Source organism: Streptomyces sp. NPDC054842 (genome assembly GCF_053611025.1).
The window spans coordinates 1-55563 of sequence record NZ_JBSGZN010000049.1; the positions used below are offsets into that span (position 1 = coordinate 1).

The following is a 55563-nucleotide window of genomic DNA, read 5'->3' on the forward strand; positions in this document are numbered from 1 at the left end:
AAGCGGGCCGCGGGTTCCGGACAGACGCGTCTGTCCGGAACCCGCGGCCCGCTTTTTCGTCCGCTCCCCCGCCGGGCGGCGGGCTACAGCCGCTGGCCGCGCAGCAGGAACCACGCCGCCACGGCCGTGGCGAGCAGCACCGCGGCACCCACGCCCGAGGCGAGCGCCAGTCCCTCGACGAAGGCACCCCGGGCCGAGGACAGCATCGCCTCGGCGGTGTCGGCCGGCAGTCCGGCCGCCGCCTCGACGGCGCCGCCGAGGGATTCACGCGCCGCGGCCGGAGTGCCCGCGGGGCCGGCGAAGTCCCGGTAGACGCCGGTGACGATCGAGCCGAGCACCGCGATGCCGAGGGCCGCGCCGAGTTCGTACGCCGTCTCGGAGACCGCGGACGCCGCGCCCGCCTGCTCCTTGGGCACGCTGGAGAGGATCACGTCGGCGGTGACGGTGAACGAGAAGCCCGCGCCGATGCCGACGACCAGGAGCGCGGCGCCGATCAGCGGATAGCCGGTGGACTCGTCGAGCAGGGTGAGCACCGCGAGCGCCAGGCCCACGGCGGCCAGACCGCCGGAGACGACCGCGCGCACCGAGAAGCGCCGGGCGACCGTGCCCGCGATCAGGCCCGCCGCGACCGCGCCGACCGCGGCCGGGATCTCGGCGAGCCCCGCCTCGAACGGCGCCCTGCCCTGCACGAGTTGCAGGTACTGCGAGAGGAAGAAGACCAGCCCGGACAGGCCGAGGATGGTCAGCAGGTCGGCGAGCACGGCCCCGGAGAAGCCGCGGTGGCGGAACAGCCGCATGTCCAGCAGGGGTGCGGGCAGCGTGAGCTGACGGCGCACGAACCCGAGGAGGGCGGCGGCGCCGAGCAGGCCCACGCCGGCGGACGTCCAGGTCAGCCCGTGCGTGGCGGCCTCCTTGACCGCGTACACGATGCCGATCATGCCGACCAGGGAGAGGACGACGCTGATCAGGTCCCAGGGGCCGGGGTTCGGGTTGCGCGACTCGGGCAGCAGCTTGATGCCGACGAGCACGAGCACCGCCATCACGGGCAGGTTGATGAGGAAGACCGAGCCCCACCAGAAGTGTTCGAGCAGGAAACCGCCGACCACCGGGCCGACCGCCGTGCCGGCGGAGGCGGTGGCGCCCCAGATGCCGACGGCGAGGCTGCGTTCGCGCGGGTCGTGGAAGAGGTTGCGGATCAGGGCGAGCGTGGCGGGCATCAGGGTCGCGCCCGCGACACCGAGCAGCGCCCGCGCCAGGATCATCATCTCCGGTGTCGTGGCGTAGGCGTTGAGCACCGAGATCGCGCCGAACGCCGTGGCGCCGACGAGCAGCAGCCGCTTCCTGCCGATGCGGTCGCCGAGGCTGCCCATGGAGACGAGCAGGCCGGCGATGACGAAGGAGTAGACGTCGCCGATCCAGAGCAGCTGGGTGCCGGAGGGCTGCAGGTCCTCGCTGATGTAGGGCGTGGCGAGGCCGAGGACGGTCGCGTCGACGGCCACCAGCAGCACGGCGAGGACGAGGACGGAGAGGGCGAGCCAGCGCCCGGGGCGCCGGTCCACCTCCTCCGCCGCCGCAACGGTCCGCTGCTTGGTGCCGGTCATGGTTCCACTCTCCGTAGTGCGCCGCCGAGCAGCAGCTCGACGATCATGAATTGGAAGTCGTTGGCGGCCACCCGGCCGTCCATCACGGCCCAGGCGCCGGAGCCGATCAACCCGTAGAGGGCCTCGGTGAGCCAGGCGGGGGTGAGGTCGATGCGGAACTCGCCGCTGTCCTGGCCGCGCCGGAACAGCGCGGCGATCCGGGCGTCGAGCCGGGCCCAGCCCTCGTGCTGGGTGTCGCCCTCGAACAGCTGGTTCTCGGTGACCAGGAAGGCCAGCAGGCCGGCCGCCGGCTCGATCTCCCGCACCAGCCGGCGTACGGCCTCGCTCGCGGGGCCCTCGTCCAGCCGGGCCGCGTCGAGCGCCCCCTCGCACTCCCGGATGCCCAGGTCCTCCAGCGCGCGGACCAGGGCGTCGCGCCCGGCGAACTGGCGGTGCAGCGTGGCCCGGCTGATCCCGGCGGCCTTGGCGACCTCGTCCATGGTGGCGGTGGCTTTGCGGGTCAGCAGGGCTGCGGCGCTGCGCAGTACGTGGTCACGATCGACGGCCATGAGACAAGAGTAGCCCAGGTGAGACAGTTTTGTCTCACGCGAGGCACGTGAAGCTCACCGTCGCGGGGTGCGGCGATGCGTTCCGGTGCTCAGTGCCAGGGCAGCTGCCCGCGGCGCTCCCAGTAGGCGTTCGGGTCCTCGGCGAGTGCGTCGAGCCGGGCCGACCGGTCCTCGTCGAGCGTGACGACGGCCGCGTGCAGGTTGGAGGCGAGCTGGCCGGTGGTCGCCGCGCCCGACAGGACGACGTCGGCCCACGGCCGGTGCAGCACGGCGGCGAGGGCGACGGCGTCGGCGGTCAGCCCCGCCTCCCGCGCGATGTCCTGGACCGCGTCCGGCGCGTGCGGGGCGGCCAGGCGCCCGTTCGCCATGCCCTCCTTGACGATCACGGCGAGCCCCGCGGCGTGCGCCTCGGCGAGCGCGGGCCCGGCCGAGGTCTCCAGCACGTTGTACGTGGCCTGGACGGTGCGGAAGAGGGGCTCGCCGTCCACCGTGACGGCGAGCGCGGCGCGGATGGCGTCGGCCTGGGCGGGCCCGCTGGTCGAGAACCCGATGGACAGTCCCCCGGCCGCGGCCTCGGCGAGCCGGGCGTGCAGCTCCTTGTCGGTGAGGGCCGGGCTGTCCGGGGTCACCGAGTGGATCTGGTAGAGGTCGAGACGGTCGCCGAGCAGCGCGGCGGTCTCGGCGCGCTGCCTCTCGTAGGTGGCGAGACCGTGGTCCTTGACCTCGTGCGCCTCGGCGTCGGTGCGCCAGTCGGCCGTGTAGGTGTAGCCCCATTTGCTGCCGACGACGACATCGTCGGCCTCGGGCCGGGCGCGCAGCCAGTCGGCGAGGAACTCCTCGGAACGGCCGTAGGAGCGGGCCGCGTCGAAGTAGCGCACGCCCTGGGCGTAGGCGGCGTCCAGGAGTTCGTGGGTGCGCTCGCGCAGGGCGTCGACGCTGCGCTCCGCCGGCAGGTCGTGCTCCCGGCCGAGGGTGATGTAGCCGGGGCGGCCGACGGCTGCGAGGCCCAGGCCGAGGTGGGCGGTGGGCGTGGTCGCCGAGGCGAGTCGGGCGAAGGGCATCGCGGGCTCCGTGGGGGTCGGCTCCTTGACGGCTTGCGACCAACGTAACCCGCGACGCCCTCACGGAACGCGGGGTGCTACTTCTTCGCGGTGGCCCACGCGTGCTGCGCCGCCAGGTCCGCCTTGACCTCGGCGAGCTGCACGGCGACCGCGCTCGGCGCCGTGCCGCCGCGGCCGTTGCGGGAGGCCAGCGCCCCGGGCACGTTCAGGACGCCGCGCACCTCCGGCGTCAGGTGCGGGGAGATCTTCGCGAACTGCTCGTCGGTCAGCCCGTCGAGCTCGACGCCGTCGGCCTCGGCGACCTTGACGCACTCACCGGCGACCTCGTGCGCGACCCGGAACGGCACGCCCTGCCGCACCAGCCACTCGGCGATGTCGGTGGCCAGCGAGAAGCCGGCCGGGGCCAGCTCCTCCATGCGCTCGCGGTTGACGGTCAGCGTGGCCATCATGCCGGTGAACGCGGGCAGCAGGACCTCCAGCTGGTCGCAGGAGTCGAAGACCGGCTCCTTGTCCTCCTGGAGGTCGCGGTTGTACGCCAGCGGCAGGGCCTTGAGCGTGGCCATCAGGCCCGTCAGGTTGCCGATGAGGCGGCCGGACTTGCCGCGCGCCAGCTCCGCGATGTCCGGGTTCTTCTTCTGCGGCATGATCGACGAGCCGGTGGAGAAGGCGTCGTGGAGGGTGACGAAGGAGAACTCCTTCGTGTTCCAGATGATGATCTCCTCCGCGATGCGGGAGAGGTTGACGCCGATCATCGCGGTGATGAACGCGAACTCGGCGACGAAGTCGCGGGAGGCGGTGCCGTCGATGCTGTTGCCGGAGCTGCCGTGGTCGAAGCCGAGGTCCGCGGCGACCGCCTCCGGGTCCAGACCGAGGGAGGAACCCGCGAGCGCGCCCGAACCGTACGGCGACACGGCGGTCCGCTCGTCCCACTGGCGCAGCCGCTCCGCGTCCCGGGACAGCGACTGCGCGTGGGCGAGCACGTGGTGGGCGAACAGGACCGGCTGGGCGTGCTGGAGGTGGGTGCGGCCGGGCATCGCCACGTCCGGGTGGGCCTCCGCGAGGCCGACCAGGGCGTCCTGGAGGTCGGCGATCAGGCCGCCGATGATCCGCGCGTGGTCGCGCAGGTACATCCGGAAGAGGGTCGCCACCTGGTCGTTCCGGGACCGGCCGGCACGCAGCTTGCCGCCGAGGTCCGGGCCGAGACGCTCCAGGAGGCCGCGTTCGAGAGCCGTGTGGACGTCCTCGTCGGCGATGGTTCCGACGAACTCGCCGGAGGCCACGTCCTGTTCGAGCCGGTCGAGTCCGTCCAGCATGCGGCTGAGCTCGTCGGCCGTGAGCAGGCCCGCCTTGTGCAGCACGCGCGCGTGGGCACGCGAACCGGCGATGTCGTAGGGCGCCAGCCGCCAGTCGAAGTGGACGGACGCGGACAGCTTCGCCAGGGCCTCGGCGGGACCGTCGGCGAAACGACCGCCCCAGAGCCGTACGTCACCGCTGTTGCTGCTCACTTGCTGTGCTCCTCAAGGCTGTGGGTGTGCCGTCGCCTCCCCGCGCGTGCGGGCGGGGAGGCGGACTTCACGCTGTCGGTCGGACGGGGTCCCGCGTGGCGGCGAGTTCGGACGACAGGTGTCCCCCGGTGCGCCGGCCGGCGGCGACGGTGGTGGCCGGACCGCCCGGCGGGTGACCGCGGCGCGCTCCGTCACGGTGTCCCCTTCGTCCCGCGAACCCTGCCATGCATGAGTATGCAGAACTCTGCATGATTCGTCAATCGAGCGCCGCGCGGGATCGTCGCCCCGTACCGGACGAGTCGAGCACCGCGCGAGGGACTGCCGTCCCGTGGCGAACGACCGGGCGGCGGGAAATGTAACCCGCAATTCCTTAGACAGGCGAAGAATCGTGCCCGATAATCGTTAGACATGGGAAAGACTTACGCACGCATCGACGGCAGACTGCGCACGTTCATCGAGGCGCAGCCGATCTTCTTCACCGCCACCGCGCCCCTCTCCGGGGACGGCACCGTCAACCTCTCGCCCAAGGGACTCACCGGCTCCTTCGCGGTGATCGACGAACTGACCGTCGCCTACCTGGACTTCGCCGGGAGCAACGCCGAGACCATCGCGCATCTGCGGGAGAACGGGCGCATCACCCTCATGTGGTGCGCCTTCCAGGGCCCGCCGAACATCGTGCGCGTGCACGGCCGGGGAGAACCCGTCTTCCGCGACGACCCGCGCTTCCGGGAACTGCTGGCGCACTTCCCGCACATCGACGCGACGCAGCACGGCCTCCGCGCGGTCATCGTGGTCACCGCCGACCTGATCCGCGACACCTGCGGGTACGCCGTCCCGTTCATGTCGTACGACGAGGACCGTGACCTGCACGCCAAGCGCTTCGCCCGCGAGGACGACGCCTCACTGGACGCCTACTTCCACAAGAAGGACCACGTGGCGACGAGCCTGGACGGCCTACCGGGGCTGCCGTTGCCCCTGCCCCCCAGTACCGTCTGAGCCATGCGCCTCGCTGCCGCCGCACTCGCGTCCGCGTCCCTGTTCGCCCTGGCCCCGAGCGGCCCGCCCGCGCTCCCGGAGCGGATGGCGGACACCGGCGGCGGCAGCCAGCTCATCACCGCCCGGGCCTCCCGCGCGTCCGCCACGACCGGCACCGTCACCTGGTGGGAGCGGCGCCGCGGGCACTGGGTCGAGGCCGGTTCCGCGCCGGCCCGCTTCGGCGCCGCCGGGCTGACCGAGGGCTCCTCGCGGCGCCAGGGCACGAACACCACCCCCACCGGCCTGTACGACCTGCCGTACGCGTTCGGGATCAAGGCCGCGCCCGGCGGGACGGCCACTCCCTACCGCCGGGTGCACCGCGACTCCTGGTGGTGCCAGGACAACGACTCCCGCGCCTACAACCGCTGGACCGAGCCCCGCCCGTCCGACTGCCGGGCCGCGGAGTCCGAGCACCTGATCTCCTACCGGGACCAGTACGCGTACGCCTTCGTCATCGGGTTCAACTACGAGCGGCCGGTGCGGGGCCGGGGCGCCGGCATCTTCCTCCATGTCGACGGGCGCGGGCCGACCGCGGGCTGCGTGTCCGTGCCGGCGCCGGCGATGCGGCGGATCCTGCGGTGGGCGGACCCGGGGCGGGCGCCGCACATCGCGATCGGGACGGCGCGGGGGGCGACCGCGATCACGCGCTACTAGCCACGCCGCCGGGATCGCCCCCGGCGGTACTCCGCGCGTGCCGGGCGCCGGTCCTCGTACCGGCAGGGCTCACCGGCGCGGCAGTTCTCCGCGGACCTCTGAACGGACCGCCGTCACGGGCCGTATCTCTGGGCCAGGGGGCCATTCCCCTCGCCCCGTCCCCACGGAGGAACACGGAGGAACCGTGTCCACGATCGCCGGTGGCCGCGCCGCGCGGCGCCAGACCATGCGCCGTATCCGCCCTCGACGCTCGCCCGCCGTCCCGTTGCTGATCGCCGTCTGGGCCGGTGCGGCCGGGGTGATCTGGCTGTGGTGGAGCAACACCCCGTCCATCGCGGACGGCAGCGGCAAGGTGCTCAACGCCGGCCGGATCACCGGGCTGCTCGCCGGGTACCTGATGGCGCTCGTGGTGCTGCAGATGGCCCGGGTGCCCGCGCTGGAGCGCCGCGTCGGCTCGGACCGGGTCGCCCGGTGGCACGCGATGAGCGGCCGCTACACGCTCTGCCTGGTCGTCGCCCACCTGGTCCTGATCATGTACGGGTACGCGCTGCAGGCCGGCCGCACCTTCACCGGGGTCGTCCAGCAGACCGTCGACTCCGTCGAGCAGCTTCCGGACATGGGCAAGGCGGCGATCGGCACGGGCCTGCTGCTGTTCATCGGGGTCATCTCGATCGGTCCGGTCCGGCGCAGGATCCCGTACGACCTCTGGTACCACGTGCACCTGCTCACGTACGCCGCCGTGTTCCTGACGTTCTGGCACCAGCTGTCCACCGGCAACGAGTTCGCCGTCGAGCCGACCGCGCGGACCGTCTGGTACGGGCTGTACGGGTCGGTGACCGCGCTCGTCCTCTGGTACCGCGTCTTCGTGCCGGTCCGGCTGAACCTGCGGCACCGGATGCGCGTCGAGGCGGTCATCGAGGAGACGCCCGGCATCGTGTCGGTGCTGATCCGGGGCCGCAGGCTGCACCGCATGGGCGCCGAGGCGGGGCAGTTCTTCCGCTGGCGCTTCCTCGCGCCCGGCATGCGGCTCAGCTCCCACCCCTACTCCCTGTCGGCGGCGCCGCGCCCGGACATGCTGCGGATCACCGTGAAGGCGATCGGCGACCACAGCGCCGCACTGCGCGACCTGGAGCCCGGCACCCGCGTCTGGGCCGAGGGGCCGTACGGGGCGCTGACGGCGGCCCGGCGCAGCCGCGGCAAGGTGCTGCTGGTCGCGGGTGGCGTGGGCATCACCCCAATGCGGGCGCTGTTCGAGACGCTGCCCGGCGCGTCCGGCGACCTGACGCTCCTGTACCGGGCCAACAGCACGCAGGACCTGGCCCTCTGGGACGAACTCGCGGCGATCGCCGAGGAGCGCGGGGCGCGGCTCATGTACGCGGTGAACAGTCCCGACGGGGAGCGCCCTGACATCTCCGCGGAGACCCTGAAGCGCAAGCTGCCGGACATCGAGCGCCACGACGTCTTCCTGTGCGGCCCGCCCGGCTTCGCGCAGCAGGTGTACGAAGCACTGCGCGGCGCGGGGGTTCCCGCCCGCCGCATCCATCACGAGTCGTTCGAGATGTGAGCGACGGGAGTCAGGAGCGATGAAGAAGAGCCACCCCATTCGGCGCGTCGTGCTCGCCACCGCCGCCACCGTGTCCGGGATCGTCCTGCTGCTGTCGCTCAAGCCCGCGTCCGATCCGGCCGCCGCGTCGGCGGGCGGGGCGCCCCAGCAGTCGGTGGCGGGGCGGGAGTCGCCCCAGGGCGGCGGCGAGCAGCAGTCGTCGCAGGCCCGCACCGTCACCGGCGACGCCGCCACCACCCAGTACGGGCCCGTCCAGGTACGCCTCACCCTCGCCGACGGAAAGATCACCAAGGCCGAGGCCGTCCAGGCACCCAGCGGCGGACGCAGCACCCAGATCACCGGCGACGCCGTACCCCGCCTCAACCGGGAAACCGTCACCACCGGCACCGCCGACATCGACACCGTCACCGGCGCCACCTACACCAGCACCGGATACAAGCAGTCACTCCAGTCCGCCCTGGACAAGGCGGGGTCCACCGGGGGCGGGGCGCCCGCGTCGAAGGCGCCCGCCGCCCAGGCCCGCACCGTCACCGGCGACGCCGCCACCACCCAGTACGGGCCCGTCCAGGTACGCCTCACCCTCGCCGACGGAAAGATCACCAAGGCCGAGGCCGTCCAGGCACCCAGCGGCGGACGCAGCACCCAGATCACCGGCGACGCCGTACCCCGCCTCAACCGGGAAACCGTCACCACCGGCACCGCCGACATCGACACCGTCACCGGCGCCACCTACACCAGCACCGGATACAAGCAGTCACTCCAGTCCGCCCTGGACAAGGCCGGTGGCTGACACGGTGGCCGAGCCGGCGCGGACCCCCGGCGTGGTGCGGCACGCGGAGGAGGTCATGGGGACCGTCTTCTCCTTCGACGTCCGCGGTGGGGAGCCCGCCGCCGTGGAGGCCGCGCTGCGCGAGGCCGTGGCCGGGCTGCACCGGGTGGACGAGCTGTTCAGCACGTACCGCGAGGACAGCCAGGTCTTGCAGCTGGCCCGCGGGGAGCTGACGCCGGCGCGGTGCGATCCGGTGGTCACCGAGGTGCTGGAGCTGGGCGCCGAGGCCGAGCGCACGAGCCACGGCTGGTTCAGCCTCCGGTACGAGGGCCGGCTCGACCCCACCGGGATCGTCAAGGGCTGGGCCGCCGAGCGGGCCGCCCGGTGTCTCGCGGAGGCCGGGGCGAGCGGGGTGAGCGTCAACGGCGGCGGGGACGTGCAGCTGCTCGGCGCGCCCGGGCCGGACCGGTCCTGGCGGGTCGGGGTGTCGGACCCGCTGCGGCCGGGCGGGCTGGCGGCCGTCATCTCCGCCGCCGCCGCGGACGAACTGGCCGTCGCCACCTCCGGCACCGCCGAGCGCGGCGACCACATCGTCGATCCCCGCACCGGACGGTCCGCGGTCACCGACCTGGTCGCCGTCACGGTCGTGGCGCCCCGCCTGACCTGGGCCGACTGCTGGGCGACGGCGGCGTTCGCGATGGGGTCGCGGGAGGGCCTGAGCTGGCTGGAGTCCTTGCCGGACGTGGAGGCGCTGCTCGTCACGGCGGGCGACGAGGTGCGGTGCACCAGCGGGCTGGCCGGGCGCCTGGGGTGACCCCGGCCCCGTGACTCCGGCCCCGCCGCCTGCCGTTCCGGTCCGGCGGTCGGCCCCCGTACCCCTGCGCCCGCCCGGGCACGATCTCCTCGCACCCCTTCCCGGTCGCGCCGCGAGGCCCCGGTGCGCGCGTCGGGTCAGTGACCGTTCTGGGCCAGGCGCAGCAGGTGGTCCGCGAGCGCCTGGCCGCCGCTCGGCTCCCGGCTGATGAGCATCAGGGTGTCGTCACCCGCGATGGTGCCGAGGATGTCGTGCAGTTCGGCCTGGTCGATGGCCGAGGCAAGGAACTGCGCGGCACCGGGCGGCGTCCGCAGGACCACGAGGTTCGCGGACGCCTCCGCGGAGATCAGCAGCTCGGCGGAGAGCCGCCGCATCCGCTCCTCCTTGGCCGACTCGCCCAGCGGCGCCCGCGGCGTGCGGAATCCGCCCTCGCTCGGCACCGCGTAGATCAGGTCGCCGTCGTTGTTGCGGATCTTGACCGCGTTCAGCTCGTCCAGGTCCCGGGAGAGCGTCGCCTGGGTGACGGTGAGCCCGTCGTCCGCGAGAAGCTTCGCCAACTGGCTCTGGGAGCGCACCGGTTGCCGGTTGAGGATGTCCACGATCCGGCGGTGGCGTGCGGTGCGGGTCTGCGGCACGGCAGGCCCCGCGTGCTCGTGCTCGTGCTCCTGCGCCTGACTCATCGTCGTCTCATTCTCCGGATCGTCCGTCCCCGTCGAGGGCGTCGAGGACACCGGGCAGGGCCCGGAGGAACGCGTCCACGTCGTCCTCGCCGAGGTTCAGCGGCGGCATCAGCCGTACGACATCGGGGGCGGGCGCGTTCACCAGGAGGCCGGCGTCCTGAGCCGCCTGCTGCGCCCGGGGGGCGAGCGGCTCGGTGAGCACGATACCCAGCAGCAGCCCTGCGCCCCTGACGTGGTCGATCAGCGGGTGCCCGAGGGACTCGATTCCGTCGCGGAGCCTCTCGCCCGCCCGCTTGACGTTGTCCAGCAGCCCCTCGGACTCGATCGTGTCGAGCACGGCGAGGCCCGCGGCGCAGACGACGGGGTTGCCGCCGAAGGTCGTGCCGTGCTGGCCCGGCTTCAGCAGCTCGGCCGCGCGGCCGAAGGCGACGGTCGCGCCGAGCGGCAGGCCGCCGCCGAGGCCCTTGGCGAGGGTCACGACGTCCGGCAGGACGCCCTCGTGGGCCTGGTAGGCGAACCAGGACCCGGTGCGGCCGATCCCGGTCTGCACCTCGTCCAGGACGAGCAGGCTGCCGGTGGCGGCGGTGATGGCGCGGGCGGCCTTCAGGTAGCCGGGGGGCGGCACGACGACGCCGTTCTCGCCCTGGATCGGCTCGATGATCACGAGCGCGGTGTCCTCGGTGACCGCCTCGGCCAGGGCCTGCGCGTCCCCGTACGGCACGTGCGTGACGTCGCCGGGCAGCGGCAGGAACGGTTCCCGCTTGCCGGGCTGGCCGGTGAGGGCGAGCGCGCCCATGGTGCGGCCGTGGAAGCCGCCGTCCGTCGCGACCATGTGGGGACGCCCGGTCAGCCGGCCGATCTTGAAGGCGCCCTCGTTGGCCTCGGCGCCCGAGTTGCAGAAGTAGACGCGGCCCTCCCGCCCGAAGAGCTGGAGCAGCCGTTCGGCGAGGGCGACGGGCGGCTCGGCGACGAAGAGGTTGGAGACGTGGCCGAGGGCGGCGATCTGGGTGCTCACGGCCTCGACGACCGCGGGGTGGGCGTGCCCGAGCGCGTTGACCGCGATCCCGCCGACGAAGTCGAGGTACTGGTTGCCGTCGGCGTCCCACAGCTTGGTGCCGGCGCCGCGGACGAGGGGCAGGCGCGGGGTGCCGTAGTTGTCCATGAGCGCGCCCTGCCAGCGCTGGGTCAGGTCCTCGTTGGCGGTCATGCGGCGTCCCCCTCTTCCTCGTCCGGCACGACCATCGTGCCGATCCCCTCATCGGTGAAGATCTCCAGCAGGATCGAGTGCTGGACCCGGCCGTCGATGACGCGGGCGGTGTTGACGCCGTTGCGCACGGCGTGCAGGCAGCCCTCCATCTTCGGCACCATGCCGCTGGCCAGCTCCGGGAGGAGTTTCTCCAGCTGGCTCGCGGTGAGCCGGCTGATCACCTCGTCCGAGTTCGGCCAGTCCTCGTAGAGGCCCTCGACGTCGGTCAGGACCATCAGGGTCTCGGCACCAAGAGCCGCAGCGAGTGCCGCAGCCGCCGTATCAGCATTGACGTTGTAGACATGTCCGTCGTCCTGGGAGCGGGCGATCGAGGAGACGACCGGGATCCGGCCGTCGGCGAGCAGTGCCTCGATCGCGCCCGTGTCGATCTCGGTGATCTCGCCGACCCGGCCGATGTCGACGGACTCGCCGTCGATGCGCGGCCGGTGCCTGGTGGCGGTGATGGTGTGCGCGTCCTCGCCGGTCATCCCGACGGCGAACGGCCCGTGCTGGTTGAGCAGTCCGACCAGTTCGCGCTGCACCTGCCCGGCCAGCACCATGCGGACGACGTCCATGGCGTCCTCGGTGGTGACGCGCAGGCCCGCCTTGAACTCGCTGACGATGCCGTGCCGGTCGAGGGCGGCGCTGATCTGCGGTCCGCCGCCGTGCACGACGACGGGCTTGAGGCCGGCGTGCCGCAGGAACACCACGTCCTGGGCGAAGGCGGCCTTCAGCTCGTCGTCGATCATCGCGTTGCCGCCGAACTTGATGACGACGGTGCGGCCGTGGTGCCGGGTCAGCCAGGGCAGCGCCTCGATGAGGATCTGCGCCTTGGGCAGGGCGGTGTGCTTCCGCGTGGTGCTCATGAGGAGTACGCGCTGTTCTCGTGGACGTAGTCGGCGGTGAGGTCGTTGGTCCAGATGGTGGCGGTCTCGTCGCCCGCGGCGAGGTCGGCGACGACGTGCACCTCGCGATAGCGCATGTCGACCAGTTCGCGGTCCTCGCCCACGCCGCCGTTCTTGCAGACCCACACGCCGTTGATGGCGACGTTCAGGCGGTCCGGTTCGAAGGCGGCCCGGGTGGTGCCGATGGCGGACAGGACGCGGCCCCAGTTGGGGTCCTCGCCGTGGATGGCGCACTTGAGGAGGTTGTTGCGCGCGATGGAGCGGCCCACCTCGACGGCGTCCTCCTCGCTCGCCGCGCCGACGACCTCCACCTTGATGTCCTTGCTGGCGCCCTCGGCGTCCCGGATCAGCTGCTGGCCGAGGTCGTCGCAGACCGCTCGTACGGCCTCCGCGAACTCCTCGTAGCCCGGGGTCAGTTCAGAGGCACCGGAGGCCAGCAGCAGGACGGTGTCGTTGGTGGACATGCAGCCGTCGGAGTCGACCCGGTCGAAGGTGACCCGGGTGGCGTCGCGGAGCGCCCGGTCCAGGGTCGCGGTGTCCACGTCGGCGTCCGTCGTCAGGACGACGAGCATGGTGGCGAGGCCGGGGGCGAGCATGCCGGCGCCCTTGGCCATGCCGCCGACGGTCCAGCCGTCGCCCTGGCGGACCGAGGTCTTGTGGACGGTGTCGGTCGTCTTGATGGCGATGGCGGCCTTCTCGCCGCCGTGCTCGGAGAGCTGGGCCGCGGCCAGCTCGACTCCGGGGAGGAGCTTGTCCATCGGCAGCAGCACGCCGATCAGGCCGGTCGAGGCCACGGCGACCTCGCCCGCGTTCAGGTCGAGGGTCTCGGCGGCCTTCTCGGCGGTGGCGTGCGTGTCCTGGAAGCCCTGGGGTCCCGTACAGGCGTTGGCGCCACCGGAGTTGAGGACGACCGCGGAGACGGTTCCGCCCTTGAGGACCTGCTCGGACCACAGGACCGGCGCGGCCTTCACGCGGTTGGAGGTGAAGACGCCCGCGGCGGCGAGGCGGGGCCCGTTGTTGACCACGAGGGCCAGGTCGGGGTTGCCGTTCTCCTTGATCCCGGCGGCGATGCCCGACGCCGTGAACCCTTGTGCTGCCGTGACGCTCACGGTGCGACTCCGATCGTGGAAAGACCCGTGTCCTCGGGAAGCCCGAGGGCGAGGTTCATGCTCTGGACGGCACCGCCCGCGGTGCCCTTGGTCAGGTTGTCGATGGCGCTGATCACGATGATCCGGTGCGCGGCGGCGTCGAACGCGACCTGGATCTGAACGGCGTTGGAACCGTGGACGGACGCCGTGGCGGGCCACTGCCCCTCGGGCAGCAGGTGCACGAACGGCTCGTCCGCGAACGCCTTCTCGTACGCGGCCCGTACGGACTCGGCGGTGACGCCGGGCAGGGCCTTGGCGCTGCACGTGGCGAGGATGCCGCGCGGCATCGGCGCGAGGGTCGGCGTGAAGGAGACCGAGACGGGCGCGCCCGCGGCGGCGCTCAGGTTCTGGATCATCTCGGGGGTGTGCCGGTGGCCGCCGCCGACGCCGTACGGCGACATGGAGCCCATGACCTCGCTGCCCAGCAGGTGCGCCTTGGGTGCCTTGCCCGCGCCGGAGGTGCCCGAGGCGGCGACGATCACGGCCTCGGTCTCGGCGAGCCCGGCCACGTACGCGGGGAAGAGCGCCAGCGAGACGGCCGTCGGGTAGCAGCCGGGCACCGCGATGCGCTTGGACCCCTCCAGCGCGGCGCGGGCACCCGGCAGTTCGGGGAGGCCGTAGGGCCAGGTCCCGGCGTGGGCGGAGCCGTAGAAACGCTCCCAGTCCGCGGCGTCCTGGAGCCGGAAGTCGGCGCCCATGTCCACGACGAGGACGTCCGGGCCGAGCCGCTCGGCGACGGCCGCGGACTGCCCGTGCGGCAGCGCGAGGAACACGACGTCGTGGCCGGCGAGGACCTCGGGGGTGGTCTCCTGGAGGACGCGGTCGGCGAGGGGCAGCAGATGCGGCTGCAGTGCGCCCAGGCGCTGGCCCGCGTTGGAGTTGCCGGTCAGAGCGCCGATCTCGATCCCGGGGTGGACCAGGAGCAGACGCAGCAGTTCCCCGCCCGCGTACCCGCTCGCTCCCGCCACTGCCGCACGTACCGCCATGAAACCCTCCTCCTGGATGGCATGACTATACGTTTCGCTGCACGTTTATGCAATCCGATCGAGTGCACGACGGCCGCGAGACGCACCGGGGCGCGGGAACCGCCCGCCGGTTCCGTCGGCGGCTCCCCTGCGGACGGGGTGCCCCGGCGGAGGCCGTCGGCGATCACGCGCCGAATCTCACGCGCCCTGCGTGATCCCGGCACCCTACGATCACCCGGTACGGCTGCCGAGGGGGCGGAAATGCGGGAACCCGACTTGACCGACGACGGAGCGGCGGCGGAGCGGCGGCTGTCGCGGGGAGAGCCGCTCGGGGAGGCGCTCTCCGTCGCGGACCCCGGCGCCTGGCTCGCGCTGGACGCGGACGTGCGCGCGGCGCCCGGTCGGCTGCTGCCGTACCTGCCGCGATGGCACGGCCCCTCCCGGCTCACCGACCCGGCCGGGCTCGACGAATCCCGGCTGGCCCTCTACCTCTGCCACTACGACGGGCGGGTCCGTCACGAGGCGGTGCGCCGGGCGGCCCGGTACCCGGGGCTGCTGCCCCTGCTCGTGGTCCGCTGCGCCGACTGGGCGGCCCCTGTCCGCGAGTCCGCCCGGCAGCTGCTGCGCGAGACGCTGGACGTGGACACGGCCCTCGCCGTCGCACCGCTCGTCCTCCGCGTCGGCCGCCGCGACAGGGGCGCCTTCGGCGTCGACCTGCTCGGCCGGGTCCTGCGCCGGGCACCCCGGGAACGGCTCGGGACCCTCCTCGCCGCCCGCGACCGGCCGGTCCGCAGGTTCGCGTACCGGCTGGCCGTCGAGGGCGGGCTGCTGGGCCCCGCCGAGCTGGCCCGCGCGGCGGCTCTGGACGAGGACACCGTGGTCCAGGACCTGTGCGCCTCGGCGGCGCTCACCACCGTGGGGGACGAGGACGCGTACGAGGAGGTGCTGCCGCTCCTGCTGGGCGCGCGCAACCCGCGTACCCGCTCGGCCGGGGTCACCGCGCTGCGGCGGGCGGGGCGTCCGGCGCGGGCGGAACCGTTCCTGGGCGACCGGTCGGCGCTCGTGCGGGCGTGCGCCCGCTACGTCGTACGGCAGCACGGAGGCGACCCGGCCGCCTGGTACCGGGAGCGGTGCGCGGCGCCGGAGGGTCTCGGTCCGCGGCCCGGTGCGGTCATCGGCCTCGCCGAGTGCGGGGAGAGCGCTGACGCCGGGCTGCTGTGGCCGCTCCTTGCGCACCCGGCGGACGGGGTGCGGGCGCGGGCGGTGGCGGGACTGCGGGCGCTGGACCGTGCGGACACGGACCGGTTGCGCCCGCTCCTCGGCGACCCGGCCGCCGGTGTCGTCCGCGAGGCGGCCGTCGCCCTGCTGCCGCACGTGGGGGAACTGCCCGCCGACTGGCTGCTCGCACGCACCGGTCCCACGTGGCCCCGGCACGTCCGCCTCGGCGCCCTGCGGCTGCTCGACGCGCTCGGCGGCCTGGTGGCGCTCCGGGCGGCGGTCGGTCTGCTGGAGGATCCGGACGAGAAGGTACGCATCCGGGCCGGGCGGTCCGTACAGGGCTGGCGGCCTCCGGCGCACGTGCGGTTCCGCGATCCGGAGGTGAGCGAACTGCTCGGCAGGAGCCGGCACGTGATGAGCGAGGTCGATCTGCGCGGCAAGTGGGGGGCCTAGGGCGGCGGTTGAGGACGGTGGGCGGTGCACGGGCTCCGGCGCTCCCGTGGGGCAGCGGTGCGGGACGCAGGCATGGCCGCGCCCGCCGACACCACCTCGCCACCGCTCTCGTGGGGCAGCGGTGCGGGACGCCGGCACGGGTTCCCTCCCGCCGACGGTGCCGGGCCCCTTGAGTCCCAACCCCTTGTGCGCGGACCGGCCCTCCTTGAGTCACCGCCCGCCGACGTTCCCGCCGGGGCCGAAGCCTTCTTGAGTCCCGGCCCTTCGTGCGCGGGCCGGCCCCGCTTGGCTCCCGGCCCGCCCGCGGCCGTCAGGCGGGCATCGGGGTGTCCGCGCCTAGCCCTGCGTGCATCCAGACGCGGAGAGGGCCGACGGGCTCGAAACCGTGGCGGAGGGCGGTCGTGAGGTCGGCGCCGTGCTCGTAGCCGACGACCGGCACGCCCGGGAACAGCCGGTGCAGGGCCTCCAGGACGAACGGCCAGGCCGTGTCCGGTCCGCCCTTCTCGGCGAAGACGTTGGAGACGCCGACCACCTGGTCACCGCGGCTGGCGACCGCGCCGGCGGTCACCCGGCCGTCCGGTGAGAACCCGGCGAGCACGTGGGTGGCCGGGTCGTCGAGCAGACCGGGACGGAACAGGTCCGCGTGCCCGTCCCCGTCGTCCCAGGCCAGCGCCCAGGCGCGCAGGGCTGCCGGGTCGCGCACCACGTCCCACGCGGGGCCCGCGACGGGCACGGCCGGTGCCGTCGCCGGGCGGTGGATCCACTGCGCCTCGAACAGCATCCGGAATCCCGCGGCCGTGAGGTCGAGGTCGGCGAAGGAGTCCTTGACCGAGGCGCCGGGCGCCGTGGTGTCGATGCGGGCCGTGAGCGCCTCCTGGTCGGCACCCGGCACGAGTGTCACGGCGTCCGGGTAGTACGGGGGCGTACGGGCGGGCGAGACCCACGCCTGTGCGGTGAACTCGCCCGCCAGGCCGTGCGCCCGGCTCATGGCTGCGCACCACTCGGCGTTGTTGCGGGCGGCGGACTCGGCGGGCAGCGGTTTCGGCATCGTCACGAGTGCGGATCCTGGCCCGACCCGGCCGGGCCCGTCCATCGGTTTTCGGGGACCTTCGGCGTCCGGGACCGGCCCAACGGCCCGCCGGACCGGCCCTCTTCGACGAAGGACCGGTCCCGTCGGGTCAGGCGGCCAGGACGGCCAGGTCGACCTCGCGGAGGCGGTCCGGTTCCGCGATCACGTCGATCTCGGTGATCCCGGCGTCCGTGACCGTGAAGGCGAGGACCAGGCGGAGCCGTCCGAGCGGCGCCATCACGAGGCCGACGCGCCCGCCGACCAGGGCCGGCTCGGTGGCCAGGGCGCGCTCCATGGCGGCCATCGCGCCCTCGGCCACGACGTGCGCGCCGCTGACGACGACCGGCTCCGGGCTCGGGACGACGGCCTTGTCGGCCCGCAGCACCACGTCGGGGTGAAGCAGGGCGACCAGCGCCTCGAAGTCGCCGCCGCGGGTGGCGGCGAGGAACGCCCCGACCACCTCGCGCTGACGGGCGAGGTCGGCGGCGGGGACCGTGCCGGGGCCCCTGACCCGGCGGCGCGCGCGGCTGGCGAGCTGCCGCGTCGCTGCCGGGGAGCGCTCGATCATCGCGGCGATCTCGTCGAAGGGCACGGAGAACAGGTCGTGCAGCACGAAGGCGAGACGCTCGGCGGGCGCCAGCGTGTCGAGCACCACCAGCATCGCGAGCCCGACCGAGTCGGCGAGTTCCGCCTCCCGCACGGGGTCGCCCCCCGACTCCGGCTGCACGGCCGGGTGCGCCACCTGCGCGTCGAGGGGGTCCTCGCGGCGGTGCTCACGCGACCGCAGCATGTTCAGGCAGACCCGGGCCACCACCGTGGTGAGCCACCCGCCGAAGTTCTCGACGCCGGCGACATCGGCGCGGCCGGCCCGCAGCCACGCCTCCTGGAGGGCGTCGTCGGCCTCGCTGAGCGAGCCGAGCATCCGGTACGCCACGGACCGCAGATGGGACCGCCGCTCCTCGAAGTGCTCCGTCAGCGAGTCGAGTCCGTCCACCGTGTCACATTCCTTCGTCGCCGGGTGTCAGGGAGGTAGATCCGCACAGCGCAGCCGAAAGTACCGGGAGAACGGCTCCCGGACCGAACAGTTCAGGAGTTGCCATGACGACCTCCCCGATTCTGGTCACCGGCGGTACGGGCAACCTGGGGCGCCACGTCGTCCCGCTGCTGAGGGCGGCCGGCCGCGAGGTGCGGGTGCTGAACCGCAGCGGCGGCGCGTCCGCGGACGGCGTCGAGTACGCCGCCGTCGACCTGCTCGACGGCGAGGGTCTCGACGCGGCGCTGGCCGGGGTGGAGACGGTGCTGCACCTGGCGGGCGGCGAGAAGGGCGACGACAGGCTGGCGCGGAACCTGGTGCGGGCCGCGCGCGGCGCCGGGGTGAGGCATCTCGTGTACATCTCGGTCATCGGGGCGGACACCGTGCCCCTGGGCTGGTTCAGGACCCAGCGGGCCGCCGAGGCGGCGATCGTCGACTCGGGCGTGCCGTGGACGATGCTGCGCGCGGCCCAGTTCCACGACATCGTCCTCACGATGGCGGAGAAGATGGCGCGCATGCCGGTCGTGCCCGTGCCCGGCGGGCTGCGGTTGCAGCCCGTGGACTCCCGCGAGGTGGCGGCCCGGCTGGTGGAGCTGGCGCTCGGCCGGCCGGCCGGGCTGGTCCCCGACCTGGCCGGGCCGAAGGTGTACCCGCTCGGCGACCTGCTGCGCGGCTATCTCGGGGCGCGCGGCAAGCGCCGTCCGCTGATGCCGGTGCGGATGCCCGGAAAGGCGGGCCGGGCGTACCGAGCCGGCGAGAACCTCGCGCTGCGGGGCAACGACGTGGGCGAGCTGACCTGGGAGTCCTTCCTCGCCGAGCGGATGGCCTGACCCCCACAGCGACGTCAGGGGCCGAGGCCGGGGGCCGACGGCCGGGGACCGGGGGCCGAGGGACGCGGACGCACGCCACTCCCGGCCCGCCGCCGCCCGACGCCGGGCCCCCGTCCGCCGCTACCGCGTCCTGATCCTCAGGAACGTGACGGAGTTCGCCGGGAAGGTGTACGTGAACCTGTCCGCGACCCCCGTGAAGGTGGACTCGACCGGCGCCACGGGCGTCCGCGTCTCGGTGTTCACCGCTTCCGGGGCCGCCGCGAGCGTGGTCACCGCGGCCTTCGCGGCGACCCGCGCCCCGCCCAGGTCGACGGCCGTACGGGCGTCCGCCGACTGCGCGTTGACCACCTTCACGATCAGGTCGCCGTTCTTCGCGTCCCGGGTGACGACCTGGCGGAACGGCTCGGCCGGCCTGTCGTCGGTGAAGGCGCCCCACCGCTCGCCGTCGAGGTAGAGGGTGACCTGGCGGCCCCGTACCCGGATGTCGATGTCGTAGGCGCGGCCCGTCTCGATCGTGCCCGCCTTGGAGACGAGCGTCGACTTTCCGCCGTCCACGGCCTGCTCCACGGCCGAGGTGGTGTTGTTCCAGCCGCCGAGGTTCCACCAGTAGTGATTCCCGGTGTCCTTGACGCCGAAGGCGACGAGGAAGCCCTCCTTGCCCGACCGCTTGGTGGCCTTCACGTGCAGGTCGTAGTCGTGCCATCCCGGGTCGCCCGCCGAGACCATGGTGTCGGTGGCGGCCTCGTCGGTCTGCACGTACTGCCCGTCCTGGACGCTCCAGCTGCCGGCGCCCGTGTGGGTCCACCGGTCCGCCCCGCCGCCGAAGTCCTCGTCGAGCAGGGTGGTGCCGTCCGCGCCGGTGACCCGGACGTCGTCGTAGGCGGCCGTGGTCGCCCAGGTGGACAGGCCGACGGCGCCCCGGATCGGGCCGCTCACGTCCGGTGTGCCGGTCGCGGTGGAGGGGACGACGCGGTCGCCGACGTTGCGCATGAAGAGCTTCTGCACCTCGTAGTCGGCCGAACCCCAGGAGGCGTGGTTGTTGAACCAGATCATGTCGGGCCGCCACTGCACGTAGTCCTCGTTGGCGAGGAGCGGGGCGTACGAGGCCAGTTTCACGACGTCCGCGTTGCGTTCCAGGCCCGTCATGTACGCGGCTTCGGCGAGGGCGTTGCCGAACGTGTTGCCGCCGGAGGCGTACTCGCCGAGGAAGACCTTCGGGCCACCGCGGTCGTAGGTGTCGTAGCGGTCGTTGTTCTGGAGGAACCACCGCGGGCTGTTGTAGTAGTGCTCGTCGACCATGTCGACGTCCGCGTCGCGGTTGAGCTTCCAGGCGGTGTCGAAGACCGGGCCGCTGTCGTCGGGACCGGAGTTGGAGATGACGGTGATGTCCGGGTGGGCGGCCGCGACGGCCGCGCGGAACTTCTCGAAGCGGGCGAGGAACTCGGCGGGCAGGTTCTCCTCGTTGCCGACCTCCAGGTGGGTGAGGTGGAAGGGCCGGGGGTGGCCCATCGCCGCCCGCCGGGCACCCCACGTGCTGGTGACCGGGCCGTTGGCGAACTCGATGAGGTCGAGCGTGTCCTGGATGTGCCGGCGGAGGAGGGCGTCGTCGTCCGTGGCCCGGTTCTGCCCGCAGCCGGTGACCAGTGCGGGCACGACGGGCAGCGGCATCGCCCCGACGTCCTCCGAGAACTGGAAGTACTCGTAGTAGCCGAGCCCGTAACTCTGGTTGTAGCCCCAGAAGTTGGAGTTCGTGGGACGCTGCTCGACCGGGCCGACGGTGTCCTTCCACTGGTAGGACCGCCGGCGTTCGTAGCCGGAGCTCTCGTCGTACCCCTTCATGCTGCCGGTGTTGACGAGGCAGCCGCCCGGGAAGCGTACGAAGCCCGGGTGGAGGGCGGCGATCTTCTCGGCGAGGTCCTTGCGCAGACCGTGGCCCTTGTACGTGTCGCGCGGCATCAGCGAGACCATGTCGAGCGCCGCCGGACGGCCGGCGGCGACGGTGAGGCGGCCCGTCGTGCTCGTGCGGTCCGCGGTGAACTCCGCGCGGTACTCGGCCCATCCGCCGCGCACGGCGACCCTGCGGACCTGGGCGAGCGGGCCGTCGGCGTCGTGCAGCGACACCGCGAGGGTCGCCCCGGCGGCGGCGCGGGCCCGGACCGAGAATCTGTACGCCTTGCCGCGCTCGACCCTGATCCCGGTGTTGTAACCGGAGTTGGTGACGGACGCGCCGCCGTCGAGGGAGAGGTAGCCGCGGTTGCGGGAGTTGAGCCGTCCCTCGTCGTCCAGCACTCGCGCGGTGCCCGTGGTGTCCCAGGAGGTGAGGGGCATATAGGCGGCGTTGTCCGCGGGACCGTACTCGAAGGACCGGTTCTGGACGAGCTCGGCGTACAGCCCGCCGTCGGCGGCGCGGTTGATGTCCTCGAAGAAGACGCCGTACATCGTGTCGTCGATCCCGGCGCCGGCGCCCTGCGGGTCGACGCTGATCGTGTAGTCGGTGACGTCGGCGGCGTTCGCGGGCCCCGGTAAGGCGGCCGAGGCCAGCAGGAGCACGGCGGCCGTGAGGCCGGTCCTCCAGCGCGTGCGAGTGGGTGACATGGATACTCCGCGGCTCGATGGAGTGGAGCGGGGTGGAGCGACGTGAGGTGACGCGAGGTCGAGTTGTTCGACATGTCGGACGCTGATCTGTACGTCGAACGGCAAGATAGGGAGGGGGCGTGAGCGCGTCAATGGGGCACGTCGTGAACGCGCCGCGCCGCCGGGTACGCGGGGGCCGGATGTGACGGAGAGCGGGACGGGATGGGCGAGTTCAGGCCGGTGGCCGATGTGCTGGGGTTTCTGGCCGGAAGCTGGCGGGTGGACCGCCGCGTGGTGGACCTCGCGGCGGGCACCGAGGGGCGCTTCACGGGCACGACGGTCTTCTCACCTCTGGAGGACGGCGGGGACGGCCTCCTGCACCACGAGTCCGGCACGTTCGTGTGGCAGGGCACGCCCCGGCCCGCCGAGCGGACGCTGTGGTTCCTTCCCGGGGACCGGGCGGGCACCGCGGACGTACGGTTCTCCGACGGACGCCCCTTCCACGACCTCGACCTGTCCAAGGGCCGCCACGTCGCCGTCCATCCCTGCGCGGCGGATCACTACCGGGGCGAGTTCACGGTCCACGACGCCGGCCGCTGGCGCACGGTGTGGCGGGTGGGCGGCCCCGCCAAGGACCTCGTCCTGACCACCGACTACGTCCGTACGGCGCGGGACACCGCCTGACGGGACCGGAGCCGGCCCCGGACAGCCCCCCGGGCCCGGCACGCATGGCGCCGGCCGGGCTTCAGACGCGCTGCAGTCCGGACTCCAGGCGCAGGTTCCAGCGCCCGTTGTGCCCGGTCAGGGTGACCGTCGACAAGGGGCGGACGTCGATGTTCCAGTACGTCGCGGGCTGGGCCTTCAGGGCGTAGACGAGGGCGGCCCGCACGACCGAGGGTTCGGCGACGGCGACGATACGGCTGCCGTCGTCGGCGGGCCGGGTGTCGAGCCAGCCGCCCACCCGGGAGATGAAGGACAGCAGGGACTCGCCGCCGTGCGGGGCGGAGCGCGGATCGGCGAGCCAGGAGTCGACGGCCTCGGGTTCGCGCGCCATCGCCTCGCCGAGGGTGAAGCCGCGCCAGCGCCCCATGTCGCAGTCGCGCAGCGCGAGCTGCACCAGCGGCGCGTAGCCGAGCGCGTCGCCGGTGGCCCTGCTGCGCGGGGTGGGCGAGCAGTACCGCAGCTCCGCCGCGGCGAGCGGCACCAGACCGTGCGCGGCGCGCTGCACCTCGTCCCAGCCGGCCTGGTCCAGCGGCCGGTCGTCCTCGAAACGCTCGGCGAGCAGCGAGGAGCTGCGCGCGGCAGCGACGAAGGTGACCCGAAGATGCATGCGGCGATGGTGGAGCGCGAAAGTCCGCAGGTCAATAGGTGTAACTGAGGGTACTGGCGAGAACACGCCACTCCCCTGAGAGCCGTCGGGGCGCTCCGCTGCACTGCTCGGCGCCCCCGGCGCGGGTCCCCCGGCCGGAGGCGATCTACAGCACTTCGTCGCAGACCGCGCGCAGTCGTCGTACGCCCTCGGTGATCTCGCCCGTGCCCGCGACGGCCGCGAAGCTCAACCGGGCGTGTCCGGCGGGGGGTTCGGCGCTGAAGTAGGGACGGCCCGGCGTCACGGCCACGCCCGCGCGAAGGGCGCCCGCGACGAGCGCGGCCTCGTCCGCGCCGTCGGGCAGGCGCAGCCAGAGCTGGTAACCGCCCGACGGGACGTGCGGCAGGGCGAGTTCGGGCAGGTGCAGGCGCAGCGCGGCCGTCATGGTGTCCCGACGGTTCTTCAACTCGGTTGACAGGGACCGCAGATGGCGGGGCCAGGCCGGGGAGCCGACGAGCTCCAGTGCCGCCTCCTGGAGGGGCCGCGGCACGAAGAAGGTGTCGACGACCTGGATCGCGCGCAGTCGCTCCAGGACCGGGCCGCGGGCGGCGAGCGCGCTCACCCGGAAGCTCGGCGAGGTCGCCTTGGTCAGCGAACAGACGTGCACCACGACTCCGTCGGTGTCGTCGGAGGCGAGCGGTCGCGGCAGCGGTCCCGCGTCCTCGTGGACCAGCCGCCGCACGAAGTCGTCCTCGACGACGAACGCCCCCGCCGCGCGGGCGATGCGCAGCACCTCGCCGCGGCGGTCGGGCGCGAGCACCGCGCCGGTCGGGTTCTGGAACAGCGGCTGGCAGACGAAGACCCGGGCGCCGGTCGCCCTGAACGCGTCGGCCAGCAGCGCCGGCTGCACCCCGTCCCGGTCCACGGGCACCGGTACGGGCCGCAGGCCGGCGGCGCGGGCGATGGCGAGCATGCCGGGATACGTGGGCGACTCGACGAGGACCGGGGCGCCGGGCGGGGCGAGTGCGCGCAGGGCGGTGGTGAGGCCCGACTGGCCGCCCGCGGTGATCAGGACCTCCGCCGCGGAGACGGCTCCGCCGATGCCCCGGGCGAACCACTCCCGCAGCTCGGCGAGGCCCTCGACGGGGGGTCGCGCCCATGCGCCGGGCCGCCGTCCCGCCCGCGACAGGGCCGCGCCCATCGCCCGCTCGGGCTGCAACGAGGGGTGCAGGTAGCCGCCGTTGAACTCGATCACTCCGGGCGGCGGCGCGGCCAGCGACACGAGCACGCCGGAGGCGTCCACGGTGCGCGGGACGAGTTCGGTGGCGGCGTCGGCGCTGAGCGACACGGTCTGCCAGGCGGTGTCCCCGGCCTCGGCGGGGGCGGTACGCGGCTGCGCCCGGAAGGCCCCGGCTCCGGGCCGCGTGACCACCAGGCCCTCCGCGGCGAGCTGCGCCAGCGCCCGGGAGACGGTCACGGGACTGACCCGGAACCGCTCGACGAGGGCCCGGCTCGACGGCAGCTTTCCACCGGGTGAGTAGCGGTCGAGTTCGCTCCGCAGCTTGCTCGCCAGGTCACCGACACTGCTACGCTCTTGCATGACAGCACAGGATAGCGCTACTACCCCGACCAGGATAGCGGTCAGCACGCCCGGCGACACCGGGACCGGCCGGCCCGGCGGACCTCGCGGCGCGGGACCGGAGCACCGGGGAAGCACGCACGACCGAGGCGACGCGCGCACCGGCACCCTGCTGGCCGCTCTCGGCGTCACGGCGTTCTCGCTCACCTTCCCCGCCACCGCCTGGGGCCTCGAAGGGTTCGGCCCCTGGTCGCTCGTCGCCGTCCGCAGCGTCCTCGCGGCCCTGATCGCGGGCGGCTGCCTGCTGGCGCTCCGGGTGCCGCTGCCCGGCCGGCGGCACTGGGCGGGGCTCGCCGTCGTCGCCGGGGGTGTCGTGCTCGGGTTCCCGCTGCTGACGACGCTCGCGCTGGAGACGGCCACCACCTCCCACGCAGCCGTCGTGGTGGGACTGCTGCCGCTGACGACCGCCCTGCTCTCCGCGCTGCGCACCGGGGCGCGGCCCTCCCGCACCTTCTGGGCCGCGGCGCTCGCCGGTGCGGCCGCCGTGATCGCGTTCACCGTGCAGCAGAGCGGCGGCACGCTGACCGGCGCGGACGCGTACCTCTTCGGCGCGCTGCTGGTCTGCGCGGCGGGATACACCGAGGGCGGCCGGCTGGCCCGGATGATGCCGGGCTGGCAGGTCATCGGCTGGGCGCTGGTCCTGTGCCTGCCGCTCTCCGCTCCGGGCGCCCTGGTCGCGCTGTCGTACGAGCCCGTGCGGCTCACCGCGCACAGCGTGGCCGGGCTGCTGTGGGTGGCGGCGGGCTCGCAGTTCCTCGGACTGGTCGTCTGGTACCGCGGCATGGCCGCCATCGGCGTGCCCAAGGCCAGCCAGTTGCAGCTGGCGCAGCCGCTGCTCACACTGGTGTGGTCGGTGCTGCTCCTCGGTGAACGGCTGACACCGGCCGCGCCGCTGACGGCCGCGGCCGTCCTGGTCTGCATCGCGGTCACCCAGCGGACGCGGGGCTGACCGCCGCGCACGGGCCGGTGCAACCGGCCCCTCCGGCCGTAGACTTGCGGCACGGACCGCTACTCCGGCACGTGACGAGGAGGCGCTCACATGCGTGCAACCGTGGGCGACCAGCTGGTGACGCACGGCAGGATCGTCGGCCAGCACGACAAGGTCGCAGAAATCACCGAGGTCATGGGGGCGGAGGGCACTCCCCCGTACCGGGTGCGCTTCCAGGACGGGCACGAGGCAGTGATGTCCCCGGGACCCGACTCCGAGATCCGGCACCCGGACTCCATGAACTGACCGGCGGCGCGGCACAGCTCCGGCTCTCCGCCCGCTCCCCCGACCCCGGCGCCGGACCGATCCCGCGCCGGGGCCCGGTGCAAGCGGTGCTCCGTTCCTGCGCGCGCGTCCCGTCGTCGGCGCCCTTCCGGTCCTCCGCCGGGGCCCGAACCCGGGCGTCGGTTCCGTCGGCGCGGGGCCGCCCGATCCCCTGCCGCCGTCCGCGTCGACCCTCACCGCGCCCGGAAGACCCGGGCCCGGCCGTCCGTCGCCACGCCTTGGCGCCCGCGACCCTGGCCCTGTTCGCCCCGTCGCCCCGTCGCCCCGTCGCCCCGTCGCCCCGTCGCCCCGTCGCCCCGTCGCCCCGTCGCCCCGTCGCCCCCGGACTCCCTACCCCGGTGGCCTCGCCGGGCGTCCGTAGTGGTCGGCGACCACCCGGGCCATCGCGCCGGTCCGGTCCACGGCCACCTCCTTCGCCGAGAAGAAGACGTGCCCGCGCACCTGAGGGATGCCGCGGGCGAGGGCGAGGTGCCGGGACAGCTCGGCCGGGTCCTGCCAGGCGGCGGGCTGCGCCGGGTCACCGGCCTTGTAGAGCGCCTCCCCCACGTACAGCCGCACGCCGCTGCCCTTGACGACCTCCGCCCACCAGGGCACGAGCTTCGCGTAGTCGGCGGCGGGGAAGCCGATGTTCCAGTACACCTGCGGGCAGATGTAGTCGATCCAGCGCCTGCGCACCCAGCTCCGGGTGTCCGCGTACAGGTCGTCGTACGTCTGCACCCCGGCGCGGGTGTCCGAGCCGCGCGGGTCGGTCGCCGCGTTGCGCCACACGGCGAACGGGCTGATCCCGAAGCGGGTCCCGGGCCGGACCTGCCGGACGCGGGCGGCCGTCTCCCGCACGAGCAGGTCGATGTTGTGGCGCCGCCAGGCCGCCCGGTCCGGGAAGCCCGCGCCGTGGGCGGCGTACGCCGCGTCGTCGTCGAAGACCTGGCCGGCGACCGGATACGGGTAGAAGTAGTCGTCCCAGTGCACGGCGTCGACCGGGTACCGGCGCACCGCGTCGAGCATCGCGTCCTGCACGAACGCCCGGACCTCGGGCAGCCCCGGGTTGTAGTGCAGCCGGCCGCCGTACGGCACCACCCAGTCGGGGTGCAGCCGGGCCGGATGCGAGGCGACGAGCCGCGACGGGTCGGTGTGGTTGGCGATCCGGTACGGGTTGAACCAGGCGTGCAGTTCGAGCCCGCGCGCGTGCGCCTCGGCTACCGCCGTGCCGAGCGGGTCCCAGCCGGGGTCCCGGCCCTGGACGCCGGTGAGGTACTGCGACCACGGCTCGTGCGGCGAGGGCCACAACGCGTCGGCGGTCGGCCGTACTTGGAAGATCACGGCGTTGAGCCGGCGGCGCACCGCGGTGTCGAGGTGGGTGAGGAGTTCTGCGCGCTGCTCGGCGGCGGTGAGGCCGGCCCGCGAGGGCCAGTCGCGGTTGGCGACCGTCGCCAGCCACATGCCGCGCATCTCGCGCGCGGCCCGCGCCGCCGGGCCGGGACCGGTGGTCCCCCGCGCTCGGGGGACGGCACCGGCGTCCCCGGCCGCCGACAGACCCGACAGTGCCGCCCACGCGGCCACCGCGAACGCCCGGCGTGACACCCGTCCCATCCGTACACCCCCGTACGCTGCGGATCCGCGCGGTCACGGACCGTCCCGCCGCCCAGCATGCCCGACCCGGACGATCGATCACCGGGACTTCCGGAGTAACGTGCTCGATCGGAGCAGGCACCGGACAACGGGGGTCCTGCGGGCCCGATGATCAGCGAAAGGGACGATGTGACCGACATCGAACGCGTCGGAGTGGTGGGCTGCGGCCAGATGGGGGCGGGCATCGCCGAGGTGTGCGCCCGCGCCGGCCTTGACGTCAAGGTCGCCGAGACCACCGGCGAGGCGTTGGAGATTGGCCGTACCCGCCTTTTCAACTCCCTCTCCAAGGCGGCCGAGCGCGGAAAGATCTCCGCGGAGGAGCTGCAGGCGACCCAGGACCGGCTCACCTTCACCACCGACCTCGGCGAGTTCGCCGACCGTGACCTGGTGATCGAGGCCGTCGTCGAGAACGAGCAGGTCAAGACCGAGATCTTCCAGATCCTGGACCAGGTGGTGACCCGGCAGGACGCGATCCTCGCCTCCAACACCTCCTCGATCCCGCTGGTGAAGCTGGCCGTCGCCACCTCGCGTCCCGACCAGGTCATCGGCATCCACTTCTTCAACCCGGCCCCGGTGCAGCAGCTCGTCGAGCTGATCCCTGCGCTGACCACCTCCGAGGGGACCCTCAGCCGGGCCCAGGCACTGGTCGAGAAGATCCTCGGGAAGCACGCGATCCGCGCCCAGGACCGCTCGGGCTTCGTGGTCAACGCCCTGCTGATCCCCTATCTCCTCTCGGCGATCCGGATGTTCGAGTCGGGCATCGCGAGCCGCGAGGACATCGACAACGGCATGGAGCTGGGCTGCGCGCACCCGATGGGCCCGCTGAAGCTGTCCGACCTGATCGGCCTGGACACGGTGGCCTCGGTCGCGTACTCGATGTACGAGGAGTACAAGGAGCCGCTGTACGCCGCTCCCCCGCTGCTCCAGCGCATGGTGGACGCGGGCCGGCTGGGCCGCAAGACGGGCTCCGGGTTCTACTCGTACTCCTGAGCGCTGCACCGGGGAGGCTCCCGGCTCTCGGCCGCGCGTGGTCGCGGACGCCCGGGACGCGGGCGGCGGCCGACCGGCTACGCGCCCTCCACCCACGTCCGATCCGGCCACGTACGTCCGGATTCGGTCACGGCGGCCTGATGGCACCCCCTGACGGCCGCTTTTGGACACGCTCCGTCACCCATGGGCGTTCGCGGGCCCGGCTCTCGTCCGAGAGCCGGGCCCGCTCCATTCACACACCGTGTGCGCGCCGGGCCCGCATATGCCCCTCGCACACGCTCCCCACGCACCCACCAGGCGAGTTGACTTTCCGTGCACGCGTAAGGGATGTGATGACTACGGAAAGGAGCGGTTCTGTGACCGTCGACCCCGAGCATCCCGTGGTCCAAGGGGAACTCGCAGAGTTACGGCGCCGCCTCGACGTTGCGCACGCACGCGTCGAGGGAGGGCTGGCCCTGCTCAGCCACCGCGTCGAGCAGACCGCCAAGGAGCTCGACGACCTGAGCGCCCGGGTCGTCGCGCTGGAACACACCCGCTGGCCCTTGCCCGCGGTGGCGGCCGTCACGGCCGTGGGTGCCCTCGTCGTGGCGATCTGGCAGGCTCTCGCGCACTAGGACCCCGTCCTTCAGGACGCCGCGGGATGTCAGGGCAAGGCGTCCTGCCCGAGCCTCAGGTGGTGCAACAGGAGCAGCGCGGCCGCCATGTTGGCGGCCGGGACCTCGCCGCGGGCGACCATGTCCGGGACGAGTTTCAAGGGAACCCATTCCCGGCGGTCCGACTCGAAGTCGTCCACGGGATGCCCGATGTACGTGCCTTCGTCCGCCCAGTAGATGTGGTGCCTGGCGTCGGTGAGCCCGTTGCAGGGCTCGACGCTCATCAGCGGGCGCAGGGGTCCCGGCCGCCAGCCGGTCTCCTCCTCCAGTTCGCGGGCCGCCGCGACGGCGATGTCCTCGCCGTCCTCGACGACCCCCGCCGCCAGTTCCCATCCCCAGCTGTCGGTGATGAACCGGTGCCGCCACAGCAGCAGCACCTCGTTGGCCTCGTTGACCACCGTGGCCACGGCCACGGGCCGCAGCCGTATCAGGAAGTGGTCGAGATGCCGACCGTCCGGTAGTTCGACATCTGCGAGATTGACGCTGAACCAGCGGTTTGCATACACAGTTTGTTCGTTTCGTTTCGTCCACTGCACGGTTCTGCCACCTTCCGCCGAGTAGATGGCAATATCGCAGCAGAGGCGTCGTGGCAGCAGGCTCACGGCGGTCCGCGCACAGCGCAGCGGCAGGCGCAGTGGCGCACACGGGGACGGGCACACGGGCGCCCCGGCGCGGCGGGACGCTCCACCCGGCTTCGTACTCCCGCGGACGCGGCGACAGGTCCGCCCGGGTCCTCTACAGCGGTACGCGCAGCGCCCCGTCGATGAGTTCGGCGGCCTCGGACGTACCCGCGCAACCGCTGGTCACCAGGTGTTCGCGCACCGCCCGCAGTCTGTCGCGCAGTCTCTGCGACTCCATCCCCCGCGCCTGCTCCGCCATCTGGACGGCGGTCGCCACCGCCTTGTCCGCGTTCCCCTGGCGCAGCTCGATCTGGCTCAGCATGGCGAGCCGGTGCACCCGGCCCCGGTCGTGCGCCGGGGTGTCCACCGCCGCCGCGGCGTGCTCCGCCGCCGCCACCAGGTCCCCGAGGCTGAGCAGCGCCTCCGCCACCTGTACGTTCACCAGGCCCGGCTGGACATAGCCGGTCTCGTCCGGCTCGTAGCCGCGCCGGATGCGCTCGGCCGCCTGCTCGGCACGCCGGATGCAGGACAACGCGCTGCTGCCGTCGCCGAGATGGGCGTACGCCTTGGCTTGCATCGCGTAGAGGTCGGAGGCGAGCGCCGGGGTGATGTGCCGGCCCGCGGCCCGCAGCGCGGCCTCGGCGAAGGCGACGGACTGCCGGTACTCCCGCATGAACAGCGACTGGTTGACGAGCAGCGCTATGACGTAGGCCCCGAGCCCCCGGTCCCCGCTGGCCTTCGCCAGGCGCAGCGCCTGGTGGAAGTAGCGCTGGGCCAGTCCGTGCGCGTCGGAGTCGTAGGCGCAGATGCCCGCGATGGCGACCAGCCCGCCGGTGGCGCGGTGGAGTTGGCGGCCGGTCTCGTCGGTGTAGCTGCCGCGCAGCAGCGGTGCGGTCTCGGAGTTGAGGAAGCCGACGATCCGGGTGCGCGTCGCGATCCCGCCCGCCTTGCGGTACATCTGCTCGTAGTGCGCGCGGGCCGCGCGGAGCATCTCGATGTCGGCCATCTTGACGCGGTGGCGGCCGCCGCGGGAGACGTCGACGTCCTCGGGCGGGTTCTCCCACTCCCACACGGGCATCACGGCGGGCGTGCCGGTGACGGCCGGGGCGCCGAGGATGTGCGGACGCTGCTGCTCGTCGGAGCGCCACAGCGCGGTGGCCCGCTCGACGAAGCCGGAGAGCGAGGTGCCGTGCGGCACGGCGGGCTCACCCGGTACGCCGAGGCCGATGTCGTCGAGGGTGACCGGCCGGTGCAGCCGCCCCGCCAGCACCTCGCAGATCAGGTCCGGCACCTGGCCGCGCGGGCGCTGCCCCTTCAGCCACCGCGCCACAGCGGTGTGTTCGTAGCGCAGGGCCAGGCCGCGTGCCCGCCCCGCCTGGTTCACGTGCGCGGCGAGTCCCGCGTGCGAGATCCCCGCCTCGTCGAGGATCGCGTCGAGCAGGGTGTTGGGCTGCATGGAGGCCCTCCGGTGGCTCGGTGCCGACAGCGTAGTGCGGTCGGCTTCACACGGGGTGTGAAGGGAATGCCCGAATCCGCGGAGTACACGCGCTGTCGCGGAGCGTTCCGGGCCGGTTGACTGAAATGCCTCGCAAGAGGCCGGTCGGGCCGCCGGCTCCCCCTCGTACAGTGCGGCGGCCCGCTTCCGCGCCGTCCGCCCGGCTGCCTGCCCGACACTCCGTGGCGGGGCGGACGGCGTGCCGGCCTCAGACGACGGGGTACGCGCGCCGCCCCACACGTTCGCCGCGGGCCTGGACGGGCCGGCGGGCGTTGCGGAGCACGAGCAGGGCGACGTCGTCGGTGGGGGTGCCGCCGGTGTGGCGCAGCAGACCGGAGAAGACGGTGCCGAGCACGGCCTGGGGTGTGAGGGGACGGGTACGGAGGGACTCGGCGAGGGCGGCGGGCAGCGAGAAGAACCGGCCACGGCTGTCCCGCGCGTCCTCGACTCCGTCCGTGTGCAGGACGAGCGTCTCCCCGGGGAGCAGCCGGCCGTGCCGCCCCGGCGACAGCTCGGCGGGAAGCGGGAACGGGCCGAGCGGCGGCAGGGGTTCACCGCACGACAGCGGTTCGACGCGGTCGGGGCCGCCGTCCGGTCCCGTGTCGCCGCGCAGCAGGTGGGGCCACGGGTGGCCGCAGTTGAGCACGCTCATCTCGCCGTCGCAGCCGATCTCCAGGAGCAGCACGGTGACGAACTCCTCGGCGACCGGGTTGTCCGGTTCCGGGCCGACGGCGGGGTGCTCGGCCCGTGCCCGCTCCCGCAGGTGCCGGGCCAGGGCGCGGTCGAGCCGGGTCAGCACCCGGGGGAGGTCGGGTTCGTCGTACGCGGCCTCGCGGAAGCTGCCGAGGACGGCGGCGACGGTGGAGATGGCGCCGAGGCCGTGCCCGCGGACGTCGCCGATCACGGCCCGCACCCCGTGCTCGGTGGCGACCACCTCGTACAGATCGCCGCCGACGACGGCGCAGCGGTCGGCGGAGAGCTGGGCCACGGCGATGTCGAGGCCGCCGATCCGCGGTGGCAGTGGACGCAGGAGGACGCTCTGCGCGGCCCCGGCGACCCTGCGGATCTGCCGGAGTTCCCGGAGCAGCGTCCGGCGGACGTGGACGATCAGTCCGGTGCCGACCACGAAGAAGACGGCGCTGGTGACGATCCGGGCACCGAGCCCGTGCTGCTGGGCCGGCGGGCAGGCCAGTTTGTACGTGATGGCACCGGCGCCCCAGAGAGTGGGCAGGCCCAGCGACAGGGCACGGCGGACGGGCTGCCGGTCGGCCCGGCGCACCGCGCGGACCAGCCGACTCCGTAACACTCCCCCGTGGCCGCCGGACGGGACGGCCACCCCGGCCGACGGCCGGGAACGCCTGCCGGGCCACACCCTGCGGACAGCCCCAGCCTTGGTACGGATCATGCCGACGGCCCCCCATCAGGCCCTGACTGCGCAGAATGGCCCGCGGCGTCCGCCGACGCCTCCTGGGCCGGTCCGATTCTGTCGACCGCATGCCCCGAACGGACCAGATCGCCCGGAGTTGTCACCCGAACGAGTGAGGGGCACGCCCGGCGAACCGGACGTGCCCCTCATTCCTCGGCTCACGGGTCACCTCGGGCGACCCGGGACGCTCACGCCCCGCGCAGCACCGCCCCGGTACGGTCCGCCGCCAGCGCGACGGCCGCGTCACGGGCCGCGGTGGCCTCGTCGACGGTCAGGGTGCGGTCGGCGGCCCGGAAGCGCAGCGCGTACGCCAGGGACTTCTTGCCCTCGCCGAGCTGCTCGCTCTCGTAGACGTCGAACAGCCGGACGGACTCCAGGAGTTCACCGGCGCCGTCACGCAGCGCCGCCTCCACGTCCGCGTGCGGGACGAACTTGTCGACGACCAGCGCGACGTCCTGGGTGGCGATCGGGAACGCCGAGATGTGCGGGCCCTTCGGCAGGCCGGCGCTCGCCAGCTCCAGCGCGTCCAGGTCCAGCTCCGCCGCGCAGGTGCGCGCGGGCAGGCCCAGCGCCTTGACGACCCGGGGGTGCAGCTCGCCCGCGTGGCCGATGACGCGCTCGGCGCCGTCGATCACCACGGCCAGCTCGGCGCAGCGGCCCGGGTGCCAGGGCCCGTACTGGCCGGTGCGCACGAGCAGTTCGGTGCCCGCCTCCCGGGCCAGGGTGCGCGCGGCCTCGACCGCGTCGGCCCAGTCGGCCGGGCGGCCCTTGCCCCACCAGCCGGCCTGCTCGCGGGCGCCCGCGAGGACGACGGCTGCGTGCCGGGGCTGGACGGGGAGCGCGGCGGTCAGCGACGCGATCTCCTCGTCGGTGGGACGGCGGTCGACGGGCAGCCGGACCGCGACGCGCTGCTCCTCGCGCGGCTGGAAGACCAGGCCGGTCTCGAACAGCGCGAGGTCGTGGCTGCCCCGGCCGTCGTTGCGGCGCAGGGCGGCGAGCAGCCCCGGCAGCAGCGTCGTACGGAGGGCGGGCTCCTCGTCGGAGAGCGGGTTGGCCAGCTTGACGACCCGGCGCTTCGGGTCGTCGGCCTCCAGGCCGAGCTGATCGAAGACGTGCTCGCCGAGGAACGGGTAGTTCAGCGCCTCGACGTAGCCGGCGCCGGCCAGCGCGCGGCCGAACCGGCGGTGCAGCCGCTGCCGGCCGGTCAGGCCCCGGCCCGCGGGGGGCTTGGGCAGGGTGGAGGGCAGGTTCTCGTAGCCCTCCAGCCGGATGACCTCTTCGGCCAGGTCGTTCGGGTCCGTGAGGTCGGGCCGCCAGGAGGGCACGGTGACGATCAGCTCGTCCTGCCCGTAGACGTCGCAGCCGACCTGCTGGAGGCGGCGTACGACGGTCTCGCGGCCGTACTCGACACCCGCGACCCGGTCCGGGTGGTTCGCCGGGAGGGTGATGGTGTGCGGCGCGGAGGGCGCGACGACCTGGGTGACCCCGGCGTCGGCGGTGCCGCCGGCGAGGAGGACGAGCAGGTCGACCGTGCGCTGGGCGGCGGCGGCCGCGGCCTCCGGGTCGACCCCGCGCTCGAAGCGCCGGGACGCCTCGGACGCCAGCTTGTGCCGGCGCGCGGTGCGGGCGATCGAGATCGCGTCGAAGTGCGCGGCCTCGACGACGACCTCGGTGGTGGTGCCCTCGGTGTCGTCGATCTCCGTGTCGGCGCCGCCCATGACGCCCGCGAGGCCGATCGGCCCCCGGTCGTCGGTGATGACGAGGTCGCCGGCGTCGAGCGTGCGCTGCACGCCGTCGAGCGTGGTGAGCTTCTCGCCCTGCTCGGCCCGGCGCACGCCGATCGCGCCCTGGACGCGGGAGCGGTCGTACGCGTGCAGGGGCTGGCCGAGCTCCAGCATCACGTAGTTGGTGATGTCGACGGCGAGCGAGATCGGGCGCATGCCGGCCTTCTGCAGACGGCGCTGCAGCCAGATCGGGGAGCGCGCCTCGGGGTCGAGGCCGGTGACGGTGCGGGCGGTGAAGCGGTCGCAGCCCTGGGGGTCCGAGACGCGCACCGGGTGACCGAAGGCGTTCGGGGCCGGCACGTCGAGCAGCGCCGGGTCGCGCAGCGGCAGGCCGTACGCGATGGCGGCCTCGCGGGCCACCCCGCGCATCGACAGGCAGTAGCCGCGGTCGGGCGTGACGGCGATGTCGAGGACCTCGTCGACGAGTTCGAGCAGCTCGACGGCGTCGGTGCCCGGCTCGTACTCCGGCGGCAGCACGATGATGCCGTGCGAACCGTCGTCGCCCATGCCCAGCTCGTCGCCGGAGCAGATCATGCCGTGCGAGGTGCGGCCGTACGTCTTGCGGGCGGCGATCGCGAAGTCGCCGGGCAGGACGGCGCCGGGCAGCACCACGACGACCTTGTCGCCGACGGAGAAGTTGCGGGCGCCGCAGACGATCTCCTGCGGCTCGCCGGTGCCGTTGGCCCGGCCGACGTCGACGGTGCAGAAGCGGATGGGCTTCTTGAAGCCCTCCAGCTCCTCGATGGTCAGCACCTGGCCGACGACGAGGGGGCCCTTGAGGTCGGCGCCGAGCCGCTCGACCCGCTCGACCTCCAGGCCGGCGGACACGAGCTTGGCCTGCACGTCGCGGCCGGTCTCGGTGGCCGGCAGGTCGACGTACTCCCGCAGCCAGGAAAGCGGGACCCGCATCAGATCTCCATCCCGAACGGCCGGGTGAACCGGACGTCACCCTCGACCATGTCTCGCATGTCTTCGACGTTGTGGCGGAACATCAGCATCCGCTCGATGCCGAACCCGAAGGCGAATCCGCTGTACTTCTCCGGGTCCACGCCGCAGGCGACGAGGACGCGCGGGTTGACCATGCCGCAGCCGCCGAGCTCGATCCAGCCCTCGCTGGAGCAGGTGCGGCAGGGCCGGTCGGGGTTGCCGACGGAGGCGCCCCGGCAGACGTAGCAGAGCATGTCCATCTCGGCGGACGGCTCGGTGAAGGGGAAGTAGTTCGGGCGCAGCCGGGTCTTCATGTCGGCGCCGAAGAGCGACTGGACCATGTGGTCCAGGGTGCCCTTGAGGTCGGCCATGGTCAGGCCCTCGTCCACGGCCAGCAGCTCGATCTGGTGGAAGACCGGCGTGTGCGTGGCGTCCAGCTCGTCGGTGCGGTACACCCGGCCGGGGCACACCACGTAGACGGGCGGCTCGCGGTCGAGCATGGCGCGGGCCTGCACCGGGGAGGTGTGCGTCCGCAGCACGACACCGGACTCGTCGCCCGAGCCGCCGTCGGGGCCCTGCACGAAGAACGTGTCCTGCATCTGCCGGGCCGGGTGGTCGGGCGTGAAGTTCAGGGCGTCGAAGTTGAACCACTCCGCCTCGGCCTCGGGGCCCTCCGCGATCTCGTATCCCATGGACACGAAGACGTCGGCGACCCGCTCCATGAACGTGGTGAGCGGGTGGCGCGCGCCCGCCGGTACCCGGTCGTGGGGCAGCGTGACGTCCACCGCCTCCTCGACCAGGACCCGGGTGTCGCGCTCGGCCTCCAGCTCGGTCTGGCGGGCGGCGAGTGCCTTGCTCACGGCGCCGCGGGCCTGGCCCACGCGCTTGCCGGCCTCGGCCTTGGCGTGCGGGGGCAGAGCGCCGATCTCGCGGTTGGCGAGGGCCAGCGGCGAGGCGCCGCCGGTGTGGGCGACCTTGGCCTCCTGGAGCGCGTCGAGGTCGCCGGCGGCCGCGAAGGCGGCGAGCGCCTCGTCCCGCATGCGCTCGATCTCTTCCGGTTTCAAGGCCTCGACCTCTACAGGGTCGTACGACTTATTCGGTGCCGACATCTCTTCCCGTGCTTCCGGTTGGCTGGCGGATGGTCCCCGTCCCGACTCGGGGGACGCATCGTCCCTGAAACGGGGACGCAAAGGTGCCAAAGGCCGAGTCTAACGGGGGTGGGAGCCTCTCCCCGACTGGGCGTCCGGGCGGGCTCGGTACGACGGCGCCCGTGGGGCCCTCTCGGCGCTACAGGAGGTACGCCGGGGTGCCCACGGGCAACGTAAATCGGAACTCGGCGCCGCCGCCGGGGGCGCGGCCGACCGTGATGGTGCCGCCGTGGGCCTCGACGATGCCCTTGACGATGTAGAGCCCGAGCCCGGTGCCGCCGCGCTTGCTGCCCCGCCAGAAGCGGGTGAAGACGCGGTTCATGGACTCCTCCGGGATGCCGGTGCCCTCGTCGCTCACGGTGACCGACGTACCGGCGTCCTCCCCTTCGCGCGGGGACGCCGAGGGCGTGACGTCGATGGTGACGGTTCCCTCGCCGTGGCGCACGGCATTTTCCAGCAGGTTGCTGAGGACCTGGTCGACCTTGTCGGGGTCGGCCCACAGCGCGGGCAGCGGATGCTCGATGCGCAGCAGGAAGCGGTCGGCGGGCTGGCCGGCGGCCACGTACGCCTGGATGTGGCGGCCCACGGCGGCGCCGATGTCGACGGGCTGGCGGCGCACTTCGAGGCGTCCGGAGTCGATGCGGGAGATGTCGAGCAGCTCGGCGATGAGCCGGGTGACGCGGTCCGCGTCGGCGTCGACGGTCTCCAGCATCAGCTTCTTCTGGTCGTCGGTGAAGCGCTCCCACTTCGCGAGCAGGGTCGCCGTGAACCCCTTGACGGAGGTGAGGGGGGAGCGCAGCTCGTGGGCGACGGTGGCGATCAGCTCGGCGTGGCTGCGCTCGGTGCGGCGGCGGGCCTCGGTGTCGCGCAGGGAGACGATCACGCGGCGGACGGGACCGGTGGGCCGGGTGCGCACGTAGCGGGCGGAGACGAGCACCTCGCGGCCGCCGGGCAGCAGCAGGTTCCGTTCGGGCTGGCCGACCCGGATCGCCAGGCCGCCGTACGGGTCGGTGAGCTGCCACCAGCGGCGGCCTTCGAGGTCCTCCAGCGGCAGGGCCCGCTCCAGGCGGCGTCCGAGGGCCTCGGCGGCGGGCACCGCGGTGATCCGGGCGGCCGCGGCGTTGAAGCAGATCACGCGGCCGTGCTCGTCGGCGACGACGAGTCCGTCCGGCAGGTCGTCCGGACCGATGTCCGGCCCGGCTCCGAGTTCGGCGGGATCACCGCGCCGGGCCGCGGGCGTGCCCCGCACGTCCCGTGCCCCCCGCGTGCCGACACCCATCCCCGTACCCCACCTCTCGTCTGGCGCAGAGGGCCCCCGAGCCCGTCACCCTACTAGCCCCCGGTGACGGAGCGGCACCCTCCGGAGGCGCGCTGTGCACGGGCGGACGCGTACAGACATACGGCGGCGGCGGTCGCGAGGTTCAGACTCTCCGCCTTTCCGTGGATGGGGACGCGCACGACGGCGTCCGTCAGCGCGCGGGTCTCCTCCGGGAGCCCCCACGCCTCGTTGCCGAAGACCCAGGCGGTGGGCCCGCCCATGGTGCCCTTGTCCAGTTCGTCGTCGAGGTCGTCCTGCCCCGCCCCGTCGGCGGCGAGGATGCGCACCCCGGCGTCCTTGAGTCCTTGGACGGCCCGCTCCACGGGCACGCCCACGGCGACGGGCAGGTGGAACAGCGAGCCGACCGACGCCCGTACGGCCTTGGGGTTGTAGAGGTCGACAGAGGCGTCGGTGAGCACGACGGCCTCGGCGCCCGCCGCGTCCGCGCACCGCAGTACGGTTCCGGCGTTCCCCGGGTCGCGGACGTGCGCCAGGACGGCGACGAGCTTCGGCCGGGCCGCGAGGATGTCCTCGAAGGGGGTGTCCAGGAACCGGCAGACGCCGACGAGCCCCTGCGGGGTGACGGTGGTGGAGATGTCCGCGATCACGTCCTCGTCGGCGAGGTGCACCCGGGCGCCCGCGGCCCGGGCGTCGCCGACGATGTCGGCGTACCGCTCGGCCGCCTCGACGGTGGCGAAGAGCTCCACGAGCGTGGCGTCGCCGCCGGCCCGGTGCGCGGCCGCCTCGCGCACGGCCTGCGGTCCCTCGGCGAGGAACAGCCGGTCCTTGCCCCGGAAGTTCCGCCGGGCCAGCCGCCGGGCGGCGGACACACGCGGCGAGCGCGGGGAGATCGACTCGGGGGCGGCGGGCATGGGTTCACCTTCGGGGTTCACGACACGACAGGGAGGGTGGCGGAGTCTCACCGGCACGGCGGGTACGCCTGCCCGGGACGGCGGGTACGCAGTCCCGGCCGCGGGCGGGGCGGGGCCGGTGTGCCCGGGGCGCGGGGCCCCCGGACGCAGGCGGACCCGCAGGCCGTGACGGCCTGCGGGTCCGATGCACTACCGGTTCGAGCCGGCGTCGAGCGTCAGGCGGCCTTCGGCGCGTTGACGTCCGAGGGGAGCGCCTTCTGGGCGACCTCGACGAGCGCGGCGAACGCGTTGGCGTCGTTGACGGCCAGCTCCGCGAGGATCTTGCGGTCCACCTCGATGTTGGCGGCCTTCAGACCCTGGATGAAGCGGTTGTAGGTGATGCCGTTGGCGCGGGCAGCGGCGTTGATGCGCTGGATCCACAGCTGACGGAAGTCGCCCTTGCGCTTCTTGCGGTCGTTGTAGTTGTAGACCAGCGAGTGGGTGACCTGCTCCTTGGCCTTGCGGTACAGGCGCGAACGCTGACCGCGGTAGCCGGAGGCCGCTTCGAGGATCGCCCGGCGCTTCTTGTGGGCGTTGACTGCCCGCTTGACGCGTGCCACTTGTTTAACTCCTTGTAGCGGGGCCGTGGAGGTGGTCACACGGCCCGGAATAGATGGGGTCCCGGTCCAGACGTACGGCGCGTGGGCGCCGCCGCGTCACTTGCCGAGAAGCTTCTTGATCTTCTTGGCGTCGCCCGGGGCCATCTCGGCGTTGCCGGTGAGGCGGCGCGTCAGGCGCGACGACTTGTGCTCGAGCAGGTGGCGCTTGCCGGCACGCTCGCGGAGCACCTTGCCGGAGCCGGTGATCTTGAAGCGCTTGCTGGCACCGCTGTGCGACTTGTTCTTCGGCATAGCGCCGTTCTCTCCTCGTCAGTGGCGCTCCGGTGCCCGGTCGTGAAACCGGGCACACAGGAACGTCATGTGTATGGGTTGGCATCCCTGGACCGCGTTCCCGGGGCTCCCGGACTGTCGTCCTGGGGGCTCCGGGGCCGTCGCCCCGGGATCAGGCCTCGGCGGACGCCTCGGCCGGTGCCTCGGCGGTCTCGGCGCCGGTGGTGATGTCCTCACCCTCGACGTCGCTCTCCGCGGCGTTCTGCGACTTGCCCGGGTTGGCCTTCGCTTCCGCCTTGCGAGCCGCCTGGGCCTCACGGGCCTCGGCCATCGCCTCGGTCTTCTTCTTGTGCGGACCGAGAACCATGATCATGTTCCGGCCGTCCTGCTTCGGGCTCGACTCGACGAACCCGAGGTCCTCGACGTCCGAAGCGAGACGCTGCAGCAGTCGGTAGCCGAGCTCCGGCCGGGACTGCTCGCGACCACGGAACATGATCGTGATCTTGACCTTGTCGCCCTGCTTGAGGAACCGGACGACGTGACCCTTCTTCGTGTCATAGTCGTGCGGGTCGATCTTCGGCCGGAGCTTCATCTCCTTGATGACCGTGTGCGCCTGGTTCTTGCGCGCCTCACGGGCCTTCATGGCCGACTCGTACTTGAACTTCCCGTAGTCCATGAGCTTGCAGACGGGCGGGCGAGCTGTCGCCGCCACCTCGACCAGGTCGAGGTCGTACTCCTGAGCAAGCTCAAGGGCCTTGGCAAGCGGAACAATCCCGACCTGCTCGCCGCTAGGACCGACAAGTCGCACTTCGGGAACGCGAATCCGGTCGTTGATGCGGGGCTCGGCGCTGATGGATCCTCCTCGGTAGCACCACACGGCGGTCTGGCGGACAGCCGCGTATGTCTCTGATGACACTTCGACCAACCGCCGCGGGGCATGAAAAATGCCCCTGACGGGACACAGGCGGGGCTCCAACGGCTACCGGAGCACCGCCGCGGTCTACCGCGGGGCGCACTTCGGGCGACTCCATCGTCCGTACGGAACGATGGGGACCGCCTGACCGGGTGACCCGCCGTCCCGGAGGACAGTCGGGTGGGAGATCGGAGCCTCCACTTGTGGGCCGGAGCACATAGGTGTCCGACCGGTCGTTACACAAGGTTAGCAGCTTCGGCCGGGCACGGCTAACCGAGGCGGACCGGGCCGTCCGCCGCGGCCCCGGCGGGCGGCCGGACGGGCGGGACGGGGCTGAGTACGGGACCGGGCCGCCGTGGACCTATCGTGGGGGCCATGAGTGACACCCCTCCCCAGAACCCCGACTTCGACACCATGGCCCGCGACATCGCCGAGGTCCCCGCGGTCGAGGTGATCGTGACGGTCGCCGTCAACCTGATGAGCGCCGCCGCCGTGAAGCTCGGTCTGACGGAGGAGGGCGACGAGCACAAGGACTTGGACGAGGCCCGCAAGCTGGTGCACGCGCTGGCCGGCCTGCTCGACGCGAGCACCACCGAGATCAGCTCCTTCCACGCCGCGCCGCTGCGGGACGGCCTGAAGTCGCTCCAGCTGGCGTTCCGCGAGGCGTCCTTCGTCCCGGACGAGCCGGGACAGGGCCCGGGCGAGAAGTACACGGGCCCCGTCTACGGCTGACTCACACCTCTCGTACGTACAGGGGCTCGCCCGGCGGCGTCGCCCCGGCCGGCAGCAGTGCCAGGTCGAGGCCGCGCACCAGGCGGGCCCTCAGTGTCTCGTCGCCCGCCAGCCGCTCGGCGATCGCACGGGCGGCCTCGGCGGGCGCCGCGGACGGATCGAGGACCAGGGCCAGGGTGCCGTCCGCCCGGCCCGGGCCGAGGTGGGCGCGGAGCACGGCGGGCTCGGCCGCGAGCGCCGTCCGTACGGCCTCGGCGACGGCCGGGTCGCGCAGGGGGTCCGTGCTGGTCCGCCCCTCGGCGAGCGCGAGCAGCGCGGGGCCGGTCAGCTCGTAGGGCACCGGCCCGGCCAGGTCCAGCAGCAGCGTGTCGGCCTTCTCGTGCGCCGCGGCCCGCAGGGCCTGGTGCAGCGGTACGGCGACGGGGCGGGCCTGCGGGTCCCAGCGGGCGAGGGACTCGGTGGAGGTGAACGCGGGCAGGGCCGTGCGGTTCCCGGCCTTCAGGGTCGGCACCGCCATGTCGCTGGTCTTCTCGTGGCGCAGGCCGTTCTCGTCCTCCTCCACCTCGCCGAGGACGGCGACGACGGGCACCAGCAGCCGGGCGCCCTTGAGTGCCTCCAGGACCGGGGACTCCGCGCCGCGGTCCTCCGCCCAGGCCGCGAGTGCCGCGGCGAGCCGGGGGTCGGCGGAGCCGTCGTCGTCGGGGAAGCCGGAGTCGGGAATGTTCTTGTTCGCCACGGTCACCGACCCTATCGGTGGGACGGCGCCGCGCTTCCGCGGCCCTGGTAACGCGGTGTTCACACCGCTCACGGGTTTCTCAGGATTCCCTGACACACATCTAACGTCCCGCTGACGGTACGCACAGTCCGCACGGCCAGCATCGCGGGCATGAGGTCTCCCCGCTCCCGCCGCCGTGCCCGTGCGCCCCGGCGCGTCCTGCCGTACGCCGTGGTGGCCGCCGCCGTGGTGGTGGGTGTCACCGGGGCGGGGACCGTCTTCATGAGGGGCGGCGCGCACGCGGGCACCGGCGCCGTATCGTCCTCGGCGGCGACCCCGGCGTCGCGGGCGGCCGGTGAGGAGGCGTCGGTGGCACCTGTGGCGGAGCCCTCCGCGGACCGGGACGCGCTGCTGGCGGCGGCCATGCGGCGGGTGGGCGTCGAGGACGGCGCCGACGTGTCGTTGGCCGTGCTGGACCTGGAGTCGGGTGAGAGCGCGGCGTACCGGGACGGCACCTTCGACACGGCCAGCATCGTCAAGGTGGACATCCTGGCGGCCCTGCTGCTCCGGGCTCAGGACGCCGGGCGCCGGCTGACCGCGGCGGAGCGGACGTACGCCGCCGCGATGATCGAGCACAGCGACAACGCGTCCGCGACGGCACTGTGGGGCGCGATCGGCGGGGCGGCCGGGCTGGACGCGGCGAACGAGCGCCTCGGGCTGACCGGGACGAAGGCCGGGGACGGTGGGCTGTGGGGGCTGACCCGGACCACGGCGGCCGACCAACTCGTGCTGCTCCGGCAGGTGTTCGGGGACGACTCGGAACTGAGCGACGCCTCGCGGACGTATCTCCGGGAGCTGATGGGCTCGACGGCCGCCGGCCAGGACTGGGGTGTCTCGGCGGCCGCCTCCCCGGCCTCCGGGTCGGACTGGGCGCTCAAGAACGGCTGGCTGCCGCGGAGTTCGACGGGCCGGTGGGACATCAACAGCATCGGGCGGGTCACGGCCGACGGGCACGATTACCTGGTGGCGGTGCTGTCGGACGGCAACACCACGAAGGAGAGGGGCGTTTCGCTGGTCGAGGCGGCGGCGAAGGCGGCGGTCTCGGCGTTCCGGCGGACCGGCGGATAGCGCGTCCCCCGTGCGGGCGGACGGAAGCTAGGAGTCGTACCCGTGGCTGTTCCTGCGGCCGCGCCACAGGACGACCGCGGCGGCGAGCAGCACCGCGCCGAGGCCGCCGGCGAGCGGCCCCGCCCAGCCGGAGGAGTCGCCTTCCCCGGCCGCGTCGGGACCCGGGCCGAAGTACCGCCGGCCGTACGCCGCCGAGCGCAGTCCCTCCGGTTCCAGCCGGCCGCCCGCCTCGATGGCGGCGGCGGGATCGACGAAGCCGAACCCGCGGGAGTCGTCGCGGCCGCCGTCGGGCGCGTTGCGGGCGGTGTCCTCCAGGAGCTGCTTGACCTGGGCGGGTGCGAGCCCCGGGTGGGCGGCCTTGACCAGCGCGGCGGCTCCGGAGACGAACGCGGAGGCGGCGCTGGTGCCCCAGCCCTCGTAGTACCGGTCGTCGGGGTCCGCGATCACGACGTCGACGCCCGGGGCGCTGACGGTGGCGTACCAGCGGCGGGTGGAGAACGGGGCGCGGGTGCCGGCCCGGTCGACGGCGGTGGCCGCGATGACACCGGGGTACGCGGCCGGATACGAGATGTGGTCGCCCTTCTCGCCGCCGTTGCCGGCCGAGGCCACCACCACGGCGCCCTTCTTCAGGGCGTGCTGCACCGCCTCGTCCTCGGCGGGCTCGGGATGGGCGGACTTGGAGTCGTCGCCGAGGGAGAGGTTGATGACGTCGGCGCCGTGGTCGGCGGCCCAGCGGATGCCCTCGGCGAGGGCGTTGCCGCGGGTGTTGCGGGCCTTGCCGCGGGCGGAGTCGCCGTCTTCGAGGATGACGCGCACGGGGAGGATCTTCGCCTCGGGGGCGATGCCCATGACCCCGTCGCCGTTGCCCGCGCCGTGTCCGTGGCCGGCGATGATGCCGGCCATGGCGGTGCCGTGCCGGGCCCAGGACCGGTCGCCGCGGCGGGCGCCGAACCCGACCATGTCCTTGCCGGTGAGCACGTTGCCCGCCAGGTCCGGGTGCTGGGCGTCGACGCCGGTGTCGAGGACGGCGACGGTGATCCCGGCGCCCTTCGTCGTGCGCCAGGCCTGCTCGGTGTGCAGGGCGTCGAGGGCCCACTGCTGGGCCCGTATGCCGTCGGCGTGGGCGCCGGTGGACGGCAGCAGCGCCAGCGAGCCGGCGAGGAGCACGGTGAGGAGGCGGCCGGAGGCGCGGTTCACGACGGCCTCCTGGTGACCGTGGTGACCTTCTTGCGCAGGCCGCGCTCGACGCGGTCGGCGAGGCCCTGCGCCTCGTGGCCGAGGCCGGCCTGGGCGGGGGCCGTGGTGGCTCCGGACGCGGTGGCGTCGGGCGCGGGCTGCGGGGTGGCGACGGTGCGGCCGTCGGCGAATCCGGAGACCGCGTAGACGACGACGGGGGCGTCGGTGAGGACCGACACCGTCCAGGAGGCGCGCTGCCGGTCGCCGAAGCCCTGGGCCGCGGTGCCCTTCGCGGCGTACGGGCGGGGCATCAGGTCGGCGCGCCGGTCCAGGCGCTCCCGCTGGAACCGGTTCTTCAGGGAGGTCATGCCCGCGGCGTCGGCCTTCGTGAACAGCAGCCCGACGGTGGTGAGGTGGCTGCGGGTGGCGTCCGTGTAGGTGGCGCGCAGGAGCCGCAGGCAGCCGACGGGGGCGAGTGCCTTGCGCAGCAGCGGGTCGAAGGCGTCCTGGCAGCCGCTGTCCGGGGCGACGGCTATCCGGGTCCACGTGCGGTCGGCGCCGCCGGGTCCCGCGCCGTCGCCCTTCACCACGGGCGGGAAGAGCCCGTCGACGGGGATGCCGTGCCAGAGGTTCCCGGCGGCCGCGAACGCGCCCGGCGATCCGGCTTCCGCCGCGCTGTCGCCGGTGAGCCAGCTCCCGGTCGCGGCACCGCCGATGAGCCCGAGCCCGAGGACGGCGCAGGCGGCGGCCGTGAGGACCCGGGGGCGGGTCCGCCGCTGCCGGCGCGCGGTGTCGTCGTACGTCTCGGGCTCCCCGAACGACACGTGGGGACGCCCCTGCGAGGGGTCCGGGCGGCGGGCGGCGGGAACGGCCGCGGACGGCGCCGCGCCGTCGCGGGGATCGTGGTCGCGCAGGGGGCGCAGCCGCCGGGTGGTCTCGCCGGGGGCGTCCTCGGGTACGGCGGTACGCCGGGGCGGTGCGGCGGGGGGCGTGGGCATGCCGTTCCGGCGGAGGCGGTGGTCCGTCCCGGCGGCGCCCGCGGGGGGTGCGTCGGGGAAGCGTGCCGAGGCCGGCGGCGGGGGCGGGGTCGTGGCCGGCGTCGTCGGGGTGCCGGCCGCCGCGGCCTCCGGACGGCTCCGCGGCGTCCGCGGCCCGTCGGCGGAGGCGGGCCGCCGGGCGGCGGTATCTCCCGCGGACGGCCTCGCGGCGGGGTTCGTCGGCGCCTGTCCCGGCGGGGGCGGGAACCCGGGGGCGGGCGCCGGGCGCCCGCCGGGCCGGGACGGGTCTCCCGGGGCGGGCGCGGGCCGGCGGCCCGGCTCGGCGGTCCCGACCGGGGCGGGCGCCGGGGTGCGGGGCCGGTAGGGAGGCGGGGGCGGGGCCGCCGCCGTGCCGGGACGGAGCGGGGTACCGGGGCGGGAGGAGGGCACCGGCGGGACGGCGGACGCGGAGTCCGGGCCGGGCGGCGGCACCGGGGTGTCGTCCGCGGTGAAGTCCTCGCCGGGGGGCGACGGCGGGCGGGGCGGCGACGGCGGGCGCGGGGGAATGGACGCGCGGCGCGCTTCCGTGCTCATGCACCCCCCGATCCTCGTCCCGGGCCCTCGGCCCGCGTCGGAGATCGTGCGGGTCGCTTCACACGTGCCGGGAGGAGCTCGTCCGGCACGGTCAGGCATACCCGTGCGGACGCACCGTCACCCCGGCCGCGACCGGCCCGGGCAAGGCCGTTCCTCCCTGCGTGCGCGTCACTCTACGGGTTGACGCGGGCCCGGAGGGAACCAGTCCGCAGGCCCGGGGCATCTGCCCGGAACGTCCCCCTACCCTGCGGTAATCCTGTCTGGCAGGCTTCGTTCATGACCGTCCGCGCCGCAGACCGGGCCCGCTACGACCGGGCCACCGCTCACCTCGACGCCCCCGTCGCGATCGTGGACCTGGGGGCTTTCGACGCGAACGCCGACGACCTCGTCCGCCGGGCGGGGGGCAAGCCGATCCGCGTGGCCAGCAAGTCCGTGCGCTGCCGGGCCCTGCTGGAACGGGTCCTGGCGCGGGACGGCTTCGCGGGCATCATGTCGTTCACGCTGGCCGAGTCCCTGTGGCTCGCGTGCTCCGGCTTCGACGACGTCCTGCTCGCCTACCCCTCGGCGGACCGGACGGGCTACGCCGAGCTGGCGGCCGACCCGAAGCTCGCGGCGGCCGTCACCGTCATGATCGACGACATCGCTCAGCTCGACCTGATCGACGCCGCACGGCAGGGCGGCACCGAAGTCGTCCGGGTCTGCCTGGAGTTGGACACCTCGTTCAAGCTGCTCGGCGGCCGGGTCCGGGTCGGGGCGCGCCGCTCGCCGCTGTATTCGGCCGCCCAGGTCGCCGAGCTGGCCCGCGCGGTGGTCCGGCGGCCCGGTTTCGAGCTCGTGGGGATCATGGCGTACGAGGGGCACATCGCCGGTGTCGGCGACTCGCTCGCCGGGCGGCCGGTGCGGTCGCGCGCCATCCGGCTCATGCAGACCGCCGCCCGCAGGGAACTCGCGGAGCGGCGCGCCGACGTGGTGCGCGCGGTGCGGGCCGTCGCGCCCGGCCTGGAGTTCGTCAACGGCGGCGGCACGGGCAGCGTGCAGCACACCGCGGCCGAGGACGCGGTGACCGAGATCGCGGCGGGGTCGGGACTGTACGTGCCGCGTCTCTTCGACAACTACACGTCGTTCAGCGGGCGTCCGGCTGCCCTGTTCGCGCAGCCGGTGGTCCGCAGGCCGGGTGTCGGGGTCGTCACGGTGCTGGGCGGCGGCTACCCGGCGTCGGGCGCCCCCGGGGCCGACCGGCTGCCGGTGCCGTACCTGCCCGAGGGGCTGCGGTACGACCCCCAGGAGGGGCCCGGCGAGGTGCAGACGCCGCTGCTGGGCTCGCCCGCGGACGATCTGCTCATCGGCGACAAGGTGTGGTTCCGGCACGCCAAGGCGGGCGAACTGTGCGAGCGGTTCGAGGAGTTGCACCTGGTGGAGGGCGACTCCGTGACGGCGGCCGTCCCGACGTACCGCGGGGAAGGGCAGACGTTCCTCTGACACGGACCGACGTGGCCTGAACTCACCTGGCCCGGCGTGACCTGGCCTGATCCCCAACCCGGTTCCTGGCGCGGGGTGTTCGTCCGGTCCGGGTCAGGCTCGGCTCCGCGCAGTCCCGACCGGTTCGAACTCCCCGTCGACGGGCTCGACCCGGCCCGCTCCCGGAGGTGCTATCGGCCGGGCCCGATGCTGCTGCCCACTCCCCCGCCGGTGTCCGCGTCCCCGACCGGCCGGATGCCCCTGGTGATCTCGTCCATGTCGGAGACGGGCGGTCCCCCGTCCCCGGCGTCGAAGGCGAAGCGGACGATGACCGGCGACTGGGAGCCGGTGCTGGAGGGGAAGGCCAGCGACTCCACGTAGCCGCCCGGCCCGACCCCGGTCCTGACCCGCCAGCGCACGAAGTACCCGGCCCGGCCCGCGACGGCCACCGAGCCTGCCTTCACCACCTCGTGCGACGTGATGCCCCGGTACGGGCGCTTGTCGAGCTGGTCGCGGTCGTAGGCGCTGTTCGCCGCGTCCTCGATGTCGTTCTCCGCGAGCGCCTTGGGTGATTTCTCGTCGTTGGCGGTGACCGTGCGTGAGACGACCCTGCCGTGCCGGCACAGACCGGGGTCGCCGGGACACTCGTAGGTGCCCGGTGTGGTCATGACGACGTCGTCCTCGGACACGTTCTCGGCCTTCACCCAGCCGTCGACCAACGGCAGCGTGATGCCGTTGAGTTCGTCCACGACGACGGTCGGGTCACCGGCGGTGCTCGCGGACGGGCTTGGCGAGGTGCCGGTGGGGACGGAGGTGGGCGAGGCGCTGCCCGGCGCGGTCCTGCTCTGCGTGCCGCCGCCGTCGTCGTCCCGGCCGAGGAGCACGGCGCCCGTCACGATCGAGGCGACCAGGACGGCTCCGGCGGTGGTGAGCGCGACGACTCCGGCCCGGCGTGAACCGCTCCCCGAGGCGGGCACCGGCCGGGCGAGCGGCTCGGGGAGGGCCTCCGGCTGACGCCGGTGGTCGGTCCACGCGGTCCCGTCCCACCAGCGCTCGGTGAGCGGATAGGACGGGTCGCGGTACCAGCCGGGCGGGGGCGTCATGCTCATCCCGGCACTCTAGGACGTGACGCGGACACCGGTACACGGGGCTCAGTGGACGGCGTCCTCCTGGTCGGGCACGACCGAGCCGTCCTCCCGCGGGACGGGTCCCCGGGCGCCGTCCGGTTCGTTGTACGCGCTCGTGGAGCACGGGTACGGGTCCGGCTTCGGCGGAAGGGGGTCGATGAACATCGGGTTGACGACCCAGCGCCCGTCGGCGTCGTCGTACGCCCGGCACATGACCTCGCTCTTGTTGCGGTTGAGGACGAGGTGCGCGCCGGTGGCGTCGCCGACGAAGGTGACGTCGGTGTCGGCGTCCCCGCCGGCGATCGCCGGGCGGTGCCGCCGGTCCTGGCGCTCCCAGGCCGCGGCGCCCTCGACGCCGTAGATCTCCTGGTTGATCCAGCAGCGCTTGCCGTCGATGTACGGGATGGCCTCGCCCCGGTTCTCCGGTACGTCGCCGCAGCCCTGGTTCCAGGTGGTGATCCGGCCGTGCCGGTCGAGGACGGAGCGGATGGCGATGGTGTGCCGTGCGTCGACGCCGACGCCGCGCGACCAGACCTCGGTGACGGGTTCGGAGCCGGCCGAGACGATGTAGACGTCGAACCCGGCCCGGCGCAGGGTGCGGATCAGGTCGCGCTGCTGGTCGTAGTAGCGGACGTACGCGGGGACGGTGTGGGTGCCCAGGGTGCGGGTCGCGCCGACGGGTGCGGCGAGCGCCTCGGCCCGCGCCCGGCGGGCGTACGAGGAGAGTTCGGCGACGGTGTGCCCGGCGAACAGCTGGGGCACCCAGGCGTACTGGGGCACGGTGCGCCGGTGGTCCCACCGCCCGGCGAAGGCCGCGGCGCCGCTCATCGTCCTGCCGGTCTCGCGGATCTCCACGATCTCGTCGGTGCAGCGGGGCCGCGTGGACGTCGGCAGGGGCGCGCCCGCCGGCACGTCGGTGCCGCAGGCCGCGCTGAGGGCGCTGTCGGCTGCACCGGTGAGCCATGCGCTGGTGTCGCGCCAGCTCCTCGGGCGCAGGATCCTGTCGTGCCGCAGGGCCCAGGAGATGGTGGCGTCGGTGACGTCGTTCTTGGTGACGGTGTTGTCCCAGTCGAAGGCGGCGACGGGGTGGCCGCCCCGCCCGGCACAGCTGCCCCGCTCGTCGACGACCCGCTGGAGGTGGGCGCGGTTGTCGCCGTACCAGGGCAGGTGCCGGGAGAGCCGCGGGCAGGGCGGGCGCGGGTCGGCCGGTGCCGCGCCGGCGGCCGGCGCGGCCGCCAGCGCGGCGGCCGCGACCGTGGTCCACACGAGAACGTGTCGGTATCGCATGGAATGTGGACCGTACACGGGGCGGGCCGCCCGGTCAGAGAGGCGTGACGTACGCGCCCGAGATGCCGCCGTCGACCAGGAAGTCGGTGGCGTTCACGAACGAGGAGTCGTCACTGGCGAGGAACGCGACCGCCGCGGCGATCTCGTCGGCCTCGGCGAAGCGGCCGACGGGGATGTGCACGAGCCGGCGCGCGGCCCGCTCCGGGTCCTTGGCGAACAGCTCGCGCAGCAGCGGGGTGTTGACCGGGCCGGGGCACAGGGCGTTCACCCGGATGCCGTCGCGCGCGAACTGCACGCCCAGCTCACGGGACATGGCGAGGACGCCGCCCTTGGACGCGGTGTAGGAGATCTGCGAGGTGGCCGCGCCCATCCGGGCCACGAAGGACGCCGTGTTGATGATGGAGCCCTTGCCCTGGCGGCGCATGTAGGGGATGGCCGCCTTGCAGCACAGGTAGACGGAGGTGAGGTTGACCTCCTGGACCCGCTTCCACGCCTCCAGGCCGGTGTCCAGGATGGAGTCGTCGTCGGGCGGGGAGATGCCCGCGTTGTTGAACGCGATGTCGACCGAGCCGTAGGTGTCGAACGCGGCCCGGAACAGCGCCTCCACCTCGTCGGGGTCGGTGACGTCGGTCTTCACGAAGATCCCGCCGGTCTCCTCGGCGGCCGCCTTGCCGCTTGTCTCGTCGACGTCGCCGCAGACGACGTGGGCGCCCTCGGAGGCGAGCCGGCGCGCGGTGGCGAGTCCGATGCCGCTGCCGGCACCGGTGACGACGGCGGTACGGCCGACGAGTCGGCGGCAGACGGGTGCGTCAGTCGATGCGGTCACTGTGCGGGGCCCTCCGTGCTGATGAAGACGTTCTTCGTCTCGGTGAAGGCGGTGAGGGCGTCGGGGCCGAGTTCACGGCCGATCCCCGACTGCTTGAAACCGCCGAAGGGAGTCCAGTAGCGGACGCTGGAGTGGGAGTTGACGGACAGGTTGCCGGCGCGGACGGCCTGCGAGACGCGCAGCGCCCGTCCGACGTCCCGCGTCCAGACGGAGCCGGCCAGGCCGTACTCGGTGGCGTTGGCGAGGCGGACCGCGTCGGCCTCGTCCTCGAAGGGGAGGACGACGGCGACCGGCCCGAAGACCTCCTCCACGGCCACCCGGGCGTCCGGGGCCACGCCGGTGAGCACGGTCGGCGGGAACCAGAAGCCGGGGCCCTCGGGCGCCTTGCCGCGGATGCCGGGGGCGTCGGCGGGGACGTAGGACCGCACGCGGTCCAGCTGTCTCCGGGAGATCAGCGGGCCCATCGCGGTCCGCTCGTCGGCCGGGTCGCCGACGGTCACCGATTCGACGGCGGGCGCGAGGAGTTCGAGGAAGCGGTCGTACGCGGGGCGCTGCACGAGGATGCGGGTGCGGGCGCAGCAGTCCTGGCCGGAGTTGTCGAGGAAGGACATGGGGGCGGCGGCCGCTGCGGCGTCGATGTCGGCGTCGGCGAAGACGATGTTGGGGCTCTTGCCGCCGAGTTCGAGGGTGACGCGCTTCAGGTGGGCGGCTCCCTTCGCCAGCACCTGTCTGCCCACGGCCGTCGACCCGGTGAAGACGACCTTGGCGACGCCCGGGTGCTCGACGAGGGCGTTGCCCGCGACCGGGCCCGTCCCCGGGAGGACCTGGAAGAGGTGCTCGGGCAGGCCCGCTTCCAGGGCGAGTTCGGCGAGCCGGAGGGCGGTGAGGGGGGTGGTCTCGGCGGGTTTGAGGACGACCGCGTTGCCCGCGGCGAGCGCGGGGGCCGTGCCCCAGGCGGCGATCGGCATCGGGAAGTTCCACGGCGCGATGACCGCGACGACGCCGAGCGGTTCGAGGAGGGTGATGTCCAGGCCGCCGGGGACCGGGATCTGACGGCCCATCAGCCGCTCCACTCCCCCGGCCGCGTAGTCGAGGAGGTCGCGGACGTTGCCCGCCTCCCAGCGGGCGTTGCCGATGACGTGACCGGCCTCGCGGACCTCCAGCCGGGCCAGCTCTTCGAGACGGCCGTCGACGACCGCCGCGAACCGGCGCAGCAGGCGGGCGCGTTCGCCCGGCGCGAGGGCGGCCCAGCGGGCCTGGGCGCGGGTGGCCCGCGCGACGGCGGCGTCGACGTCCTCGGCGGTGGCGGCCGGGACGGTGGCGACGACCTCGGCGGTGGCGGGGTTCAGGACCCTCAGCTCGCCCTCCCCGGTGTCGTGGCCTGCGTACTGGTCGGACGTGTCGGACACGGAGGGCCTCACATGCGTTCGAAGGAGCGGCGCAGCTCCCAGTCGGTCACCGCGGCGTCGAAGGCGTCCAGCTCGACCCGCGCCATGTTGCGGTAGTGCGCGACCACCTCGTCACCGAAGGCGGCGCGGGCGATGGGGCTGTTCTCCCAGAGCTCGGCGGCCTCGCGCAGGGTGGTGGGGACGTGGTCGTAGTCGGCCGTGTACGCGTTGCCCGTGCAGGGCTCCGGCAGCTCCAGCTCGTGCTCGACGCCGTACAGGCCGGCCGCGACGAGTCCGGCGACGGCCAGGTGCGGGTTGACGTCCCCGCCGGGCAGCCGGTTCTCGAAGCGCATCGAGCGGCCGTGGCCGACCACGCGCAGGGCGCAGGTGCGGTTGTCGTGGCCCCAGGCGACGGCGGTCGGCGCGAAGGAGCCGGGCTGGAACCTCTTGTACGAGTTGATGTTCGGGGCGTACAGCAGCGAGAAGTCGCGGAGCGCGGCGAGCTGGCCGGCGAGGAAGTGCCGCATGACCTGGGACATCCCGCCGGGCCCGTCGCCCGCCATGGCATTGGCGCCGTCCTGGTCGGCCAGCGAGAGGTGGATGTGGCAGGAGTTGCCCTCGCGCTCGTCGTACTTGGCCATGAAGGTGAGCGAGACGCCCTCCTGCGCGGCGATCTCCTTGGCCCCCGTCTTGTAGACGGCGTGCTGGTCGCAGGTGACGAGCGCCTCGTCGTACCGGAAGACGATCTCGTGCTGGCCGGGATTGCACTCGCCCTTGGCGGACTCGACGGTCAGGCCCGCGGCCTGCATCTCGTTGCGGATGCGGCGCAGCAGGGGCTCGATCCGGCCGGTGCCGAGGACCGAGTAGTCGATGTTGTACTGGTTGGCGGGTGTCAGTCCCCGGTAGTGCGCGTCCCACGCCTGCTCGTAGGTGTCCTTGAAGACGATGAACTCCAGCTCCGTGCCGACCCGGGCGGTGTAGCCGAGTCCGGCGAGCCGGTCGAGCTGGCGGCGCAGGATCTGGCGGGGCGCCGCGACCACCGGGGAGCCGTCGTCCCAGGCCAGGTCGGCGATGAGCAGGGCGGTGCCCTCGTTCCAGGGGACCCGGCGCAGGGTGGTGCGGTCCGGGTGCATGGCGAAGTCGCCGTAGCCCCGCTCCCAGGAGGACATGTCGTAGCCCTCGACCGTGTTCATCTCGGTGTCGACGGCGAGCAGGTAGTTGCAGCCCTCGGTGCCGTGCTCCAGGACCTCGTCGAGGAAGAAGCGTGCGGCGAACCGCTTGCCCTGGAGCCGCCCCTGCATGTCGGGGAAGGCCAGGACGACCGTGTCGATCTCACCGCCCGCGACGAGGGCGTGCAGCTCCTCGACACCGAGCGGGGGTGTGCGGTCTGCCACGGGAAGGGCCTCCTTCGGTCAGCCGGAAGCCATAAGGTATTGCGGGGAACCATTGGTTGGGAAGGGGGCACGGCCGGATGTCGCAGACGGATCCCGGCGGTGACGCGGGCGGTTTCGCGGACCGGCTGACGCCGGTGCTGCGGCCGGTGCGGGCGGGCAACGGCTTCGAGGAGGCGCTGGAACAGATCCTGCAGGTCGTCCGGCTCGGCCTGGTGCCCGGCGGCGAGCGGCTGCCGGCCGAGCGGGAGCTGGCGGAGCGGCTGGGGATCAGCCGGGTGACGCTGCGCGAGGTGCTGAAGGTGCTCCAGGACGAAGGGCTGGTCGAGTCCCGGCGCGGCCGGTACGGCGGCACGTTCGTGCGGGCGCGCACCGACGCGGCCGGCGAGGACGAGCTGCGGCGCCGCAGCCGGGCGGTCGACATCGAGGACGTGCTGCGCTTCCGGGAGGTCCTGGAGGTGGGCGCGGCCGGGCTCTGCGCCACCCACCGCCTCACCGCGGAGCAGGCGGCGCGGCTGCGCGGGGCGCTGGCCGGCACGCACGACGCCCCGCTGGCGGAGTACCGGCGGCTGGACACCCTGCTGCACCTCACGCTCGCCGAGCTGTCCGGTTCGCCCTCGCTCGCGGCCCGGTACGCGGCCGTGCGCGCGAGCCTCAACGACCTGCTCGACTGCATCCCCCTGCTGGTGCGCAACCTGGAGCACTCGCAGCGCCAGCACATCGCCCTGGTCGAGGCGGTGCTGGACGGGGACGCGGACGCGGCCCGGGAGATCGCGCGCGAGCACTGCGCGGGGACGGCGGCCCTGCTGCGCGGCTTCCTGACGTGATCCGCCGGCGGCCCGCCAGGACTTGCTTTCCCTCCGCCCGTCCCGCAAAGGTATGAACGTGCTCCATTGAATCCCGGAGCAGGCGTCCCTTCCGCGCGGGAGGGCCCCGCCGCACGACGGCACGAGGAGGGCAGCGTGGGCAGACCGCTGATCGGCGTGAGTACGTACTACGAGACCGGTGTGCGGTGGGGCGTGTGGACGCTCGACGCCGTGCTGCTGCCGGACGGCTATCCGCGGCTGGTGCGGGAGGCCGGCGGACTCGCCGTCATGCTGCCGCCGGACGATCCGGCGTACGCCGCCCAGACCGTCGCCCGCCTGGACGGCGTGGTCGTGGCGGGCGGACCGGACGTCGACCCCGCCCGCTACGGCGCCGAGCGCTCCCCGCTCACGGGGCCGCCCGCACATGCCCGGGACGCCTGGGAACTCGCGCTGATCGAGGCCGCGTTGGCGTCCGGGACCCCGCTGCTGGGGATCTGCCGGGGGATGCAGCTGCTGAACGTGGCCCTCGGCGGCACCCTCGTGCAGCACCTGGAGGGGCACGTGAAGGACGTCGGCGTCTTCGGGGAGCACGAGGTGTGGCCCGTGCCCGGGACCCGCTACGCGGACGCCGTACCCGAGCCCGCCGCCGTACCGGCGTACCACCACCAGGCGGTGGAACGCCTCGGCGAGGGCCTGATCGCCTCGGCCCACGCGGACGACGGGACGATCGAGGCGGTCGAACGCCCCGGCGCTTCCTGGGCGCTCGGGGTGCAGTGGCACCCCGAGATGGGCGAGGACCCCCGCGTCATGCGGGCCCTGGTCCGGGCCGCCTCGTCCTGAGCGACGGCCGACTCATCCGCTCGCCCGGCCGCCGCGAGCCCCTTGGGTCCGGCCATCGGCCCGTACGGCGGCGACGTACGGGTGCGCCGCGTCGGCGCCGGGCGCCCCGCTCTTCACGGAGGCGGTGATCCACCGCCCCGGCGGAACCGGCGTCACCATCGAGGCAGGGCAGCCTCGCCCCGGCCCGGGCCGCCTCGTCCCGAGCGACGCGCAGGCACATCCGCTCGCCAAGGTCTCGCAGGCACGGCGCGGGCCCTCTGGCCGCGAATGCGAAGACTCCCCGGGCACGGCCGCGCGGACTTACTGGGCGCGACTCCGAAGGCCCCCTCGCACGGCCCCGCGGGCTTCCTAGGCGCGGCTCCGGGTCAGGGTCAGCAGATCCCTCGCCGGGCCCGTCGGGCGGTGACCCGTGGGCCACACCGCGCGGAGCGAGCGGTGCAGCCGCACGTCGGCCAGCGGAATGCCGACCAGGCGGTGGGAGGACAGTTCCTCGCCGAGGGCGAGTTCGCTCAGCACCGCGGGACCCGCGCCGCTCACCGCCGCCGCCTTGACCGCCGTCGTGGAGGACAGTTCGAGCAGCG

The 55563-nt window shown here is 73.7% G+C and carries 51 protein-coding genes (1 of these 51 only partly in view); 17 read left to right on the plus strand and 34 right to left on the minus strand.

Features of this window, described 5'->3' with window-relative positions:
- Positions 1–83: 83 nt before the first annotated feature.
- From ACWGIS_RS29615 to argH, 4 genes are all read right to left on the minus strand, one after another.
- Positions 84–1601 (minus strand): MFS transporter, encoded by a 1518-nt coding sequence (locus tag ACWGIS_RS29615; protein WP_453365534.1) that lies wholly within the window; start codon positions 1599–1601, stop codon positions 84–86.
- Positions 1598–2149, minus strand: a complete 552-nt coding sequence (locus ACWGIS_RS29620) for a TetR/AcrR family transcriptional regulator (RefSeq protein WP_453365535.1) — start codon at positions 2147–2149, stop codon at positions 1598–1600. The genes ACWGIS_RS29615 and ACWGIS_RS29620 overlap by 4 nt, the downstream gene beginning before the upstream one ends.
- 89 nt (positions 2150–2238) lie before the next feature.
- Positions 2239–3210, minus strand: a complete 972-nt coding sequence (locus tag ACWGIS_RS29625; RefSeq protein ID WP_453365536.1) for an aldo/keto reductase — start codon at positions 3208–3210, stop codon at positions 2239–2241.
- A gap of 77 nt (positions 3211–3287) precedes the next feature.
- The gene (gene argH, locus ACWGIS_RS29630; protein ID WP_453365537.1) at positions 3288–4715 is read right to left on the minus strand and encodes an argininosuccinate lyase; all 1428 of its coding nucleotides are present in this window, start codon (positions 4713–4715) and stop codon (positions 3288–3290) included.
- A gap of 408 nt (positions 4716–5123) precedes the next feature.
- Here argH and ACWGIS_RS29635 point away from each other — a divergent pair, with 408 nt between their 5' ends.
- The 5 genes from ACWGIS_RS29635 to ACWGIS_RS29655 all read left to right on the plus strand — a co-directional run bounded on the left by ACWGIS_RS29635 (position 5124) and on the right by ACWGIS_RS29655 (position 9551).
- Entirely contained in the window at positions 5124–5711 is a 588-nt protein-coding gene (locus tag ACWGIS_RS29635; RefSeq protein ID WP_453365538.1) for a pyridoxamine 5'-phosphate oxidase family protein, read from the plus strand.
- A 3-nt stretch (positions 5712–5714) separates the two neighbouring features.
- Positions 5715–6404 carry a L,D-transpeptidase family protein gene (locus ACWGIS_RS29640; protein WP_453365539.1) on the plus strand — a complete coding sequence of 230 codons (690 nt, stop codon included), beginning with the start codon at positions 5715–5717 and terminating at the stop codon, positions 6402–6404.
- A 226-nt stretch (positions 6405–6630) separates the two neighbouring features.
- Positions 6631–7968, plus strand: a complete 1338-nt coding sequence (locus ACWGIS_RS29645) for a ferredoxin reductase family protein (protein WP_453365580.1) — start codon at positions 6631–6633, stop codon at positions 7966–7968.
- Positions 7969–7987: 19 nt separating this feature from the next.
- Positions 7988–8758 (plus strand): FMN-binding protein, encoded by a 771-nt coding sequence (locus ACWGIS_RS29650; protein ID WP_453365540.1) that lies wholly within the window; start codon positions 7988–7990, stop codon positions 8756–8758.
- Positions 8751–9551 carry an FAD:protein FMN transferase gene (locus ACWGIS_RS29655; RefSeq protein WP_453365541.1) on the plus strand — a complete coding sequence of 267 codons (801 nt, stop codon included), beginning with the start codon at positions 8751–8753 and terminating at the stop codon, positions 9549–9551. The genes ACWGIS_RS29650 and ACWGIS_RS29655 overlap by 8 nt, the downstream gene beginning before the upstream one ends.
- 137 nt (positions 9552–9688) lie before the next feature.
- Here ACWGIS_RS29655 and ACWGIS_RS29660 read toward each other — a convergent pair whose 3' ends face one another.
- Genes ACWGIS_RS29660 through argC form a run of 5 tightly spaced genes read right to left on the minus strand, consistent with a single transcriptional unit; the run spans position 9689 to position 14516 of the window.
- Positions 9689–10231 (minus strand): arginine repressor, encoded by a 543-nt coding sequence (locus ACWGIS_RS29660; protein ID WP_389391073.1) that lies wholly within the window; start codon positions 10229–10231, stop codon positions 9689–9691.
- A 7-nt stretch (positions 10232–10238) separates the two neighbouring features.
- The gene (locus tag ACWGIS_RS29665) at positions 10239–11438 is read right to left on the minus strand and encodes an acetylornithine transaminase (RefSeq protein ID WP_453365542.1); all 1200 of its coding nucleotides are present in this window, start codon (positions 11436–11438) and stop codon (positions 10239–10241) included.
- Positions 11435–12343: an acetylglutamate kinase gene (gene argB / locus ACWGIS_RS29670; protein ID WP_453365543.1), complete on the minus strand. Its 909-nt coding sequence runs from the start codon at positions 12341–12343 to the stop codon at positions 11435–11437. The genes ACWGIS_RS29665 and argB overlap by 4 nt, the downstream gene beginning before the upstream one ends.
- Positions 12340–13491, minus strand: a complete 1152-nt coding sequence (argJ, locus tag ACWGIS_RS29675) for a bifunctional glutamate N-acetyltransferase/amino-acid acetyltransferase ArgJ (protein ID WP_453365544.1) — start codon at positions 13489–13491, stop codon at positions 12340–12342. The genes argB and argJ overlap by 4 nt, the downstream gene beginning before the upstream one ends.
- Positions 13488–14516, minus strand: a complete 1029-nt coding sequence (gene argC / locus ACWGIS_RS29680) for an N-acetyl-gamma-glutamyl-phosphate reductase (protein ID WP_453365545.1) — start codon at positions 14514–14516, stop codon at positions 13488–13490. The genes argJ and argC overlap by 4 nt, the downstream gene beginning before the upstream one ends.
- A gap of 240 nt (positions 14517–14756) precedes the next feature.
- Here argC and ACWGIS_RS29685 point away from each other — a divergent pair, with 240 nt between their 5' ends.
- Positions 14757–16166, plus strand: a complete 1410-nt coding sequence (locus tag ACWGIS_RS29685; protein ID WP_453365546.1) for a hypothetical protein — start codon at positions 14757–14759, stop codon at positions 16164–16166.
- 310 nt (positions 16167–16476) lie between these two features.
- Here ACWGIS_RS29685 and ACWGIS_RS29690 read toward each other — a convergent pair whose 3' ends face one another.
- Both ACWGIS_RS29690 and ACWGIS_RS29695 read right to left on the minus strand, forming a co-directional pair.
- Positions 16477–17214 carry a hypothetical protein gene (locus ACWGIS_RS29690; RefSeq protein WP_453365581.1) on the minus strand — a complete coding sequence of 246 codons (738 nt, stop codon included), beginning with the start codon at positions 17212–17214 and terminating at the stop codon, positions 16477–16479.
- Between the two features lie 130 nt (positions 17215–17344).
- A complete protein-coding gene (locus ACWGIS_RS29695) occupies positions 17345–18157 on the minus strand; it encodes a sigma factor-like helix-turn-helix DNA-binding protein (protein ID WP_453365582.1) in 813 nt (270 codons plus the stop codon).
- 176 nt (positions 18158–18333) lie between these two features.
- On the opposite strand from ACWGIS_RS29695, the gene ACWGIS_RS29700 reads away from it, so the two are divergent.
- On the plus strand, positions 18334–19098 hold the full coding sequence (locus ACWGIS_RS29700; protein ID WP_453365547.1) for an SDR family oxidoreductase: 765 nt from the start codon (positions 18334–18336) through the stop codon (positions 19096–19098).
- A 120-nt stretch (positions 19099–19218) separates the two neighbouring features.
- On the opposite strand, the gene ACWGIS_RS29705 is transcribed toward ACWGIS_RS29700, so the two are convergent.
- The gene (locus ACWGIS_RS29705; RefSeq protein ID WP_453365548.1) at positions 19219–21693 is read right to left on the minus strand and encodes an alpha-L-arabinofuranosidase C-terminal domain-containing protein; all 2475 of its coding nucleotides are present in this window, start codon (positions 21691–21693) and stop codon (positions 19219–19221) included.
- A gap of 201 nt (positions 21694–21894) precedes the next feature.
- Between ACWGIS_RS29705 and ACWGIS_RS29710 the strand changes: the two genes are divergently transcribed.
- Positions 21895–22356 carry a DUF6314 family protein gene (locus tag ACWGIS_RS29710; RefSeq protein ID WP_453365549.1) on the plus strand — a complete coding sequence of 154 codons (462 nt, stop codon included), beginning with the start codon at positions 21895–21897 and terminating at the stop codon, positions 22354–22356.
- Between the two features lie 61 nt (positions 22357–22417).
- On the opposite strand, the gene ACWGIS_RS29715 is transcribed toward ACWGIS_RS29710, so the two are convergent.
- Both ACWGIS_RS29715 and ACWGIS_RS29720 read right to left on the minus strand, forming a co-directional pair.
- Positions 22418–23002, minus strand: coding sequence for a histidine phosphatase family protein (locus ACWGIS_RS29715; protein ID WP_453365550.1), 585 nt, complete (start codon positions 23000–23002; stop codon positions 22418–22420).
- Between the two features lie 145 nt (positions 23003–23147).
- Complete coding sequence (locus ACWGIS_RS29720; protein ID WP_453365551.1) at positions 23148–24581, minus strand: aminotransferase-like domain-containing protein; 1434 nt, start codon at positions 24579–24581, stop codon at positions 23148–23150.
- On the opposite strand from ACWGIS_RS29720, the gene ACWGIS_RS29725 reads away from it, so the two are divergent.
- Positions 24580–25569, plus strand: a complete 990-nt coding sequence (locus ACWGIS_RS29725) for a DMT family transporter (protein WP_453365552.1) — start codon at positions 24580–24582, stop codon at positions 25567–25569. The two genes, ACWGIS_RS29720 and ACWGIS_RS29725, sit on opposite strands and share 2 nt — an antisense overlap.
- A 90-nt stretch (positions 25570–25659) precedes the next feature.
- Positions 25660–25854, plus strand: a complete 195-nt coding sequence (locus tag ACWGIS_RS29730) for a DUF1918 domain-containing protein (RefSeq protein ID WP_453365553.1) — start codon at positions 25660–25662, stop codon at positions 25852–25854.
- 369 nt (positions 25855–26223) lie between these two features.
- Here the strand turns inward: ACWGIS_RS29730 and ACWGIS_RS29735 are convergent, their stop codons facing one another.
- On the minus strand, positions 26224–27483 hold the full coding sequence (locus ACWGIS_RS29735; RefSeq protein WP_453365554.1) for a glycoside hydrolase family 10 protein: 1260 nt from the start codon (positions 27481–27483) through the stop codon (positions 26224–26226).
- Positions 27484–27630: 147 nt separating this feature from the next.
- Here ACWGIS_RS29735 and ACWGIS_RS29740 point away from each other — a divergent pair, with 147 nt between their 5' ends.
- Positions 27631–28512, plus strand: a complete 882-nt coding sequence (locus ACWGIS_RS29740) for a 3-hydroxybutyryl-CoA dehydrogenase (protein WP_453365555.1) — start codon at positions 27631–27633, stop codon at positions 28510–28512.
- Between the two features lie 356 nt (positions 28513–28868).
- Positions 28869–29126 (plus strand): hypothetical protein, encoded by a 258-nt coding sequence (locus ACWGIS_RS29745; RefSeq protein ID WP_453365556.1) that lies wholly within the window; start codon positions 28869–28871, stop codon positions 29124–29126.
- Positions 29127–29155: 29 nt separating this feature from the next.
- On the opposite strand, the gene ACWGIS_RS29750 is transcribed toward ACWGIS_RS29745, so the two are convergent.
- The 10 genes from ACWGIS_RS29750 to infC form a co-directional block, all read right to left on the minus strand.
- On the minus strand, positions 29156–29701 hold the full coding sequence (locus tag ACWGIS_RS29750; protein ID WP_453365557.1) for an NUDIX hydrolase: 546 nt from the start codon (positions 29699–29701) through the stop codon (positions 29156–29158).
- Positions 29702–29900: 199 nt separating this feature from the next.
- Entirely contained in the window at positions 29901–31241 is a 1341-nt protein-coding gene (locus ACWGIS_RS29755; RefSeq protein ID WP_453365558.1) for a transcriptional regulator, read from the minus strand.
- Positions 31242–31488: 247 nt separating this feature from the next.
- Positions 31489–32685, minus strand: coding sequence for a PP2C family protein-serine/threonine phosphatase (locus tag ACWGIS_RS29760; RefSeq protein WP_453365559.1), 1197 nt, complete (start codon positions 32683–32685; stop codon positions 31489–31491).
- 209 nt (positions 32686–32894) lie between these two features.
- Positions 32895–35399 (minus strand): phenylalanine--tRNA ligase subunit beta, encoded by a 2505-nt coding sequence (pheT, locus tag ACWGIS_RS29765; protein ID WP_453365560.1) that lies wholly within the window; start codon positions 35397–35399, stop codon positions 32895–32897.
- Positions 35399–36526, minus strand: a complete 1128-nt coding sequence (pheS, locus tag ACWGIS_RS29770; protein WP_453365561.1) for a phenylalanine--tRNA ligase subunit alpha — start codon at positions 36524–36526, stop codon at positions 35399–35401. The genes pheT and pheS overlap by 1 nt, the downstream gene beginning before the upstream one ends.
- A gap of 178 nt (positions 36527–36704) precedes the next feature.
- A complete protein-coding gene (locus ACWGIS_RS29775) occupies positions 36705–37844 on the minus strand; it encodes an ATP-binding protein (protein ID WP_453365562.1) in 1140 nt (379 codons plus the stop codon).
- A gap of 53 nt (positions 37845–37897) precedes the next feature.
- The gene (locus ACWGIS_RS29780; protein ID WP_453365563.1) at positions 37898–38755 is read right to left on the minus strand and encodes a TrmH family RNA methyltransferase; all 858 of its coding nucleotides are present in this window, start codon (positions 38753–38755) and stop codon (positions 37898–37900) included.
- Positions 38756–38970: 215 nt separating this feature from the next.
- On the minus strand, positions 38971–39354 hold the full coding sequence (gene rplT / locus ACWGIS_RS29785) for a 50S ribosomal protein L20 (protein WP_030356289.1): 384 nt from the start codon (positions 39352–39354) through the stop codon (positions 38971–38973).
- 96 nt (positions 39355–39450) lie between these two features.
- Complete coding sequence (gene rpmI / locus ACWGIS_RS29790) at positions 39451–39645, minus strand: 50S ribosomal protein L35 (RefSeq protein WP_003947156.1); 195 nt, start codon at positions 39643–39645, stop codon at positions 39451–39453.
- 151 nt (positions 39646–39796) lie between these two features.
- Positions 39797–40501 carry a translation initiation factor IF-3 gene (infC, locus tag ACWGIS_RS29795; RefSeq protein WP_453365583.1) on the minus strand — a complete coding sequence of 235 codons (705 nt, stop codon included), beginning with the start codon at positions 40499–40501 and terminating at the stop codon, positions 39797–39799.
- A 411-nt stretch (positions 40502–40912) separates the two neighbouring features.
- On the opposite strand from infC, the gene ACWGIS_RS29800 reads away from it, so the two are divergent.
- On the plus strand, positions 40913–41269 hold the full coding sequence (locus ACWGIS_RS29800; protein ID WP_453365564.1) for a DUF1844 domain-containing protein: 357 nt from the start codon (positions 40913–40915) through the stop codon (positions 41267–41269).
- 1 nt (position 41270) lies between these two features.
- Here ACWGIS_RS29800 and ACWGIS_RS29805 read toward each other — a convergent pair whose 3' ends face one another.
- Positions 41271–42005: an SseB family protein gene (locus tag ACWGIS_RS29805; RefSeq protein ID WP_453365565.1), complete on the minus strand. Its 735-nt coding sequence runs from the start codon at positions 42003–42005 to the stop codon at positions 41271–41273.
- Between the two features lie 150 nt (positions 42006–42155).
- Here ACWGIS_RS29805 and ACWGIS_RS29810 point away from each other — a divergent pair, with 150 nt between their 5' ends.
- A complete protein-coding gene (locus ACWGIS_RS29810; protein WP_453365566.1) occupies positions 42156–43112 on the plus strand; it encodes a serine hydrolase in 957 nt (318 codons plus the stop codon).
- A gap of 27 nt (positions 43113–43139) precedes the next feature.
- On the opposite strand, the gene mycP is transcribed toward ACWGIS_RS29810, so the two are convergent.
- Together mycP and ACWGIS_RS29820 are read right to left on the minus strand one after the other, a co-directional pair.
- A complete protein-coding gene (mycP, locus tag ACWGIS_RS29815; protein WP_453365567.1) occupies positions 43140–44309 on the minus strand; it encodes a type VII secretion-associated serine protease mycosin in 1170 nt (389 codons plus the stop codon).
- Positions 44306–45286: a hypothetical protein gene (locus ACWGIS_RS29820; protein WP_453365568.1), complete on the minus strand. Its 981-nt coding sequence runs from the start codon at positions 45284–45286 to the stop codon at positions 44306–44308. The genes mycP and ACWGIS_RS29820 overlap by 4 nt, the downstream gene beginning before the upstream one ends.
- An 849-nt stretch (positions 45287–46135) precedes the next feature.
- On the opposite strand from ACWGIS_RS29820, the gene ACWGIS_RS29825 reads away from it, so the two are divergent.
- Positions 46136–47338, plus strand: a complete 1203-nt coding sequence (locus tag ACWGIS_RS29825) for an amino acid deaminase/aldolase (RefSeq protein WP_453365569.1) — start codon at positions 46136–46138, stop codon at positions 47336–47338.
- A 170-nt stretch (positions 47339–47508) separates the two neighbouring features.
- On the opposite strand, the gene ACWGIS_RS29830 is transcribed toward ACWGIS_RS29825, so the two are convergent.
- Genes ACWGIS_RS29830 through ACWGIS_RS29850 form a run of 5 tightly spaced genes read right to left on the minus strand, consistent with a single transcriptional unit; the run spans position 47509 to position 53339 of the window.
- A complete protein-coding gene (locus ACWGIS_RS29830; RefSeq protein ID WP_453365570.1) occupies positions 47509–48426 on the minus strand; it encodes a DUF2510 domain-containing protein in 918 nt (305 codons plus the stop codon).
- A 42-nt stretch (positions 48427–48468) separates the two neighbouring features.
- On the minus strand, positions 48469–49731 hold the full coding sequence (locus ACWGIS_RS29835; RefSeq protein WP_453365571.1) for a haloacid dehalogenase-like hydrolase: 1263 nt from the start codon (positions 49729–49731) through the stop codon (positions 48469–48471).
- Positions 49732–49765: 34 nt separating this feature from the next.
- On the minus strand, positions 49766–50557 hold the full coding sequence (locus tag ACWGIS_RS29840) for a 3-oxoacyl-ACP reductase (RefSeq protein ID WP_453365572.1): 792 nt from the start codon (positions 50555–50557) through the stop codon (positions 49766–49768).
- Positions 50554–51966: an aldehyde dehydrogenase family protein gene (locus ACWGIS_RS29845; protein ID WP_453365573.1), complete on the minus strand. Its 1413-nt coding sequence runs from the start codon at positions 51964–51966 to the stop codon at positions 50554–50556. The genes ACWGIS_RS29840 and ACWGIS_RS29845 overlap by 4 nt, the downstream gene beginning before the upstream one ends.
- A gap of 8 nt (positions 51967–51974) precedes the next feature.
- Positions 51975–53339, minus strand: a complete 1365-nt coding sequence (locus ACWGIS_RS29850; protein ID WP_453365574.1) for a glutamine synthetase family protein — start codon at positions 53337–53339, stop codon at positions 51975–51977.
- A gap of 77 nt (positions 53340–53416) precedes the next feature.
- Between ACWGIS_RS29850 and ACWGIS_RS29855 the strand changes: the two genes are divergently transcribed.
- Both ACWGIS_RS29855 and ACWGIS_RS29860 read left to right on the plus strand, forming a co-directional pair.
- Positions 53417–54163, plus strand: a complete 747-nt coding sequence (locus tag ACWGIS_RS29855) for a FadR/GntR family transcriptional regulator (RefSeq protein WP_453365575.1) — start codon at positions 53417–53419, stop codon at positions 54161–54163.
- A 135-nt stretch (positions 54164–54298) separates the two neighbouring features.
- A complete protein-coding gene (locus tag ACWGIS_RS29860) occupies positions 54299–54982 on the plus strand; it encodes a gamma-glutamyl-gamma-aminobutyrate hydrolase family protein (protein WP_453365576.1) in 684 nt (227 codons plus the stop codon).
- 348 nt (positions 54983–55330) lie between these two features.
- On the opposite strand, the gene ACWGIS_RS29865 is transcribed toward ACWGIS_RS29860, so the two are convergent.
- A protein-coding gene (locus ACWGIS_RS29865; protein WP_453365584.1) for a LysR family transcriptional regulator crosses the window boundary here: on the minus strand, positions 55331–55563 show its final stretch. Its footprint extends 712 nt past the window's final position; 233 of the gene's 945 nt are visible here — the last part of the coding sequence; the start codon falls outside the window, past its right edge; the stop codon is at positions 55331–55333.

Bases quoted from the DNA above. Each gene is read 5' to 3' on its own strand.
- ACWGIS_RS29695 (WP_453365582.1), bottom strand. From the start codon at position 18,157: ATGCTCGGCTCGCTCAGCGAGGCCGACGACGCCCTCCAGGAGGCGTGG.
- ACWGIS_RS29700 (WP_453365547.1), top strand. From the start codon at position 18,334: ATGACGACCTCCCCGATTCTGGTCACCGGCGGTACGGGCAACCTGGGG.
- ACWGIS_RS29660 (WP_389391073.1), bottom strand. From the start codon at position 10,231: ATGAGTCAGGCGCAGGAGCACGAGCACGAGCACGCGGGGCCTGCCGTG.
- ACWGIS_RS29720 (WP_453365551.1), bottom strand. From the start codon at position 24,581: ATGCAAGAGCGTAGCAGTGTCGGTGACCTGGCGAGCAAGCTGCGGAGC.
- pheS (WP_453365561.1), bottom strand. From the start codon at position 36,526: ATGTCGGCACCGAATAAGTCGTACGACCCTGTAGAGGTCGAGGCCTTG.
- ACWGIS_RS29645 (WP_453365580.1), top strand. From the start codon at position 6,631: ATGCGCCGTATCCGCCCTCGACGCTCGCCCGCCGTCCCGTTGCTGATC.
- pheT (WP_453365560.1), bottom strand. From the start codon at position 35,399: ATGCGGGTCCCGCTTTCCTGGCTGCGGGAGTACGTCGACCTGCCGGCC.
- ACWGIS_RS29725 (WP_453365552.1), top strand. From the start codon at position 24,580: ATGACAGCACAGGATAGCGCTACTACCCCGACCAGGATAGCGGTCAGC.
- argB (WP_453365543.1), bottom strand. From the start codon at position 12,343: ATGAGCACCACGCGGAAGCACACCGCCCTGCCCAAGGCGCAGATCCTC.
- ACWGIS_RS29755 (WP_453365558.1), bottom strand. From the start codon at position 31,241: ATGCAGCCCAACACCCTGCTCGACGCGATCCTCGACGAGGCGGGGATC.
- ACWGIS_RS29775 (WP_453365562.1), bottom strand. From the start codon at position 37,844: ATGGGTGTCGGCACGCGGGGGGCACGGGACGTGCGGGGCACGCCCGCG.
- ACWGIS_RS29625 (WP_453365536.1), bottom strand. From the start codon at position 3,210: ATGCCCTTCGCCCGACTCGCCTCGGCGACCACGCCCACCGCCCACCTC.
- ACWGIS_RS29650 (WP_453365540.1), top strand. From the start codon at position 7,988: ATGAAGAAGAGCCACCCCATTCGGCGCGTCGTGCTCGCCACCGCCGCC.
- ACWGIS_RS29615 (WP_453365534.1), bottom strand. From the start codon at position 1,601: ATGACCGGCACCAAGCAGCGGACCGTTGCGGCGGCGGAGGAGGTGGAC.
- ACWGIS_RS29730 (WP_453365553.1), top strand. From the start codon at position 25,660: ATGCGTGCAACCGTGGGCGACCAGCTGGTGACGCACGGCAGGATCGTC.
- ACWGIS_RS29640 (WP_453365539.1), top strand. From the start codon at position 5,715: ATGCGCCTCGCTGCCGCCGCACTCGCGTCCGCGTCCCTGTTCGCCCTG.
- ACWGIS_RS29715 (WP_453365550.1), bottom strand. From the start codon at position 23,002: ATGCATCTTCGGGTCACCTTCGTCGCTGCCGCGCGCAGCTCCTCGCTG.
- ACWGIS_RS29665 (WP_453365542.1), bottom strand. From the start codon at position 11,438: ATGACCGCCAACGAGGACCTGACCCAGCGCTGGCAGGGCGCGCTCATG.
- ACWGIS_RS29855 (WP_453365575.1), top strand. From the start codon at position 53,417: ATGTCGCAGACGGATCCCGGCGGTGACGCGGGCGGTTTCGCGGACCGG.
- ACWGIS_RS29705 (WP_453365548.1), bottom strand. From the start codon at position 21,693: ATGTCACCCACTCGCACGCGCTGGAGGACCGGCCTCACGGCCGCCGTG.
- ACWGIS_RS29735 (WP_453365554.1), bottom strand. From the start codon at position 27,483: ATGGGACGGGTGTCACGCCGGGCGTTCGCGGTGGCCGCGTGGGCGGCA.
- ACWGIS_RS29635 (WP_453365538.1), top strand. From the start codon at position 5,124: ATGGGAAAGACTTACGCACGCATCGACGGCAGACTGCGCACGTTCATC.
- ACWGIS_RS29830 (WP_453365570.1), bottom strand. From the start codon at position 48,426: ATGAGCATGACGCCCCCGCCCGGCTGGTACCGCGACCCGTCCTATCCG.
- ACWGIS_RS29800 (WP_453365564.1), top strand. From the start codon at position 40,913: ATGAGTGACACCCCTCCCCAGAACCCCGACTTCGACACCATGGCCCGC.
- ACWGIS_RS29780 (WP_453365563.1), bottom strand. From the start codon at position 38,755: ATGCCCGCCGCCCCCGAGTCGATCTCCCCGCGCTCGCCGCGTGTGTCC.
- ACWGIS_RS29620 (WP_453365535.1), bottom strand. From the start codon at position 2,149: ATGGCCGTCGATCGTGACCACGTACTGCGCAGCGCCGCAGCCCTGCTG.
- ACWGIS_RS29820 (WP_453365568.1), bottom strand. From the start codon at position 45,286: ATGCCCACGCCCCCCGCCGCACCGCCCCGGCGTACCGCCGTACCCGAG.
- ACWGIS_RS29740 (WP_453365555.1), top strand. From the start codon at position 27,631: ATGATCAGCGAAAGGGACGATGTGACCGACATCGAACGCGTCGGAGTG.
- ACWGIS_RS29760 (WP_453365559.1), bottom strand. From the start codon at position 32,685: ATGATCCGTACCAAGGCTGGGGCTGTCCGCAGGGTGTGGCCCGGCAGG.
- ACWGIS_RS29690 (WP_453365581.1), bottom strand. From the start codon at position 17,214: ATGCCGAAACCGCTGCCCGCCGAGTCCGCCGCCCGCAACAACGCCGAG.
- rpmI (WP_003947156.1), bottom strand. From the start codon at position 39,645: ATGCCGAAGAACAAGTCGCACAGCGGTGCCAGCAAGCGCTTCAAGATC.
- ACWGIS_RS29835 (WP_453365571.1), bottom strand. From the start codon at position 49,731: ATGCGATACCGACACGTTCTCGTGTGGACCACGGTCGCGGCCGCCGCG.
- ACWGIS_RS29685 (WP_453365546.1), top strand. From the start codon at position 14,757: ATGCGGGAACCCGACTTGACCGACGACGGAGCGGCGGCGGAGCGGCGG.
- ACWGIS_RS29825 (WP_453365569.1), top strand. From the start codon at position 46,136: ATGACCGTCCGCGCCGCAGACCGGGCCCGCTACGACCGGGCCACCGCT.
- ACWGIS_RS29810 (WP_453365566.1), top strand. From the start codon at position 42,156: ATGAGGTCTCCCCGCTCCCGCCGCCGTGCCCGTGCGCCCCGGCGCGTC.
- ACWGIS_RS29710 (WP_453365549.1), top strand. From the start codon at position 21,895: ATGGGCGAGTTCAGGCCGGTGGCCGATGTGCTGGGGTTTCTGGCCGGA.
- argC (WP_453365545.1), bottom strand. From the start codon at position 14,516: ATGGCGGTACGTGCGGCAGTGGCGGGAGCGAGCGGGTACGCGGGCGGG.